General features: G+C 54.1%; 58 protein-coding genes and 7 pseudogenes. 48 read left to right on the plus strand and 17 right to left on the minus strand.

Annotation, left to right across the window (positions count from 1 at the left end; all coding sequences use genetic code 11):
• Positions 1-88: 88 nt before the first annotated feature.
• The 4 genes from U5K34_RS04385 to U5K34_RS04400 all read left to right on the plus strand — a co-directional run bounded on the left by U5K34_RS04385 (position 89) and on the right by U5K34_RS04400 (position 4346).
• Positions 89-616: an aldo/keto reductase gene (locus U5K34_RS04385; protein WP_416224030.1), complete on the plus strand. Its 528-nt coding sequence runs from the start codon at positions 89-91 to the stop codon at positions 614-616.
• 857 nt (positions 617-1473) lie between these two features.
• On the plus strand, positions 1474-2937 hold the full coding sequence (locus U5K34_RS04390; RefSeq protein WP_322567279.1) for a LutB/LldF family L-lactate oxidation iron-sulfur protein: 1464 nt from the start codon (positions 1474-1476) through the stop codon (positions 2935-2937).
• Positions 2930-3697: a LutC/YkgG family protein gene (locus tag U5K34_RS04395; RefSeq protein WP_322567280.1), complete on the plus strand. Its 768-nt coding sequence runs from the start codon at positions 2930-2932 to the stop codon at positions 3695-3697. Before U5K34_RS04390 ends, U5K34_RS04395 begins: the two co-directional genes overlap by 8 nt.
• Before the next feature lie 52 nt (positions 3698-3749).
• Entirely contained in the window at positions 3750-4346 is a 597-nt protein-coding gene (locus U5K34_RS04400; protein WP_322567281.1) for a DUF3786 domain-containing protein, read from the plus strand.
• A gap of 667 nt (positions 4347-5013) precedes the next feature.
• Here U5K34_RS04400 and U5K34_RS04405 read toward each other — a convergent pair.
• A complete protein-coding gene (locus tag U5K34_RS04405) occupies positions 5014-5487 on the minus strand; it encodes a PaaI family thioesterase (RefSeq protein ID WP_322567282.1) in 474 nt (157 codons plus the stop codon).
• 96 nt (positions 5488-5583) lie between these two features.
• Here U5K34_RS04405 and U5K34_RS04410 point away from each other — a divergent pair, with 96 nt between their 5' ends.
• From U5K34_RS04410 to U5K34_RS04435, 6 genes and pseudogenes are all read left to right on the plus strand, one after another.
• Positions 5584-5991 carry a DUF423 domain-containing protein gene (locus U5K34_RS04410; RefSeq protein WP_322567283.1) on the plus strand — a complete coding sequence of 136 codons (408 nt, stop codon included), beginning with the start codon at positions 5584-5586 and terminating at the stop codon, positions 5989-5991.
• A gap of 298 nt (positions 5992-6289) precedes the next feature.
• Positions 6290-7930, plus strand: coding sequence for a hydantoinase/oxoprolinase family protein (locus U5K34_RS04415; RefSeq protein WP_322567284.1), 1641 nt, complete (start codon positions 6290-6292; stop codon positions 7928-7930).
• Positions 7931-7933: 3 nt separating this feature from the next.
• A complete protein-coding gene (locus tag U5K34_RS04420) occupies positions 7934-8731 on the plus strand; it encodes a histone deacetylase (RefSeq protein WP_322567285.1) in 798 nt (265 codons plus the stop codon).
• A complete protein-coding gene (locus U5K34_RS04425) occupies positions 8694-9170 on the plus strand; it encodes a hypothetical protein (RefSeq protein WP_322567286.1) in 477 nt (158 codons plus the stop codon). The genes U5K34_RS04420 and U5K34_RS04425 overlap by 38 nt, the downstream gene beginning before the upstream one ends.
• 111 nt (positions 9171-9281) lie before the next feature.
• Positions 9282-11283 (plus strand): annotated as a pseudogene (locus U5K34_RS04430) (CocE/NonD family hydrolase).
• An 86-nt stretch (positions 11284-11369) separates the two neighbouring features.
• Positions 11370-12185: a hypothetical protein gene (locus U5K34_RS04435; RefSeq protein ID WP_322567288.1), complete on the plus strand. Its 816-nt coding sequence runs from the start codon at positions 11370-11372 to the stop codon at positions 12183-12185.
• On the opposite strand, the gene U5K34_RS04440 is transcribed toward U5K34_RS04435, so the two are convergent.
• Complete coding sequence (locus U5K34_RS04440; RefSeq protein WP_322567289.1) at positions 12140-12568, minus strand: hypothetical protein; 429 nt, start codon at positions 12566-12568, stop codon at positions 12140-12142. The genes U5K34_RS04435 and U5K34_RS04440 overlap by 46 nt on opposite strands.
• 99 nt (positions 12569-12667) lie before the next feature.
• A complete protein-coding gene (locus tag U5K34_RS04445; RefSeq protein ID WP_322563939.1) occupies positions 12668-12994 on the minus strand; it encodes a hypothetical protein in 327 nt (108 codons plus the stop codon).
• 178 nt (positions 12995-13172) lie between these two features.
• Here U5K34_RS04445 and U5K34_RS04450 point away from each other — a divergent pair, with 178 nt between their 5' ends.
• From U5K34_RS04450 to U5K34_RS04470, 5 genes are all read left to right on the plus strand, one after another.
• A complete protein-coding gene (locus U5K34_RS04450; protein ID WP_322563940.1) occupies positions 13173-13484 on the plus strand; it encodes an antibiotic biosynthesis monooxygenase in 312 nt (103 codons plus the stop codon).
• Between the two features lie 374 nt (positions 13485-13858).
• The gene (locus tag U5K34_RS04455) at positions 13859-14326 is read left to right on the plus strand and encodes a (2Fe-2S)-binding protein (RefSeq protein WP_322563941.1); all 468 of its coding nucleotides are present in this window, start codon (positions 13859-13861) and stop codon (positions 14324-14326) included.
• Positions 14323-16533 (plus strand): xanthine dehydrogenase family protein molybdopterin-binding subunit, encoded by a 2211-nt coding sequence (locus U5K34_RS04460; protein WP_322563942.1) that lies wholly within the window; start codon positions 14323-14325, stop codon positions 16531-16533. The genes U5K34_RS04455 and U5K34_RS04460 overlap by 4 nt, the downstream gene beginning before the upstream one ends.
• 415 nt (positions 16534-16948) lie before the next feature.
• The gene (locus U5K34_RS04465; protein WP_322563943.1) at positions 16949-17530 is read left to right on the plus strand and encodes a TetR/AcrR family transcriptional regulator; all 582 of its coding nucleotides are present in this window, start codon (positions 16949-16951) and stop codon (positions 17528-17530) included.
• A gap of 81 nt (positions 17531-17611) precedes the next feature.
• Positions 17612-18139, plus strand: coding sequence for a DsrE family protein (locus U5K34_RS04470; RefSeq protein WP_322563944.1), 528 nt, complete (start codon positions 17612-17614; stop codon positions 18137-18139).
• A gap of 287 nt (positions 18140-18426) precedes the next feature.
• Here the strand turns inward: U5K34_RS04470 and U5K34_RS04475 are convergent, their stop codons facing one another.
• Positions 18427-18984: a DedA family protein gene (locus tag U5K34_RS04475; RefSeq protein ID WP_322563945.1), complete on the minus strand. Its 558-nt coding sequence runs from the start codon at positions 18982-18984 to the stop codon at positions 18427-18429.
• 180 nt (positions 18985-19164) lie between these two features.
• Between U5K34_RS04475 and U5K34_RS04480 the strand changes: the two genes are divergently transcribed.
• The 7 genes from U5K34_RS04480 to U5K34_RS04510 all read left to right on the plus strand — a co-directional run bounded on the left by U5K34_RS04480 (position 19165) and on the right by U5K34_RS04510 (position 25136).
• Positions 19165-19578, plus strand: a complete 414-nt coding sequence (locus U5K34_RS04480; RefSeq protein ID WP_322567290.1) for a hypothetical protein — start codon at positions 19165-19167, stop codon at positions 19576-19578.
• 136 nt (positions 19579-19714) lie between these two features.
• Positions 19715-20524 (plus strand): sirohydrochlorin chelatase, encoded by an 810-nt coding sequence (locus U5K34_RS04485; protein ID WP_322563947.1) that lies wholly within the window; start codon positions 19715-19717, stop codon positions 20522-20524.
• A gap of 141 nt (positions 20525-20665) precedes the next feature.
• A complete protein-coding gene (locus U5K34_RS04490) occupies positions 20666-21364 on the plus strand; it encodes an SDR family oxidoreductase (RefSeq protein ID WP_322563948.1) in 699 nt (232 codons plus the stop codon).
• A 259-nt stretch (positions 21365-21623) separates the two neighbouring features.
• A complete protein-coding gene (locus U5K34_RS04495) occupies positions 21624-23045 on the plus strand; it encodes an ethylbenzene dehydrogenase-related protein (protein ID WP_322563949.1) in 1422 nt (473 codons plus the stop codon).
• Positions 23046-23048: 3 nt separating this feature from the next.
• The gene (locus U5K34_RS04500; protein WP_322563950.1) at positions 23049-23597 is read left to right on the plus strand and encodes a hypothetical protein; all 549 of its coding nucleotides are present in this window, start codon (positions 23049-23051) and stop codon (positions 23595-23597) included.
• 455 nt (positions 23598-24052) lie between these two features.
• On the plus strand, positions 24053-24628 hold the full coding sequence (locus tag U5K34_RS04505; protein ID WP_322563951.1) for a chalcone isomerase family protein: 576 nt from the start codon (positions 24053-24055) through the stop codon (positions 24626-24628).
• A 175-nt stretch (positions 24629-24803) separates the two neighbouring features.
• On the plus strand, positions 24804-25136 hold the full coding sequence (locus tag U5K34_RS04510; protein WP_322563952.1) for a TusE/DsrC/DsvC family sulfur relay protein: 333 nt from the start codon (positions 24804-24806) through the stop codon (positions 25134-25136).
• A 132-nt stretch (positions 25137-25268) separates the two neighbouring features.
• On the opposite strand, the gene U5K34_RS04515 is transcribed toward U5K34_RS04510, so the two are convergent.
• Positions 25269-25676: a hypothetical protein gene (locus U5K34_RS04515; RefSeq protein ID WP_322563953.1), complete on the minus strand. Its 408-nt coding sequence runs from the start codon at positions 25674-25676 to the stop codon at positions 25269-25271.
• Positions 25677-25696: 20 nt separating this feature from the next.
• Positions 25697-25945: a hypothetical protein gene (locus tag U5K34_RS04520; RefSeq protein WP_322563954.1), complete on the minus strand. Its 249-nt coding sequence runs from the start codon at positions 25943-25945 to the stop codon at positions 25697-25699.
• A gap of 575 nt (positions 25946-26520) precedes the next feature.
• On the opposite strand from U5K34_RS04520, the pseudogene U5K34_RS04525 reads away from it, so the two are divergent.
• A pseudogene (locus U5K34_RS04525) lies at positions 26521-26994 on the plus strand (OmpP1/FadL family transporter); the annotation flags it as partial.
• A 211-nt stretch (positions 26995-27205) separates the two neighbouring features.
• Here U5K34_RS04525 and U5K34_RS04530 read toward each other — a convergent pair.
• Positions 27206-27946: pseudogene (locus U5K34_RS04530) on the minus strand (BCCT family transporter); the annotation flags it as partial.
• A gap of 226 nt (positions 27947-28172) precedes the next feature.
• Between U5K34_RS04530 and U5K34_RS04535 the strand changes: the two are divergent.
• The 3 genes from U5K34_RS04535 (at position 28173) to U5K34_RS16025 (ending at position 30684) form a co-directional block, all read left to right on the plus strand.
• Entirely contained in the window at positions 28173-28973 is an 801-nt protein-coding gene (locus U5K34_RS04535; RefSeq protein ID WP_322563956.1) for an AsmA family protein, read from the plus strand.
• Between the two features lie 45 nt (positions 28974-29018).
• Positions 29019-29966 carry a lipase family protein gene (locus tag U5K34_RS04540; protein ID WP_322563957.1) on the plus strand — a complete coding sequence of 316 codons (948 nt, stop codon included), beginning with the start codon at positions 29019-29021 and terminating at the stop codon, positions 29964-29966.
• 550 nt (positions 29967-30516) lie between these two features.
• Entirely contained in the window at positions 30517-30684 is a 168-nt protein-coding gene (locus tag U5K34_RS16025) for a ClpX C4-type zinc finger protein (protein ID WP_416224035.1), read from the plus strand.
• 271 nt (positions 30685-30955) lie between these two features.
• Here the strand turns inward: U5K34_RS16025 and U5K34_RS04545 are convergent, their stop codons facing one another.
• A complete protein-coding gene (locus U5K34_RS04545; protein WP_322563958.1) occupies positions 30956-31753 on the minus strand; it encodes a transglutaminase family protein in 798 nt (265 codons plus the stop codon).
• Positions 31754-32028: 275 nt separating this feature from the next.
• Here U5K34_RS04545 and U5K34_RS04550 point away from each other — a divergent pair, with 275 nt between their 5' ends.
• From U5K34_RS04550 to U5K34_RS04560, 3 genes are all read left to right on the plus strand, one after another.
• The gene (locus tag U5K34_RS04550) at positions 32029-32259 is read left to right on the plus strand and encodes a sulfurtransferase TusA family protein (protein WP_322563959.1); all 231 of its coding nucleotides are present in this window, start codon (positions 32029-32031) and stop codon (positions 32257-32259) included.
• Between the two features lie 16 nt (positions 32260-32275).
• Positions 32276-32758, plus strand: coding sequence for a sulfur carrier protein DsrE2 (dsrE2, locus tag U5K34_RS04555; protein ID WP_322563960.1), 483 nt, complete (start codon positions 32276-32278; stop codon positions 32756-32758).
• Positions 32759-32834: 76 nt separating this feature from the next.
• Complete coding sequence (locus tag U5K34_RS04560) at positions 32835-33599, plus strand: peroxiredoxin-like family protein (RefSeq protein WP_322567291.1); 765 nt, start codon at positions 32835-32837, stop codon at positions 33597-33599.
• Between the two features lie 400 nt (positions 33600-33999).
• Here the strand turns inward: U5K34_RS04560 and U5K34_RS04565 are convergent, their stop codons facing one another.
• On the minus strand, positions 34000-34188 hold the full coding sequence (locus tag U5K34_RS04565; protein ID WP_322567292.1) for a hypothetical protein: 189 nt from the start codon (positions 34186-34188) through the stop codon (positions 34000-34002).
• A 1496-nt stretch (positions 34189-35684) separates the two neighbouring features.
• On the opposite strand from U5K34_RS04565, the gene U5K34_RS04570 reads away from it, so the two are divergent.
• From U5K34_RS04570 to U5K34_RS04585, 4 genes are all read left to right on the plus strand, one after another.
• Complete coding sequence (locus U5K34_RS04570; protein WP_416224036.1) at positions 35685-36026, plus strand: hypothetical protein; 342 nt, start codon at positions 35685-35687, stop codon at positions 36024-36026.
• Positions 36027-37035: 1009 nt separating this feature from the next.
• Entirely contained in the window at positions 37036-37485 is a 450-nt protein-coding gene (locus U5K34_RS04575; RefSeq protein WP_322567294.1) for a radical SAM protein, read from the plus strand.
• A gap of 1418 nt (positions 37486-38903) precedes the next feature.
• Entirely contained in the window at positions 38904-39473 is a 570-nt protein-coding gene (locus tag U5K34_RS04580) for a hypothetical protein (protein ID WP_322567295.1), read from the plus strand.
• A 10-nt stretch (positions 39474-39483) separates the two neighbouring features.
• Positions 39484-40386 (plus strand): lipase family protein, encoded by a 903-nt coding sequence (locus tag U5K34_RS04585; protein WP_322567319.1) that lies wholly within the window; start codon positions 39484-39486, stop codon positions 40384-40386.
• A gap of 121 nt (positions 40387-40507) precedes the next feature.
• On the opposite strand, the pseudogene U5K34_RS16030 reads toward U5K34_RS04585, so the two are convergent.
• Positions 40508-41257: pseudogene (locus tag U5K34_RS16030) on the minus strand (transglutaminase-like domain-containing protein); the annotation flags it as partial.
• A gap of 215 nt (positions 41258-41472) precedes the next feature.
• Between U5K34_RS16030 and U5K34_RS04595 the strand changes: the two are divergent.
• From U5K34_RS04595 to U5K34_RS04610, 4 genes and pseudogenes are all read left to right on the plus strand, one after another.
• Positions 41473-41724 (plus strand): hypothetical protein, encoded by a 252-nt coding sequence (locus U5K34_RS04595; RefSeq protein ID WP_322567297.1) that lies wholly within the window; start codon positions 41473-41475, stop codon positions 41722-41724.
• Positions 41725-41920: 196 nt separating this feature from the next.
• Positions 41921-42322 carry an EamA family transporter gene (locus tag U5K34_RS04600; protein WP_322567298.1) on the plus strand — a complete coding sequence of 134 codons (402 nt, stop codon included), beginning with the start codon at positions 41921-41923 and terminating at the stop codon, positions 42320-42322.
• A gap of 238 nt (positions 42323-42560) precedes the next feature.
• Complete coding sequence (locus U5K34_RS04605; RefSeq protein WP_322567299.1) at positions 42561-42857, plus strand: hypothetical protein; 297 nt, start codon at positions 42561-42563, stop codon at positions 42855-42857.
• Between the two features lie 1272 nt (positions 42858-44129).
• Positions 44130-44441, plus strand: a pseudogene (locus U5K34_RS04610) (GGDEF domain-containing protein); the annotation flags it as partial.
• A 531-nt stretch (positions 44442-44972) separates the two neighbouring features.
• Here the strand turns inward: U5K34_RS04610 and U5K34_RS04615 are convergent.
• On the minus strand, positions 44973-45374 hold the full coding sequence (locus tag U5K34_RS04615; RefSeq protein ID WP_322567300.1) for a TSUP family transporter: 402 nt from the start codon (positions 45372-45374) through the stop codon (positions 44973-44975).
• Positions 45375-45671: 297 nt separating this feature from the next.
• Here U5K34_RS04615 and U5K34_RS04620 point away from each other — a divergent pair, with 297 nt between their 5' ends.
• Positions 45672-45944 (plus strand): hypothetical protein, encoded by a 273-nt coding sequence (locus U5K34_RS04620; protein WP_322567301.1) that lies wholly within the window; start codon positions 45672-45674, stop codon positions 45942-45944.
• A 103-nt stretch (positions 45945-46047) separates the two neighbouring features.
• Positions 46048-46410 carry a hypothetical protein gene (locus U5K34_RS04625; protein WP_322567302.1) on the plus strand — a complete coding sequence of 121 codons (363 nt, stop codon included), beginning with the start codon at positions 46048-46050 and terminating at the stop codon, positions 46408-46410.
• A gap of 685 nt (positions 46411-47095) precedes the next feature.
• On the opposite strand, the gene U5K34_RS04630 is transcribed toward U5K34_RS04625, so the two are convergent.
• Positions 47096-47296 (minus strand): hypothetical protein, encoded by a 201-nt coding sequence (locus U5K34_RS04630; RefSeq protein WP_322567303.1) that lies wholly within the window; start codon positions 47294-47296, stop codon positions 47096-47098.
• Here U5K34_RS04630 and U5K34_RS16035 point away from each other — a divergent pair.
• The 7 genes and pseudogenes from U5K34_RS16035 (at position 47213) to U5K34_RS04670 (ending at position 51742) form a co-directional block, all read left to right on the plus strand.
• Positions 47213-48489 (plus strand): annotated as a pseudogene (locus U5K34_RS16035) (NAD(P)/FAD-dependent oxidoreductase). The gene U5K34_RS04630 and the pseudogene U5K34_RS16035 sit on opposite strands and share 84 nt — an antisense overlap.
• A 25-nt stretch (positions 48490-48514) precedes the next feature.
• Complete coding sequence (locus U5K34_RS04645) at positions 48515-48733, plus strand: hypothetical protein (RefSeq protein WP_322567306.1); 219 nt, start codon at positions 48515-48517, stop codon at positions 48731-48733.
• A 14-nt stretch (positions 48734-48747) separates the two neighbouring features.
• Positions 48748-48978 carry a hypothetical protein gene (locus U5K34_RS04650; RefSeq protein WP_322567307.1) on the plus strand — a complete coding sequence of 77 codons (231 nt, stop codon included), beginning with the start codon at positions 48748-48750 and terminating at the stop codon, positions 48976-48978.
• A 487-nt stretch (positions 48979-49465) separates the two neighbouring features.
• A complete protein-coding gene (locus U5K34_RS04655) occupies positions 49466-49675 on the plus strand; it encodes a hypothetical protein (protein WP_322567308.1) in 210 nt (69 codons plus the stop codon).
• A gap of 5 nt (positions 49676-49680) precedes the next feature.
• Positions 49681-50142, plus strand: a complete 462-nt coding sequence (locus U5K34_RS04660; RefSeq protein ID WP_322567309.1) for a porin — start codon at positions 49681-49683, stop codon at positions 50140-50142.
• A 652-nt stretch (positions 50143-50794) separates the two neighbouring features.
• Positions 50795-51208, plus strand: a complete 414-nt coding sequence (locus tag U5K34_RS04665; RefSeq protein WP_322567310.1) for a class I fructose-bisphosphate aldolase — start codon at positions 50795-50797, stop codon at positions 51206-51208.
• 10 nt (positions 51209-51218) lie between these two features.
• Positions 51219-51742, plus strand: a pseudogene (locus U5K34_RS04670) (class I fructose-bisphosphate aldolase).
• A 216-nt stretch (positions 51743-51958) separates the two neighbouring features.
• Here the strand turns inward: U5K34_RS04670 and U5K34_RS04675 are convergent.
• The 5 genes from U5K34_RS04675 to U5K34_RS04695 form a co-directional block, all read right to left on the minus strand.
• Positions 51959-52291, minus strand: coding sequence for an FHA domain-containing protein (locus tag U5K34_RS04675; protein ID WP_322567311.1), 333 nt, complete (start codon positions 52289-52291; stop codon positions 51959-51961).
• A gap of 324 nt (positions 52292-52615) precedes the next feature.
• A complete protein-coding gene (locus U5K34_RS04680; protein ID WP_322567312.1) occupies positions 52616-52945 on the minus strand; it encodes a hypothetical protein in 330 nt (109 codons plus the stop codon).
• 45 nt (positions 52946-52990) lie between these two features.
• Entirely contained in the window at positions 52991-53329 is a 339-nt protein-coding gene (locus U5K34_RS04685; RefSeq protein ID WP_322567313.1) for a hypothetical protein, read from the minus strand.
• A 513-nt stretch (positions 53330-53842) separates the two neighbouring features.
• Positions 53843-54466, minus strand: coding sequence for an HD-GYP domain-containing protein (locus tag U5K34_RS04690; protein ID WP_322567314.1), 624 nt, complete (start codon positions 54464-54466; stop codon positions 53843-53845).
• A 139-nt stretch (positions 54467-54605) separates the two neighbouring features.
• Positions 54606-54830 (minus strand): DUF3391 domain-containing protein, encoded by a 225-nt coding sequence (locus U5K34_RS04695; RefSeq protein ID WP_322567315.1) that lies wholly within the window; start codon positions 54828-54830, stop codon positions 54606-54608.
• 382 nt (positions 54831-55212) lie between these two features.
• Here U5K34_RS04695 and U5K34_RS16040 point away from each other — a divergent pair, with 382 nt between their 5' ends.
• Both U5K34_RS16040 and U5K34_RS16045 read left to right on the plus strand, forming a co-directional pair.
• Positions 55213-55878 (plus strand): hypothetical protein, encoded by a 666-nt coding sequence (locus U5K34_RS16040; protein WP_416224031.1) that lies wholly within the window; start codon positions 55213-55215, stop codon positions 55876-55878.
• 45 nt (positions 55879-55923) lie between these two features.
• On the plus strand, positions 55924-56382 hold the full coding sequence (locus U5K34_RS16045) for a hypothetical protein (RefSeq protein WP_416224032.1): 459 nt from the start codon (positions 55924-55926) through the stop codon (positions 56380-56382).
• Positions 56383-56468 lie beyond the last annotated feature (86 nt).

Genomic DNA, 56468 nt, shown 5'->3' on the forward strand with positions numbered 1-56468 from the left:
TTGCTTTCAAACCGCAGGTCTTTTTCCCTAAGGGGCCGGGAGACACTCGAAACCCGAGGAGGTGCCGATAATAGAGACCTGGCAGGCCATGGAGGAATGCGTTGGGCAGGGGTTGATCAGGCAGATTGGAGTGTGTAATTTCAGTACTAAAAAGCTTGGTGATCTTCTTAATCAGGCATCAATTGCACCGATGATGAACCAGATAGAACTGCATCCATATCTGCAGCAGGAAGATATGCTGCGCTTTTGCCGTGAAAGGGACGTCCTGCTCACAGCCTACTCACCGCTGGGTTCGGTGGATAGGCCAAAGGGTATGAAAAAGCAGGATGAACCTTCGCTTCTGGAAAATCCCGTTATCGTCGAAATTGGTGCCAAGCACAAGATTTCCCCGGCCCAGGTGCTTATTGGCTGGGCTCTGCGGCGCGATACGGTGGTTATCCCCAAATCTGTCAACCAGGAGCGACTGCAGCAGAATTTAGCCGCTGCGGATGTCGTGCTTGATGATGAAGACATGCAGGCTATAAAAAGCCTCGACATGAAATACCGCTATGTTGACGGCGGGTTTTTTGCTGCACCCGGCTCGGGCTATACTGTGGCTGGAATCTGGGATGAATAGATTGGTACAGCGGAGGAAGACTCTGAAGGCTACCTTGAAATCCTTTGCCGTGCAATGGGGCCGGACACGGGCAGGGGGATCAGCGCGACACGCATACCCGAAGTATCATTATTTTATCGCGACGCCGCCGGTGGATTCCATGCTTTCCTGCGCAGGCGGGGCGATGGCCGATGGTAATAACGCGCTTCAATCGGCTGGAACGGCCCTCTGGCAGTATCGGAAGGCCGGACGTGCTGCGGCCAGCCGGCCTGGAACAGCGGATATCGTCGAGGAGGCGAGGGCCGCGGCCGCGCCGCTTTGTCAAGGTCTTTGGCGGCGCCGACAAGATTGTCTGCCCGTCGGGTTCCTGTGTCCATATGGTGCGGAATCATTATCCGGAACTGTTTGCCGGCGAAGATCTCGAATTCCGTATGCATGTCAAGGAAATCGGCAACAGGTGCTATGAGTTCAGCGAATATCTCACCGATGTGCGTGGGGGTCGCCGATCTCGGGTGCGAAATCTAAGGGGGATGTCCAGCCGACCAGGATCCCTGTCAGGTCTTCTTCGTGGTCTCGGGCATAGCGGAACAACCCCGCAAGCTGCTCCGCAATGTTGAGGGGCTGCGTCTTATCGGTGGCTCACGTGACAGCGATGTCTGCTGGCGGTTTTGGCGGGACCTTCAGTGTCAACTACCCTCGGCATATCCACGGCGATGGTCGATGAAGAGATAGACGACATCGATGGCCAGCGGCGCCGAGTATGTTGTCGGCTGCGATGCCAGCTGTCTTATGAATATCAAGGGGCGTATGGCACGAAGAGGTGAGAGCGTCAAGGTGCTTCATATTGCCGAAATACTGGCAGCCGGAGAAGCAAGGTCATGACCCTTCAGGCAGGCCGAAATTATAGAGAAGAGGCAAGCAAGGGGCTGGACAATGATTGTCTACAAAAAAGCCTGAAGAAGCTGCAGAACAACTTCGGCAAGGGGGCAATGGAATACTGGGCCTCCATGACGGACAGCGGCTTGCGCGACCGTGCCAAGAATACCAGGATGGAAACGCTTGCCAATCTCGATGTCGTTCTCTCCACTCTTGCTGAAAATGTCGAAAAGGCGGGCGGTCATGTCTATTTTGCCAAAACCGCCGAGGATGCTGTGAACTATTGTCTCAGGGTGGCGGCCAAGAACGATGTCGAAACCGTGGTCAAGTCCAAATCGATGACCTCGGCCGAAATTGGGCTCGATGCGGCGCTGAAGGGCAGTGACATCGAGGTGCTTGAGACCGATCTGGGTGAATATATCATCCAGCTTGCCGAAGATCAGGCCTCGCACACGATCGCCCCCTGTATTCATCTGAACAGGTCGCAGATTGGCCGGCTTTTTGAGGAAAAACTGGCTGTTGCCTTGCACCGACGATACCCGCCGAACTTACCGGATTGCCAGAAGAGCACGCTGCGGCACAAGATGCTGGATGCCGATATGGGCATTACCGGCTGCAATATCGCCTGCGCCGAGACCGGCCGGATAAGTCTGGTGTCCAACGAGGGCAATATTCGCATGGTGACCACCATGCCCAGAGTGCATGTCGCCTTAATGGGTCTTGAGCGTGTTGCCGCAACCATGGAGGATCACCAGGGGCTGCTGCAGCTTTTGACACAGGGCGCCGCGCTACAGAAACTGAGCACGTATGTCAGTTTTGCCGGAGGTAAACGTCTTGCCGGTGACCCCGACGGTCCCGAGGAATTCCACCTTGTCGTCATAGATAACGGCAGATCCAAAATTCTTGGTGACAATGCCTTCAGGGAGGTTCTCGCCTGCATTCGCTGCGGCGCCTGCCTCAATATCTGTCCGGTCTATGGCCGTATCGGCGGCCATGCCTACCTCTCACCATATTCCGGGCCCGTGGGAGCCGTTGTTTCCCCTCTGCTCTTTGGCATCAACCAGTATGCCGATCTGTGTAAGGGGGAAAGCCTCTGCGGTGCCTGCCTGGATATCTGTCCGGTGAAAATCGATTTACCGCGTATGTTGCTGGAACTGCGATATAAGCTGGCCTATGGTGATCGGAAATGGCAGACGAGAAAACATGACCGGGGGGAAGCTCTGGTGTTCAAGCTGTGGCGTATTAGTATAGCAGCGGGACCACTGTATCGGTTGGCGTTGCGCTGCGGCTACTGGATGCAGAGACCTCTCTTCGGCCGGAAAAGCCTCCTTAGTATTCTGCCGGGCCCGGCGAAACGCTGGTGTGCTGACCGTGATATGCCCTCTCTTGCCGGGGAACCCTTCAGCAGACGGTGGAAAAAACGGCATGGCAAAGGCAGAACACAACACGGGGTGAAAGATGGATGAGAAGGATTTGTTTCTCGCCGATATCCGGAAATCATTGGGGTATTCGGCACAAGATGCACGTACCACCCAGGAGTGCGCGTCGCTTTTTGCAAGTGCCGATGACGCCGCAGTGCTGGAGAGGATTCAGTATCGCACCCATGTCGAAAAGCAGGCATTGTTGAAAATTCTTCAGGAAAATGCAGAGAAGATCAATCTGGATGTTCAGCCGGTTAAGTCGTTGGCCGATGCGGCCACCAGGATCGTCGAAATCGTTGAAAAAGCCGAGCCTGAATTTGGCCATACCAAGCAGCTGATTCAGCATGATGATACAGTCTTGGCAAAGCTGCAATTGTGGAAGAGGTTCTCTGGTAAAGCGGTTCAGGTCCATACTGCCTACGCTGTTGACAGCCAGGTGCGGGAAAAATCCATTGCTTCCTATGTCGGTCTGACGGCTCCCCGATGGGCGGTGGCCGAATCGGCAACCATTGTTGAACTTGGAGAACCCGGCCGGCCGCGGTCCACCTCGCTGGTCCCATCAGTCCATATAGCCCTTATCCATCTTAAAGATGTGCTGGCGGAGTTGTCTGAAGTCTATGCCATGCTTCGGCAGCAACCGCCGGAGCACTCCTGTCTCTTTATCTCGGGGCCATCAAAAACAGCCGAAATCGAAGCCCATATGGTGCATGGTGCTCACGGGCCACGACAGGTGCATCTTGTCGTTGTTGATGAACAGCTGAAGGAAGCTGAAGGATTGCGTGGGTCAGGGTTGTTTTCTTCTTAAAATTCCTTCATTCAAAACAGTAGCCGATATCATACAAAGTCGGGAGCGTGTTATGACAGATCTGGTTGATGGCAGGTTGTATGCGGAATTGGCAGGGAGGAATGCGGCAGACGTCGTGCTCGCTCCTTGCTGTGAATATAATGAAGAGACGCAGTGCTATACGGTACGAGCATGGGGTGGCTCATATGTTGTCTGCCCGCATCAGGCTATGATTCGGCCTGAGGCGGGTACCGCCGAGCCCCCGATCTACTTCTCTATATTTCTGGTCAATTATCTTCTTGCAGAAAAGAAGGCAACACCTGCCGGCCAGTGGATATCGGAAAAAGACCTCAGTGGAGGGCCGACATTTTTCCGTGGCCCGCATAGAATACCCACGGACCTCATTGTGGATGCCTTTGGTGATGATATGGAAATGTTGGGCAAAAGGTGCCGGCAGCTCGGCGGCACGCCGCTAGATATGGCTGATTGTTCCTTCGGCTTTGATATTATAGGGTCGATACGGCTTGCTCTGCTGTATTGGGGCAGCGATGACGATTTTGAGGCCGAGGCCAAACTGCTCATCGATGCTTCCGTCGCCGATACGCTGCAACTCGATGTGGTTTTTGCCCTGCTCTCGCATGCCTGCGGGCGCATCGCTAAAGTATCTTAAGATATCTTGAGGTATCCTGGGATGCCATGGAACAAGGCAATAAAAAGGCCCGATCTTCTGTCAGTGGAAAAACGGGCCCAATAAGGAGTGAATATTTTCCAAGTCTTAGCGTAACTACTTATGGGAGAAGCGACGTAATGTAACTACCCCCGGTAGCTATTTAATCTCCTGGGGCTGACACAGTCTCGTCTCGTCCGGTGCCATTTTGCCGCAGGAACCGCAGGAGTATTTCATGGCCGCGAGCTTTTCCTTGCAGACATGATTAACCCCCACATCCTCCCCCCCGCAGAATTACGCAGGAGAGAACTTCCGTGGTCGGATCACAGAGATGGCCTGGATCATCGGCCACTGCGCCACAACTTTTACAGGTGTGAGCCATTGTGTTAATCTCCTTTATGTAGAGAGTGGTATCCAGTTGGGCTGGATATGCAGTCTTCCCTCAAAGGGATTACGCCAACGAGGGATTATGCCAACGTCTACTGCCCGGTAACGCCTGAACGTGGAAAAAAAATACTCAGGAGTTACCGGCAGACATAGTGAAAAAAGTAAACAGGCTGCACCCCTGTCAATGCATCACGGTCGACGTTTCCAGGAATAATTCTCGAAAATAACCCCGATGGAACATGCAAACGGCAGTATTCAGGTGTTGTGTCCGGATGTTGGGTGATCACTCTTTTTCAGGCACTAGATGTTCGGGGATACGCACGGCGACAACCTTTCCCCGGGCCGTTATTGTTCCTTCAACGAGAAGATCGGTTGTAACTATGACTTTTTTGTCGGTTATTTCGGCAATCCGAGAACGAAGATGAAGCGGGGGTCCCATGGGGGTGGGTTTGAGATAATCGACATGCAGTGAGGCCGTAACAAAACGGAAAGGAGGGGATGAGCCCTGCTCTCGCCCAGCCCGGCGATAGGCTGCCGCGGCCGCTGTTCCCGTGGAATGGCAGTCGATTAAAGAGGCGATGAGGCCGCCATAGACATAGCCGGGAAAGGCGAGGTGGTAGTGCTGTGGCTGAAAATCGGCAATGGATTCGTCACCGTCCCAGTAGCTCTTAATCCGGAGTCCGTGATCGTTGTCCGGTCCGCAGCCGTAGCAGTGTCTGTACGATTCCGGGTAGTGGTCCTGAAAGGATTTTTCCATGAGTTGCTCCTTGAGTAGTTATTTCCATACAGGTATAGTGTGCAATGGTAAAGAGTTGCAAATATGACCACTATATCAGTTTTTTGGGAGAATAGTATGATTCGTTTGTTTTTTGCACTTGGCTCGGTACTGGCCGGCCTCGCGGTTGCTGTTGGTGCCTGGAGTGCACATTCCTCAGCTTTGAATGAAATCCAGGCGTTGTGGCTGGAGAAGGCGGTTCGCTATCAGATTATTCATGCCCTGGCGCTGCTTGCCACGTCGTTGTTGATGGCCTCGCATGCTACTCCTTCAAAAACGGCTGTTGCTGCGGGAGTGTCGTTTCTCGGAGGATGCCTGTGCTTCTGCGGCAGTCTTTATGTGATGGCGTTCAGCTCAATTGATGCCGGACTTGTAACGCCTGCCGGTGGTATGCTGTTTCTTCTGGGCTGGGCTTGCCTGGCGTGTTGCGCACCGAAGTTCGCGCTAGACCGGCAGGTGTTATGCCGCCTGGTGCTCCGACTGTAGCTAATAGATAACCGGGCACCCATCTGCGGCATCTTCGATGCGGAAGATGGCGTTGGGCGGGGATACAGTGTCGGATAGCAAATTCGCTGGAGTGGCCATTCGTTACTGTATCGGAAAACTTCTTTGTTTTTTTCAACCATATTGAATAGTATCAGAAGTGGAGGGTGTTGTTGCATTGTAACTACACATCGTAACGACGTATAGGGGAAGCGATTTGGTCTGGCTGATCCCGGTATTTGTAACGGTGTGTTGTCCCGCCGGTGGATGGTTTTGTCTGCAATCTGGATCGAGGGGAAATATGATTATCGGAATTGATGTCGGAGGTACCCACGCGGATGGCGTTCTGCTCCAGGGTAATGCAATTGTTGCAAAGAAGAAGGTTGCCGTCGATCATGACAATCTTGGAGAATCGATCATAGCCCTGCTGGAGTCGCTGCTCCCTTCCGGCAGTGCGCAACTCAGCAGGATCCATCTGAGTACAACACTGTGCACCAATGCCCTGATCAGCGGCAATCTTGATCGCGTCGGCATGCTTGTTCAGGCGGGGCCGGGCATGAATCCTGATTTTTTCAAGGTGGGTGACGATCTCTATTTTCTTTCCGGAGCGGTGGATCATCGGGGCAAGGTGCTTCGCGGTCCGACCACGGTGGAAGTGAGCTCGGCCATTGAAAACCTGCGGCGGGATGGTGTAGATTCAGTCGGTGTCGTCACCAAGTTTTCTCACAGAAACAACGAGCATGAGCTGTGGGTTGGCGATCAGCTGCGCCGCCATTTTCGTTATATCAGCATGGGGCACCGTCTTTCGGGGATGCCGAACTTCCCCCGGCGGGTCTATACCACCTGGCTCAACTCCGCTCTTAAAACCGGTTTTTCGCGGTTCCGCAAGGCAATGGAGGATGGTTTTGCCAGGCTCGGCATCAACTGCCCCTGCTACATCCTCAAGGCCGACGGCGGTACCATCCCCTTTGATCGTGGCTGTGAGTTTCCCTGCCAGGCCGTCCATTCCGGCCCGTCAGCCAGCGTCATGGGGGCGCTTGCCATTGTTGGCGGTGAGAGTGATGCCATACTTCTTGATATTGGCGGGACAACAACGGATATCGCCCTGCTGGCCCAGGGTGTGCCGCTGCTCGAGCCCTATGGCGCAACTGTGGCAGGCCGGCCCACGCTGATTCGCGCCCTGCTCACTCAAAGCATCGGCCTGGGCGGGGATTCCGTGGTGGCCAGGGAAAATGGCGATTTTCAGATCGGCCCCGGCAGAGTCGGCCCACCCATGGGCTTTGGCGGCAGCATGCCGACGCCAACCGATGCCATGATCGTTCTGGGCACCATCACGGAAGGATCAGCAGAAAAGGCGGGTGAGGGCATGCGCCGACTCATCCCGGACCAGCCGGAGAAAAAAACGGCCGCCGAACTCCTGGAGTGTTTTGCCGGGAGGGTGCATGAGGCCGTTGAGCGCATGATAGAGGAAGCTTTCAGCAGGCCGGTGTATACCGTCACGGATTTTCTCCAACGGGAGAAGATTCGTCCTGAGCGGTTAATCACCATTGGCGGTCCGGCCCAGGCGCTGCAGAATGTTCTTGAAAACCGGTTCGGGCTCGACTGTGTTGTTCCTCCTGACTACGAAGTGGCCAATGCCGTGGGATCCGCCAGGGCCCGCATCACTGTTCAGGCAAGCCTTTACGGCGATACTGCCATGGGCACAATGACTATACCCGAAATTTCATTGATGGAGAGCATCGGCAAGCGATTCGACATGGCCGAGGCGGAGGCCAGGCTTGAGGAGGCGGTGTGCTCCATGGCCGCCGAGATGGGGGAACAACATCCGCCCCAGGTAGATTTTATCGAACGCCTGGAGGTGAACACGGTGCGAGGATTTGCCACAGCCGGCAAAATATTTTCACTTAAAGCGCAGATCAGGCCGGGACTGACGAAGGAGTAAGCTATGACAATCTATATGCCCACAGCGCAACGCAAAACCGGTCTTGTCCTCTTTCCCGCCTTTGACTGGTGTATCAGCCCATCGCACCCGGAACGTGAGGAGCGCCTGCTCTACACCAAGGATCAACTGATCGAGGAAGGCCTGGAGGATGTTGACAATATAGAATTTTTTAATCCGGAAATGGCACGGGCAGTCGATATCGACAGGGTCCATCTCTGTGTTCCATCGCCTGCTTCACTGTTGACCGACTCCCACTTCATTTCAACCGGCGGTGCTATCCGGGCGGCCCAGGCGGTGATGAACGGGGAAGTGGAGAGATCCTTTGCCCTGGTCCGACCGCCGGGCCACCATGCCATGCAGACCGTCTTTGGCGACAGGGGGTTTTGCATTGTCAATATCGAGGCCATTATGGTGGAGTATATCCGTCGTCATTTCGGTATCCGCAAAATCGCGGTGATCGACACCGACTGCCATCACGGAGACGGTACGCAGGATATATATTACAACGATCCTGATACCCTGTTTATCTCCATGCACCAGGATGGCCGTACCATTTTCCCGGGAAGCGGCTTTCTCCATGAGTCCGGCGGACCTTCGGCGCCCGGCTATACTATCAATATTCCCCTGCCTCCGGGAACCTCGGAGGAAGGCTTTGATATGGTCATGGAGCGTGTTGTCCTACCGGTCCTCGATGAATTCCAGCCGGAGCTCATTATCAATTCAGCCGGCCAGGAGCAACCATTATTCCGACCCCCTTACCAATATGAATTTTACGGCCCAGGGCTATGCCAGGCTGAATAGAAACCTCAACCCTGATATCTGTGTGCTGGAGGGCGGCTATTCCATCGAGGGCGCCCTGCCCTATACCAATCTCGGTATTATCCTGGCCATGGCGGGGATGGACACCAGCCATGTGCGTGAGCCGGATTATGACCCGGAGCGCTTTCGACAGAGCGAGGATATGAATAACTATATCGAGGATATTTGTGACCAGGCCGTGCAGCTCTTTGCAGACAGGGAGAAAATGAAAAAGGAGTATGCCGGTAAGGAGACGGTGGTGGAGCGTAAGCAGATTTTTTATGACACCACCGGCTTCCAGGTGGCGGAGACCAGGTTGTACAAACTCTGCCCCCACTGTCCCGGTACTTCGGAGGTGGTCGCCGAGGGACTGCATCAGCATTTGCACTGGATTCTGTATTCCATTCAACAGCTGTCCCACGTGCCGCAGAAAGGCGCGTGATGAGTTCGCTGCAACGGACGGTGAGCGGGACACGGTGACGTTTCTCCAGGATAGAGTCGAGGATGTCTTTGAGCGGAAATAGTTTGAGCTGATTTTTTTTGAGCGTAAAAAATGGAAGAGAATATCAACGTCATAGAAAATCAATGGATCCAGATGCCCGATGGCTGCACCATTGCGGCGAAGATCTGGCTGCCGGAATCCGCCTCGACAGCACCCGTTCCCGCTATTCTTGAATATAATCCCTTACAGAAAAGGCGATTTCAAGGCCAAGAGAGATGCCGAAGTGCATGGCTATTTTGCCCGTCACGGTTATGCCTGCATCCGTGCAGATCTCAGGGGCAGTGGTGACTCCGAAGGCATCTTAAAGGATGAGTATCTCCAGCAGGAACTCGATGACGGCCTGGAGCTGCTCAGATGGATCGAGTCCCAGCCATGGTGCAACGGCAAAATCGGCATCATAGGCATATCCTGGGGGGGCTTCAACGGGCTCCAGCTTGCCGCTCTTCAACCGCCGCAGCTCAAGGCTGTTGTCTCGGTGGCCTCTTCGGATAACAGGTATGCCGATGACATTCATTACATGGGTGGATGTTTGTTGACAGACCAGCTTTCCTGGGCTTCAACCATGTTTGCCTACAACTCCTGCCCCCCGGATCCCCTCATCGCCGGGGAGAAGTGGAGAGATATGTGGCTTGAGCGCCTTGAGGGCAGCGGCCTGTGGCTGAAAAAATGGCTTTCCCATCAAACGCGCGATGATTACTGGAAACATGCATCCATATGCGAGAATTACGAGGCGGTCAAGGTACCCGTCCTGGCCGTCAGTGGATGGGCCGACGGCTATTCCAATACCGTTTTTCGGTTGGTGGAAAATCTGCGCTCGCCGGTGAAGGGGATCGTGGGTGCCTGGGGACATAAATATCCTCACATGGGCGGGCCTGGTCCGACGATCGATTTTCTCGGCGAGTGCTTACGCTGGTGGGACAGCTGGTTGAAAGATAAGGATACCGGGATAATGGAGGAGCCCATCCTGCGCGCCTGGATGCAGGATACGGTTTCACCTCTGCTTGCTAAAAGACCGGGGCGCTGGATTGCCGAGAAAAGCTGGCCCTCGGAGAGGATTACGGAAAAGGAGTATATCATTAGCCAGCACGGCCTTGCCGAGGAGCGTCTTGCCAGGCGGTACAAAAAGAAAATAGACATTCAGAGTCCGCTCAGTGTTGGTCTTTTCGGTGGCAAGTGGTGCTCCTATGCCGAATCTGCCGATCTTCCCTGGGACCAGCGGGAAGAAGACGGTGGTGCGCTTATCTTTGAAACGGATTACCTTGACAATCATTTGGAAATTCTGGGCAGGCCTTATGCCGAACTCGAGGTTTCCATTGACAAACCGCAGGGTATGATCGCGGTGCGGCTTACCGATATCGCCGCAAACGACAGGGCGACTCGGGTTACCTACGGCCTGCTCAATCTCACCCACCGGGACAGCCATGAATATCCCGAAGAGCTTGAACCCGGCAAAAGGTACAAGGTCTGTATTCCCATGAACTATATCGCCCAGAAGTTTCCTCAGGACCACAAGATCAGGCTGTCTGTCTCGACATCATACTGGCCCCTTGCCTGGCCCTCTCCGGAACCCGTCAAGCTTTCGGTCTATACCGAGAATTCCCGCCTTGTGCTGCCGGTTCGTCCCAAGTCGAACGAAGATAACGACTTGAGGATATTCAATTCACCGCCCAAACTGAAGAGTCTTGATACGACGCTCCTCGCCCCTGCCGAGCGGGAATGGACGGTAACCCATAATCTTGTCGATAACAGTGTGCGGGTCAATGTGGTCAATAATGATCCCAAAATCATCCTCAACGACAGTAATCTTGCCATCCAGAAGGATGTCAGGGAGATGTTTACTTACTTCAACAATAATTACGATACGGTCAAGGGAGAGGTCATTGCAACGCGCGGTTTTAAGCGCGACGACCATGAGCTGCAGACGGTAACCAGAACGGTTCTGACATCGACACGAACCCATTTCAAGATCCGGGCGACCCTGGATGCCTTTGAAGGAGATTTGCGTGTTTTCAGCAAGAGTTGGGATGAAAGAATAACTCGCCAATTGGGGTAGCGGGGGATTTCGCCTGTGTTGTTGTGTTGTAAGAGGTGGCATAAAGATCATATGGAAGCAATACTGGAAAGGGAAGACGCCGGAATATGACAAAAAAAAATATCTTTATTATAGGCTTTGACGAATTCAATAGAAAGAAACTGGAAAATCTGCCTCAGGCGGAAGAGTGTAACTTTCACGCAGCACTGGATGTATCGGATATACGCAATGTCGCTTCCTTTGATATCAAAGCGCTGGTTAACAAGGCCATACGGGCGATGGAAACGGTGGCGGCATCCGGTCAATCCATTGACGGGGTGGCAACGTTTTACGACTTTCCCGGGACCGATCTGGTCCCTATCCTGGCCGGACATTTCAATCTTCCCGGACCGAGCCTTGAGTCTATTTTAAAATGCGAAAACAAGTACTGGAGCCGTCTTGAGCAGCACAAGGTGATTGCCGAACATATTCCACAGTTCCAGCCATTCGACCCCTTTGATAAACAGGCCTTTTCCAAGATAGACATTTTGCCGCCGTTCTGGATAAAACCAATGAAGGCCTTCAAGTCTTTCCTTTCCTATCAAATCAACAGCGAAGCCCAGTTTGATGAGGCTGCAAAAGAGATGCGAAAGCATATCGGGTATATAGGAGAGCCGTTCAAATACCTCATGGAGAACTATGGCGATATCCCCGAGGAGATCGTCCGGATGCCTGAAACCTGCATCGCCGAATCCCCCATTGGTGGTTTTCAGTGTACCCTGGAAGGATATTCCTATAACGGCAATGTCGTAGGCTATGGTATCGTTGATTCCATTCGCGAGCAGGCCAGTTCCTCTTTTGCCCGGTACCAGTATCCCTCCGCACTGCCCATAGAGATTCAGCACCGCATGATAAACATCGCCATGTCCTCGCCTGATCTCTGATGCCCGGCGATCATCGAAATCGCGCCGCCGAAAAACTGCACCACCGCGTTGATCCACGGCAGGCGGCCCTGATGATAGGCCAGGCGTTCGATCACATGCAGCACCCCGACGGTCTGCGCCGGAGCCGATACCAGGCGAAACAGCACTCCGATTAGCAGCCCGCCCGCCAGGGCAGTGCCCAGCCGCCAGTGCCAGGACAGGGACTCGAAGTCTCCGGCCTGCGTCATCGGATAGAGTGAGGTCTGCGCCGCGTCGACCAGCAGGCGCAGGGCGATGACCGTCAGGGCCGCCAGGATGCCGGCGACCAGCCCGAGGAAGGAGAGCGGCAATATTGCATCCGGCCGGGCCAGCTGGATGCGGAATCGCTCCAGCCATTCGCTCATTTTCGACGGGATTCATGGGTGTCTTGGTCGGTGGGGTGGGGCGCCGACGTCTCACCCGGGCGGGTGACGATCGTTGCGCTGCCGGAACCGGGCGGCGGTTCAGGAGGCCGGCGGCTCCCCATGCAGCGAGCTGAGAAAAGTATCGACCTCGGCCATGACATGATCCAGCGAGCCGCTGACCAGGTGTCGGCCCTCGCCGTCGTGGGCACAGTAGGCATCCTGCTCGCGATCCCGGCTGAGGGTGAGGACCAGATACTCGTCCGCGCCGCCGGCGAACAGTTGAAAAATATCGTCATCATCGTTGTCCTTGGCCCAGTGCCAGCGCGTCGCCCGCCCGTGGGCCACTTCGTGAGCGGCAAAGCTTTCCACGCGCTCGCGATCGTGTTTGCCGAAAAAATTATCGGGCAGTTCAATAATCTCCGCCATCAGGCTCTCCCATTGTCGTTATTCAGTAAACCGGTCGCTCAGTCTTGCATCCCTGGCAGTGGCTATCAAGCGCGGTGAGCCACCTCTTGATGTAATCCGGTTTACTGCAACCGCTTTCCCGCTCATCTTTGATAAACTGCCAGGTACGCTAAAATCGCTTGTCAGTGGAGTTGTAATCATGTTTATTGTCGCCAATCGCGTGCCGGTCGCCGCCGGATGGGAAGAGACCTTCGAGGAACGTTTTCGCCAACGGGCCGGCCAGATCGATCAGCAGCCGGGCTTTGTGCGCATGGAAGTCCTCCGGCCAGAGAGTGATGAGACCCCCTATGTGGTGCTGACCACCTGGCAGGACAAAGCGTCGTTCGAGGCCTGGGTAGGCAGCGAGGATTTCAAACTGGCCCACAGCAATCTGATGCCGAAAGAAGCATTCGACGGCGAGGGCAAGCTGGAAATGCACGAGGTCGTCGTGGCCAGCGAACAATCCGGTTAACAGCCCGGGCCTCTGGCACGTTGTATACACCACTCTTGGAATTGTTTAATGACGATGATCGATCACTTGACCGATGAATGAACCCGGTTCAGCTTTTACTGCCAACTGCCAACTGCCAACTGCCAACTGCCAACTGCCAACTGCCAACTGCCAACTGCCAACTGCCAACTGCCAACTATCTATACAATCCCTGTAGGAGCGGGCTTCGACCGCGACGGTGCCAGATTCGGCAGTCGCGCCCGCGGGGCGCTCCTACAGGCTCACTATTCAGCTGTTCTGCCAATTTTCTTTTCCCACAAAAACTACGTTCAAAGCCTGTTGTTAAGCCTGCCTGCCCCGTCTAGACTTCTGGCAGGTTTTTCGGAGGGCTTCGCATGGCAACATTGAACATCAACGGCGAAACGGTCGAGGTGGAGGTCGATGGCTCGACGCCGCTGCTCTGGGTGCTGCGTGAGCAGCTGGGGCTGACCGGCACCAAGTATGCCTGCGGCATCGGCCTGTGCGGATCGTGCACGGTGCATGTCGATGGCGAGGCGGTGCGCGCCTGTACCGTGCCGGTCTCTGCCATGGATGTCACCAAGCAGATCGTCACCATCGAGGGGCTTTCCGAGGATAACAGCCATCCGCTGCAGCAGGCCTGGAAGGAGCTGGATGTGCCGCAGTGCGGTTACTGCCAGCCGGGGATGATCATGGCCGCGGCGGCGTTGCTGAACAACAACGCCGAGCCCAGTGACGCGGAGATCAATAACCAGGTCACCAACATCTGCCGTTGCGGCACCTTCAACCGGGTGCGGCGCGGGATTCACCGGGCCGTGGCGATCGGCAAGGAGCGCACCTCATGAAAACCGACAGCATCGATGTGTCCCGGCGCGAGTTTCTGATCACCAGCACCCGCGCGGCCGGGCTGGGCGCGGGCTTCTCCCTCGGGCTCTATCTGCCCATGAGTGCCACGGCCGTGGCGGGCGAGTGGGATGAGCTGCCCTCCGAAGGTTTCCCCGAAATCGGCGCCTGGGTCGTCATCCAGCCCGATGACACGGTCATCATTCGCATCGCCCGTTCCGAAATGGGCCAGGGGACCTTGACCGGCCTGGCGCAACTGGTGGCCGAGGAGCTGGAGTGCGACTGGGACAGGATCATTACCGAATACCCGACCCCCGGCGAGAACCGTGCGCGGGATCGGATCTGGGGGAGCTTTTCCACCGGCGGCAGTCGGGGCATCCGCGACAGCCACCGCTATGTGCGCAAGGGCGGGGCCGTGGCGCGGGAGATGCTGCTGCAGGCGGCGGCCGATCGTTGGGATGTGCCCAAAGGCGAATGTCGCGCGGCCAACAGCGTGATTACCCACCAGCCCAGCGGGCGCACGCTCACCTACGGCCAGGTGGCCGAAGCGGCTGCCGAATTGTTCCCGCCGCAGCATGTGGCACTGAAACAACCGGACGAGTGGGAAATCATCGGCAAGCCGATCCCGCGTCTGGACACCGACGACAAGCTCAACGGCAAGCAGATCTTCGGCGCCGATCTGCAACTGCCCGGCATGCTCAACGCCGCGATCAAGGCCTGCCCGACCTTCGGTGGCAAGCTCAAAGCGTTTGACGAGAAAAAGGTCACCGGCATGCCCGGCGTGCGCAATGTGGTGCGCGTGGGTGAGGACGCCGTCGCCGTCGTGGCCGATACCTGGTGGCAGGCCAACCAGGCGCTGGAGGCGTTGCCGATCACCTGGGACCATGGGCCGAACGCGAAACTCGACAGCGCCGCGATCGATAAAATGCTCGAGGAGGGACTGACCTCCGACAAGGATGTCTTTGTCGGTAACCAGGCCGGTGATGTCAACAAGGCGTTAAACGGCGCGGCCAGCACCGTCGAGGCGACCTATCGCTATCCCTACCAGAACCACGCCACCATGGAACCGATGAACGCCACCGCGCTGTGGAGCAAAGACAAGTGCGAGGTCTGGTGCCCCACGCAAAACGGTGAGGCGGCTCTCAAGGCGGCGGTCGACGCCGCCGGGTTACCGGTGGACAAGTGTGATGTGTACAAGATTCACCTGGGCGGCGGCTTTGGTCGGCGCGGGGCGTTTCATGATTTTGTCACCCAGGCGGTGACCATCGCCAGACAGCTGCCCGGTACCCCGGTCAAATTGTTGTGGAGCCGCGAGGAGGATATGGCCCACGGTCACTATCATCCCATCACCCACTGCAAGCTGGTCGGCGCGCTGGACGAGGCCGGCAACCTGACCGGGCTGAACGTGCGTATCTCGGGCCAGTCGATCCTGGCCGCCGTGATGCCCGACGGGCTGCAGGACGGCATGGATCCGGTCACTTTCCAGGGCTTTCACTCCGAGGGCGACCACGCCATCAGCTACACGGTGCCCAACCTGCTGGTGGAGCACGCCATGCGCAACCCGCCGGTGCCGCCGGGCTTCTGGCGCGGGGTCAACATCAACCAGAATGCTATCTATATGGAATGTTTTCTGGATGAGCTGGCCCATGCCGCCGGCCGGGATCCGCTCGAGTTCCGCCGCAGCCTGATGGCCGATCAGCCAAAAAGCCGGGCGGTGCTCGATGCCGTGGCCAAAAAAGTCGGCTGGGATAAACCGGCCGGTGAAGGCGTGCATCGCGGCCTGGCGGTGGTCAAGACCTTCGGCAGTTACGTGGCCGCCTGCGCCGAGGTATCGGTGGATGAGCAGGGCAAACTCAAAATCCACCGCATCGTCGCCGCCACCGATCCCGGCCATGCCGTCAACCCGCAACAGATCGAGGCGCAGGTGGAAGGCTCGTTCGTCTTCGGTCTGTCGGCGCTGCTTTACGGTGAGTGCACCATCAAGGACGGCGGCGTCGAGCAGACCAATTTCCATGACTTCCCGTCCATGCTGATGGATGAGATGCCAAAAGTGGAGACGATTGTCATGCCCTCCGGCGGCTTCTGGGGCGGGATCGGCGAGCCGACCATCGCCGTCGCCGCGCCGGCGGTGCTCAACGCCATCTTCGCCGCCACCGGCAAGCGAATCCGGCAGGTGCCGCTCAAGGATGTGGATTTGAGTGCGGCCTAGCCTGGCCCTTCGGGCAGGGCCGAGGGCCGAGTGACGAGTGACGAGGAAAACACTCTCACCATATGGCTCGGTAGGAGCGGCTGCGCCGCGATAGATCGTGCAGGGCCACGGGGCTTGTCGCGCCAGAGGCGCTCCTACGGCTCTCTTGGCCCTGCTGCGTCCGGAAGGACGCTACAGTCTAACGCTGCCAACTGCGACTGCAATTTGCCGACTTCTCTTTTGTGCGGCTGAAAACCCCCAGAAAAATCTGGTAGCGCTTCGCAACCTTCAAATAAGCATATCAATAACTGCTTAATTCCTGCCGCTCATCGGGTATAACAACCCGGTTTGATATCACTTCTTTTAGCAAACGACCAGGTTGTGTCCCCGAATAGGCTGGACTAGACTATAGCTAGTTAACTAACTAGGTATTTCGATGACACCTCGCCCGAGCAATACACAACGCCAGCAACAGTTGATCGAAGCGGCCAGTCGGCTCGTCCATCAACAGGGTTTTGCGGAAACCACCCTGGCGGCGATCGCCGGCCAGGCGCAGATGCCGAGTGGCAGTATCTATTACTACTTTCGCAATAAAGACGATGTGGTTCGCGCCATTGTCGAACAGCGGGTGCGTGAGCTTGAGGAGCGGTTGCACGGCTTTGAGCAGCTTGCCTCAGCCGGGGCGATGATCGAGGCGGTTATCAATATCTGGCAGGAGGACAGCGAAATCGACGCCCGATATGGCTGCCCCATCGGGAGCTTGTGTTATGAGCTCGCCAAGCAGGGCGGCGAGAAGCAACAGCTGGCCTCGCAGCCTTTGCGGATTCTGTTGCAGTGGTGCGAAGCGCGTTTTGTCGAGATGGGACACCAGGATCGGGCGGCGGATCTGGCCCTGCATCTGCTGGCGGCATTGCAGGGTATCAGTTTGATTGCCAATGCGTTAAGTGATCCCGATCTGATCAGGCGCGAGAACGATCAATTGCGCGCCTGGCTGGCGGATCTTGAATCGGATTATTAATACAAACTAAAAACACGATAACCAGCCGGCACGGGTTGTCGGGATAACACCACCACCCAACGAGAAGTGAGGAGAAGCAAGATGAGAAGTATTAATCGAGCACTGCAAGCAATGTTACTGAGCCTGCTATTAGCGCCGTTGTCTATCGCCCAGGCCGAAGAGATGGCGCCCTACGGCACGGCGAAGACCAATATGCATGAGTACCCGACCATCAATGCTGTTTTTGATGCCAATTACGAGGACCCCAAAAAGCTCAATATTTTGCATGCGTTTGTCAAAAATACGGCCAAACCGCTCAAGGGCCATATGGTAGTCGTTACCCACGGGCCGGAGCTGCGCCTGTTTGCCAAGGAGAACTACATGAAATATCAGGGAATCGTCGATAAGCTGGCCGCCCTGGCCGAGGACGGGGTCGATTTCCGGATGTGTAACAATGCGCTGCGTGCAGCGGGCTTTGAACCCTCGGACATGCACGGCTTTATTACCGTTGTCCCGGCGGGTTTTCCGGAGATTGCCTACCTGCAGTCCAAGGGCTATGAGTACATCAACCCGATTCCGTACTCGGTACGCGATGTGCGTTATCTCGATCAGCCACAGAAGAAAAAGTAACTAAATAAGTGTTCCGAATACCCGAACACTTTGTTCAAAAGATTGCTTCGCTTCGCTCGCAATGACCGAAAATCGTGGGTCATTGCGAGGAACAACGTGACGAAGCAATCTCTCTGGACTGGTATTCGGGACGCTTGTTTAGTTAGTGGTAACGCTCTGGAAGGGGATGTGCCTCTCCCCTTTTTTATGTGCTGCTCACAAAATGGTGATAATCCTTGCGCTGTTTGTCATTGAAAACGGGATACGTAGCCGGGAGCTTATAAGAAACGCTGATGGGTTTTGATTTGTCATAATTGCATCCGATGCCGGGCATACAGGCCGGCGATCAGCAGACCAACAAGCAGTGCCGCGCCAGCCAGCCAGTACTGGTACTCCTCCAGGTTCTCCAGCAGCTTTTCCGCACCCTTGCCCAGGGCAAAGCCGGCCCAGGAGACGCCCAGTCCCCAGACCGTGGCCGGTATCAGATCCAGCAGGGTAAAGCGCAGGTGGCTGATGCCGGTCATGCCCAGAGCGAAAGGGGTGATGGCGCGCAGGCCAAACAGACCCCGATAGCCAAAGATGATCAGCATATTGTGACGCTCGAGCAGACTGCGAATCCGCGCCACGCGCGGTTGCCACCCGGGGCGATTTTCCAGTACGGCCCGACCCTTGAGGCGGCCGAGCAGAAAGAAAAACTGGTAGGTCAGGATCGAGCCGATGATTGATGCCATCATCACCCAGTGTAATTCCAGCAGTCCCCGGTGGGCGAGGAAGCCGGCGGTCAATACAATCGCCTCGCCCTCGACAAAAACGCCGAGCGCGACTGCCAGGTAGCCGTAGGTGGCAATGGCTGATTCGAGCGTCACGCGATGGATTCCTCTGTCTGAAAACCGGGAACGGAGCACGGAATTACCTAATGTTAAGAGGTACTTTGGGCTGATTCAATAACTCAGTCCGACTATATCGTACGCAAGGCAGGCCTGGACGTTATTCATATGTCATTACTTTCTTACAGCATATCAATCCCGCTATGGCTTCTGGTCATCATGATCGTCATCATGCTCCCGACCCTGATAAAGCTGGTCAGGCTAGGCTACCGGTTCAAGCAGGGCGGGCTGGTCAGGGAAGAGCAGGGCGACACGGTTGTCTGGAAAGTGCAGAACCGGATCAGTGCTCCTGACCCCAAAAAGCGCGCATCAGCCAGGAATGAAGAGAAAGAGAAGGAGCGCGAAAAGAAGGCGGAACTGGCCCGGATTCTGACGATACTCATAAAGGAAGGCGACAAGGGTGTGTTGATGAAAACCATTGCCGACAGGATGGGTATCAGTATGATCCATGCGCAACATGCCATGAAAAAGCTTGTAGATAAAGGTATGGTGGAAGAGGTTGCCGGTGTCAGCGGCACGAAGTATTACCTGACCCAGGCGGGCAAAGAATATTGTCGCCGTAAAGCGAAATAAAAAATCAGTAATAAATAGAAGATTATATCTGCCCGCCACCACTGTTGGAAGGTTGCGGGGTGATTTGTCCGGGTCTTTGCTCTTCGGCAAAAGCTGATAAGATGGGGTGTGCTCATGACCCGGGACCAAGAGTTCCATGCCAGTTTACCTGCTTGTCGATAACGGTTCCAAACAACCGGACGCTACATTGTATTTGCGTTGCCTGGCCGCCCGGCTGAGCGAACATACGGGCAAGACTATCCACCCGGTCTCGCTGCAGCATGCAGACGCGATTCCCGAGGAGGAACTGGATGGTACGCCCGCGCAGGTGTTTCCCGAATTTCTCCGGACCCGGTTGGCGCAGGGTGAACAGGAATTTGTGGTGGTGCCGTTGTTCTTCGGACTGAGCCGGGCGATCACCTCGTTTATTCCCGCCGAGGTGGCGAGACTCAAATCGACATATCCCGAACTGACGGTCAGGGTGGCCCCGGTCACCTGGCCCCTGCCCGAGGGCGAACCGCGCCTGGCGCAGGTCGTGTTCGAACATATCCAGCAGGCCCGGCGGCAGAGCGTAGATGGGGCAAAGCTGGTACTGGTCGACCACGGCTCCCCGAGCCCGATGATAACCGAGGTACGCAGGGGCGTTGCCCAAACTCTGGCAAGGCAACACGGCCTTGAGGTGGACCAGGCGGTCATGGAGCGCCGTGAAGGCAAAGAATACGATTTTAACGGCGATCTGCTCGCGACCTGGCTGCGACAACAGGCGGAGCGGGGTGTGACAGAGGTGATCGTCGCCATGCTCTTCTTCCTCCCCGGTCGCCATGCCGGCCCGCATGGCGACGTGGCGGAAATCTGCAATACCGTGACGAGCGATTATCCGCAGCTTAACTACACTATTACCCCCCTGATCATCGACCATCCGTTGTTACTGGAAATTCTCAAAGATCGTCTTGAAGCGGGAGAGTAGTTAAAAGTGCCGGCTAGTATACAGAGGATCCGGCCGGCAAGAGACCGGTTCTATTGCAATTCGTAAGCCCCGTTGTCCGTTACAGCGATTTTGTCCAGGGTTTACTGACCACACGATTTGGCATATAGATCGGATATGAATATGAACTCGATCCTCGTGACGGGTAGCAACCGCGGGCTAGGTCTGGAATGGGTGCGTCAGTATGCACAGCTGGGATGGCGGGTCTACGCTACGTGTCGCTTTCCGGAGCAGGCCGATGAACTGCACAAGCTGGCAAGTGACCATCCGAATGTCTCCGTCCATCCGCTTGATGTCACCCGGGCCGAGCAGATCGGGGCGCTGGCCAGAGAATTGAGCGATGTTGCCATCGATATTCTGGTGAATAATGCCGGTGTTTATTACGAACGCTGGGGCAAGGACAAACTCGGTAGCATTGATTATGCCAACTGGCAGCAGACCTTCGCGGTGAACGTCCTGGGGGCCATGCGGGTCAGTGAAGCCTTGCTGGATGCGGTTGCCCGCAGCCGGCGCCGTCTGCTGGTTGGCATCAGCAGCCACATGGGCAGCATCACGGATATCGACAGTGGCAAGAATTACGCCTATCGTTCCAGCAAGGCGGCCCTGAACGCGGCTATGACCGGTTTATCCCATGAAGTCGCGCCGCGCAAGGTCGGTGTGTTGTTGCTGCATCCCGGTTGGGTCCAGACCCGCATGGGAGGCGATTCGGCGCCGTATACACCTGCCGAGAGTGTGCAGGGGATGCGTCAAATCATCGATGATTTCACGCTTGAGCAGTCAGGCGTCTTTCTGCGTTTTGACGGCACCCCAATGCCCTGGTGACAGGTAGCCGGATAGTCCCTCCAACAAGCAGGTCTGCAAACTTGTAATGACCTGACCGGACATCGCGTCAGAGAATGGAATATCGGATTTCTCCGGGGAATATTTGATTTCCATCCGGTTCGCTGTTACACCTTGGTCAGCGGATATCGATAATTCAGGAATTTCGAGATGTAGCCGTCAATATGAAAGCCTGCGGATGGCGGCTGATCGTTGTTCCGGCAACCTCGATTAATATCTCTTTTGCAAAAGAGGAAGGGCGATGGGAATGTCACGTTCAGGATTGGCGATTGGTCTGTTCCTGATTACGCTGCTGCTCGCCTGGGTTTTTCATGGTACCGGTGTCGTGGGTAATGATGCCGGCCGCAACATTTATATCCCTCAAACGCTGACGATACCCCTGCAGGTGAAGGCGGCTTACAACGGCGAGAAGATGTTCTTCCGTTACCGGTGGCCCGCAAAGCAGCCGCATATATACCATGACATGCTCCGTTATCAGGACGGCAAGTGGCTGCGTATCGGCAAAAGCCCGATCGGCCGGCAGCCGCAGGGGATCTACGAGGATCGAGTGACGATGCTGGTGGACGACGGTCGCGTGCCGGCGTTCGACAAATACGGCGGTTATGCCACTATCGGTAACGGCATGCGGTTTTTCACCGACGAGGCGGATGCTGCAGCGGTCAAGGCCCATCCCTACCTTGGTGGAAAGAAAGGCAAGTCCGATGTGCGCAAGTACCTGCCTGCCACGCGAACCGACCCGGCGGACTGGACATCGATCGTCCCCGAACAGGAACTGGGCGAGCTGCGTGAGGCGGGCTACTTTCTGGATTTGTGGCATTGGCGGGCGCATCGTTCCAATCCGATTGGCAAGTCCGATGATCAGTTTGTGGCCGAGTACCGCTATGGTGATGAGGGGCAGGGCGTCTATACCACCAACTGGGACAGTGCGAACAACCGGCCCATGTGGATGTTCGACCCGGACAAGGTTGGTTTTGCCGCACTCAGCTGGGCGGACCTGGAACAAAAGCGGCTGGGTTTCGACGATATCTATTACTTGCGCAAGGCCGAGGCCATACCCTTCGATCCGGATCATGCCTGGGAGGATGGCGATACCCTGCCACGGCGGATGTTGCGGCCGGGGTCGGGCTCTCATTCCGACATCAGCGTCTCAAGTCAGGGGCGCTGGCGGGCGGGGTACTGGGAGGTGACCCTGGAGCGGGCTCTGGACACGGGCCATCCGTTGGATGACAAGGCCTTTGTCCACAAACAGCTGTACTGGCTGGCCTTCGCGGTTCACCGTAACGCGAGTGGTGGCCGCTGGCACTACGTGTCGTTGCCGGTCACGCTGGGCATGGAACGCGATGCGCCGTTACGCGCGGCACGCTTCGAGGGCGAGCAACCCGGCTGGCAACAGGACTGGTTTGAGGTGACGTTGTTTTATCCCGGGCAGGTCAGCTGGCCGCTGTTGACCAGTCACGCCCATGCCGGCGCGGAGAAGATCGCGCAGGATGTCCCAGTCGCTTCCCGGCATACACCGAAACAACTGGCCCATTACGGGGTCGAAATGGAATTCAATGCGGCGATTATCACTCACTGGTTCTGGACCCTGATTGCCGGTATGTTGCTGATTACCGGATTCGGATTTGCATTGGTGCGCACGCTGCAGGCAGAGACGAGGCGATAAGCGATGGAAGCCTATCATCACATGCTGGTGCATTTCCCGCTTGCCCTGTGGACGACCGGGGCCATTATTATTCTGGTGAGGACCGTCTCCGCCGGCCGCTTTGCCCTGGCGGCAGATCGGGTGCTGGCCCCGATTCTGTGGCTGGGGACGGCCCTCGGTCTGCTGGCCTATGCCAGCGGCTTGCTGGTCTGGTCGCCGGAGGCGATCACCTACACACCCATGGGCCGCAATCATATTCTCGCCGCAACCTGGACCCTGGCCTACTGGGCGCTGATTGCCGTGTTGCGTCAGCGTGCAGGCGAGGCGGTCTGGAAAGGCCACAATCGCTGGTTGATGCTGTTGCTCGGGGCACTGGGCGGTGTATTGCTGGCGGTGGCCGGAACCCTGGGGGGACATCTGACCGGTAGCGCCACCGCGTTGTCCAGCGTATTGCGAGCATTGGGTTGGGAGGTCTACACGACATTCTATATGCCCGTCTGGATGATTGTGATTACCTGTCTTGTCGCGCTTTCGCTGGTGATTATAGGCATACAAAGTCGACGCCCTGAATAAAACCGGGAATGGCGCGGTACCGGGGATATCCCGGGCTTCCCCTCAAGTCGGCGCCGCTCAGGTTGGCCGGCTGGCCCGGGCTTATGGATATTCTGCTGCTTTTGGGGATTCTTGCTCTGGAAATGTTGGCCGGTTGTGGCACCATGAGTGCTTACGAGCCACCGAAAGAGAAGCAGCCTCACGCTAACGTGACTGCCCTGCTACGGCATATGAGCAAATAAAGCTCAAAAACGGAAAATTCAAGTTGAAACCTGTCGCGCGGTCCCAAAACACCTGAGAGATACGCGCAGGTATATGTAGCGAACAGCCCTGTATTGCTGCTTATATGGCCGGGGAGAGCCGGGGTGATTCCTCGGCTTTCCCTGCACGGCGTCTTATTTTCGCCTGTCCTGGAAATTATCCGGTAATGGTCAATAATTAGGTAGCGAGAACTACAGATCAAGTCCGAGGGTGTGATGAAAAAGATCGCGACATTGGGTGTGGCAGCATGCATGCTGCTGCTACCCGCTTATGTTTTTGCCCTGCAAATCAAGGGCGTCAAGTTCCCCGAACAGATTACGCAGGAAGCTTCACAGCAGAAACTGGTCCTGAACGGCGCGGGCGTTCGTGCCAAGTTCATTTTTGATATTTATATCGGCGCACTCTATCTCCCCGAGCGTTCAGACAGTATCAAAAAAATTCTGGACGATGGATCGCCCAGGCGCGTTGTTATGCACTTTCTTTATGACGAGATCGAAAAAAAGAAAATGCACTCCGCCTGGACAGAGGGGTTTGAGGATAATCTGACGGATGCGCAGTTCACCGGTTTGCAATCCGAGATAGACACATTCAATGCCGCGTTTGGTAATATCGTGGAGGGCGATGTCGTTATTATCGACTTTCTGCCTGACAGCAATACTGTGGTACGAATTAACAACACGGAAAAAACCCGAATCAGTGGTGCCGATTTTCAGCGCGCCTTGCTATCTATCTGGCTGGGGGAATCACCGGTGGACGGCAGGCTGAAGAGGGCAATGTTGGGACGGGAGTAGTTTGCTGGGCTACCTTTCACCTGACATTGGGGCAGGAAAGATCAGCCTGAATTCCCCTCGGGAAAGATGATTTTATCTCAGCGTTTTACGTGTGCCGTTGTCGTCTATACTTGAAGGAAGAGTCGGAGTCATGAAACCCACATAGTTCCCCGGTGAATACCGCAAGGAGGAACGTATGACCGCCGTAAGACAAAATACAAATTTGCCGGAAATGGATGAAGCCGGGCTCATCGTCGATCCGGCGCAGTGGACGGAAGAGGCCGCTAACACTATTGCGGAGCAACTGAAGGTGGCGCCGCTGACAGACAACCATTGGCTGGTGATCTACAGTTTGCGGGATTACTACAAGAAATTCGGGGTGGCGCCGGCCATGAACAGCGTCTGCCATCGCCTGGGTAAAGAAAAGTTCTGGGTACATGATTTGTTTCAAAGTTGCCTCAACGCATGGCGTATTGCCGGATTGCCCAATCCTGGTGAGGAGGCCAAATCTTATCTCAATGATATGTAATCCGTGTAAGTCGTAAAATCGGATCGGGAACAGCCAGTGGTCTGAACTGTATCGGGCGTCCGGCGCCAATCAGGAACTGTCGGTATCGGTCGCTTTGACCAGTATGGATTGCGGCTGTTTGTGGCTGAATGATCAAGCGATCGAGGCTCCGAACCAGAAGGCGATGCTTTTCTCGAGAAATTCGTCATAACGCCTGTAGTGTGTACCGTCGCATGAGAAGGTAACGCTAATCAAGCCACTGAAAATATTGATCGAAGCCTGACGCAGATAGAAGGTGTTGTCAGTGGTGCGCAATGCCTTGAAGGTATCGAGGATTTTGGCGATTTGCTCAGGCTGCACCAGAGCAAGCGAGGGATAGGACTCGTGAGGGTATATCAGGCAGATATCCGGATCGGTCAGGGCATCGATATCCAGGAGGCGGTAGCGATAAGGGTCGAGTGTCAGCCAGATAATCGCCTGGCTGCTGGCGAAATGAATCTGTACCTGGAAGCTCCCGTTCTGGGTAAGCAGCTCTTCGAGGATGCTCATAACCTGGTCCATGTTCCTGTCCAGGGGACTTTCTACGCGGGATTGCTGAAATACCAGTCCTCTGATTGCCGGATCGCCTTTGATCTGGCGTCATTCAGCAGATTGTCTGAAAAGCCCTGCCGTGACAGGCAGGTCGCGCAGGTCAAAGTCGATCTGGCGAGCAGGGACTCCAGCCGGTAACGGTTTTCCCAGAACGGTGCGAGTTGTCGACTCAGATCCGCGATGGGCTTGCGCAATACGCGCGCGAGCTCCACGCGCTGGCGGCGGATGCTTTTTTCCATGACATGTTGAGTATTATTTCCGTGTGCTGTTTGCGGAGGCCATCGAACGCGGTTAATGGCTACTTTACAAGGCATTGACAGACTGTAATTAGACACAATTCGCAATGTATTGCATCCCTTCTCACAACGTGACCTGGTGCACGGTTTGTCTGAACAGCCCGACACCAGAACCCGGCTAAGGGTTAAGCTGGATGCCACAATATGCCAGGACAACGGCATGTTTTGGCCGAAGCTCGAAAATCTGATATTTCAGGATAGCGGTGGCGCCAGATGCCGAGATTATTCAGAACCGATAAACCCTTATCCGTCCTCCGGGGGTGGTGAGTTTGCCGCAAGAGCATGGACTGACTATATTCCTCCCTGATACCTGGTCCGCCTTTATAAGGAGTGTGATGAGATGCACTACCATGGAAGCTGCCATTGCGGCGCAGTCGGCTTTTCATTCGAGGCCGAGCCGATCGATAAAGGCCTGCGCTGTAATTGTTCCCTGTGCTCGCGCAAGGGCGCGATGATGTCGCCTTGGCGTCGGCGCCTATCAAAAGAGCCTCGGCGGTGCCGTAACCGCCAATCCCGGCAGCGCGATGACCGCGGTCTCCAATCCGGCCGGCCTGGCCCGCGTCGGGTCCCGGGCAAACCAGAACCTGACAGTCTCTGCCGACATCAAGTGGATCAACTGGTCGGATACCATGGACAAGCTGTCGGTCAAGGGATCGGGTGGGTACGAGTTTCCGATGAACCCGGGCTGGGAGGATCAGACCATCTACGCGCTGGGTGTCGCCTATGATGCCAGTGAACGCGTGACGCTGCGGGCCGGTTACAATTATGCCGAGGCGCCGTTCGATGAAGACAAGGTCAGTTGCAATCTTCTTCTGCCGGCCATTGTCGAGACCCATTACACCGTCGGCATGAGCGTCGCGCTCAATAACCATTGGGATCTGGGCTGGCACTACATGCTCGTACCGGAGAAGACCCTGACCGCCTCCGACAACGGTGCGAAGATAAGCCTCTCGGAGCAATCCATGGGGTTCAATATCGGTTCCCGTTTTTAAGCGTTAACCATTCCTGGCGACGGTTTTGGGCTGAGTGCGCGAGCACCAGCCCAAAACCAGTTTATATCATCTCTGTCTACTGATTTCCTGATAATGCCAATCACGAGTTGCAGCAGGCATCAGCCTGAACGCGACGACTCCTCGATGCCTGAACCTACCCGGTGATCGGCAGTATCATCTTTTTCCATATCGCCTTGTTCCGCCAGTGGGGCATTGCCCTCAGGGTCAGAACAATAGTAATAAAGAGTTGATTGGTAGTGCTGTTACCTATACCAGTAATGTGTTCCAGCCCGGCGCCGAACTGTTGTACCCCCAACCCCAAAGTGGTGACAATGCCGAAGACGGTGGCCAAAATTGCCAGCAGATCCACCATGTCACCGGCCCAGCCGTGAGTATGCTTGCCCAATAAGGGGTGCAGCGCCGAGCGTAGCGCCAGCGGCTGGCCCTTACGATAGCCGAAGTAGGCGAGGATTAACGCCAGCAGGGCAAATACGCCCCAGGCATTCAGTCCCCAGTGAAAATAGGTAAGAACCATCGACATATCCGCGGAGGCAGAATTGTTATCGCCAATCAAAAATGGATTATCGTTATAATGACTCAAGGGTTCGGCGACCGCCCAGAACAGCAGCCCGACGCCCATGCCGGCGGCAAACAGCATTGCGAGCCAGGAGAGGGTGGTGAACTCGGGGACTTCCTGATCGTGACCGAGGCGCACGTTTTTGTAACGCCCCATCCCCAGCCAGATCACCATGGCAAGAAAGAACGCCATAACGACTACATAATACCATTCCAGAAATGGGGTAAGAAAAGTACGACTGGAGGCAACGAAATGTTCGAGATCGGCTGTGCGGTAGAGGGCCAGCAGAGTGATAATCAGCACCCAGAGAATGGAGAGAAAAGCGGCACGTGGATTTAAGCCCTTGAAAGGGCCATGAGTGGCGACATTGTACATAGCGTCCTCCGCGGGCCTGTTTGTGGCTGAATTCGTCTGTTTGACCTGCCCTGCTATAGAATACCGGGTTATTATGCCGATGGTGAAAAACAGTTCAGCTCTGATAAAGCAGATCTGATTTTTGCCAGACGATTTCAGTATAAAGCGTTGAATAGGTACCGACAATCTACTATTTTTGCTAAATCGAAACATGAATAGCCGGCCAACCCGAACTGGATTATATGAAATGAAAAAAGTCATTCTCAGCCTTTTTGCTCTGGTAGTGATAGCGATTGCCGCTGCTGTCTTTTATGTTTTGACCAACCTTGATGCAATCGTCAAAGACACCATTGAGAAATACGGATCCGAGGCGACACAGACTGCCATCCGGGTGGACAAAGTCAAAATCAAGCTTACCGAGGGTGATGGGGCTGTCTATGGTCTGACCGTCGCCAATCCCGAAGGTTTTGAGTTGGCACATGCTATCTCCCTGGGTGAGACGGCGATGGGAATTGATTTCAAATCAATTCGTGAAGAGCCCTATGTGATTAACCATATTACTGTGCGGGGTCCCCGTGTTTTCTTCGAAGTCAACGCAAACACAAAAGCCAACCTGAATGAATTGAAGAAAAATCTCGTCATGAGTCAACCTGCCGCGAAGGAGAGTTCGGAAACAGAAAAGAGCGCTGCAAAGCAGCCACGGCTGATTATCCGACGAATTACGTTCGAGCAAGGCGGGATCGCCGCTAAAGTGACACCGCTCAACAAGGACTATGAGCTCAATCTCCCCAATATCAATATGACCGATCTCGGTGGCAGCCAGGGGGCAACGCCAGGTGAACTGACCCGGGAGATTTTGCAGCGGCTGATTGATGTCACAATAGATGAAATCAGGAAAAAAGGGATCGATGCCGAGCTGGATAAACTCAAATCCGAGGCCAGGGAAAAAGTAGAAGAAGAGAAAGCCAGGCTTAAAGACGAGGCGGATAGCAAGATCGACGAAGAGAAGAAAAAGGCGGAAGACAAGCTCAGGCGATTATTAAATTAGTTTGAAGGAGATTCATGACAATGCACGCGAGCCAATAAATCGAAAATGTTCTTTATCCGCCTGATCAAACTGACACGGATAACACTCGCCCTGGTGATTTCTGGCGTTATGAGCACGATTTCCAGCGCATCAGGTACAGAGAGGGCTGCGGTCGATTTCGTACAGATAAAAAATTATGCTGACTTCTCGGAAGCCTCCTACCAGGGAAAATCCCGAGTTGACGAGGTTGGTCAGTCAAAGCAGCATTACCTCATCTATCATGGCTATATTCCTGAACTCTCTGTTACCTACTATTTGCTCAGAAGTGACAAGGATAAATCTCAGGTAGTTGTAGTCAGAGGGACGTCCAATATTGAAAATACTTTACTCAATATGGACGTCAAACTGGTGACTGATGCACATGCAGGCATCCGCCTGCATCGGGGATTTTCCCTGGCTGCGGAAAAAATATATCGAAAAATCAAGCCACAACTAAAGCCCGATTACACAGTCAGCGTCACCGGCCACAGCCTGGGAGGCGCTGTGGCCTTGATTCTTGCCATGTATCTGGATCTTGACCAGTTTGATGTGACGCAGGTTGTCACCTTTGGACAGCCGAAGGTGACCAATATTGCAGGAGCTGCAAGGTTCGGCCATCTGAACATTCTCCGCGTGGTCGCCCCCAACGACCTGGTGCCATTGGTACCACCTCTGGATCCCGTGGATATCAACGATCTGGATATATACTGGCATATTGGCATGGAAGTAATCCTGCTTCCTGACAATCGCTATGCGATTTTAGATAGTACTGACAGTATGTTGCGTGTTTTTGGTTTCACCAAACAGCTGCCCTCCGAAAGTAATCTGCAAAACCACCAGATGGGGTACTACTTATCCTTAGTGGAGTCCAAGTTGCCTGTTGCAAGGCGTGAGTCTTTCAAGCTCGATTTAAACCTGTTCAACCTGTTCAACCTGTTTGATGATGCGCCCCAAGATGGGCATGCGATGGAATAATAATAATTATAATGTTTTTATTGCTTTGATAAGTATTACTAATATAAGTATTGCTTATTATTCTGAATTACCCGACGCGTGGCCAGTTATGAGAACAGGCTGAGCCGGCCGGTTTGGGTTGTTAACAGGAAAGATGATGCTTTATTTGTTTGTTTTTATTTTTCTGTGTCTCTCCTGGCGGTCTATACTTTGAATCCTTTCTCCACAGAGTCCGCTCAAGGAGGTTCTCATGAGGCATATACCGCGAATTTTGAATTGTGCCGCAGTCAAACTTTTTTCTGTGTTGGATAACGCTCCTGAACAGTCCTCGATAGGAATATGCAATCAGGCTACGCAGCGTCCCGATGGTATTACGCAGCTGGCGATATGCAAAAAAAACGAGGGGGCTGGGTTCGCGTTGTATTATTGTGATGATAGTTGGAAAACCTTGCATGCCAGACACTTTGGCAGTCTTGATGAGGCCGCGCGTCATGCCGATGTTGAGTATCCCTCAGTGTCGGTTAAATGGTTGACGCCGCAGGAGGCCGCAAGATGCCAGGGGGAGTACGCCATGGACCCCCGTTGTGCGTTTTGTGGGAAAATATTTTCCAGTTATGAAAAGCTGATTTCTGGCGATGGTTCTTATATTTGTTATGGATGTATCGATTACTACCATGAATGTTATGTTATCAGACCTTATGCCAGGCAGAACACATCCTCCCGGCGTGCTGTAAGTTAAGGTCGTGACTGAAAAACGGTGATTTTTACGCTATTTGATGTATCCATCAGGCGCTGTGTCGCACTTCAATGGTATAAAGCATGGCGACTTCCTCAATGAATTGTATTCAGCCTGCCAGAGTGAACTGAAATGAAGCTGAATACGCCCGGTGCCCCGCTACATAACAGCCAGGGAGACAGGGGCAGGAGAGATCGGCCCTCGTGTTGTCGGTGATTCACGACTGGCATGTCCCCGGTGGCCGCCGACAGTCGGCGCTACGGGGTTGCTGGCATTAGCCGGGTGGGGCATCAAGCAGCTCGACACTGACCTGCATATCGCTGAAGGTGGCCGGTGGGCCGAACTGGGTGTAGATTGCCACATCGGCCGCATCGCGGCCGTAGGCGACAGCCAGTCGACCGCCGCGCAGGGTGCTCTCGGTGGGATCGAAGGTGTACCAGTGGTTGTCCACATAGGCCTCGAACCAGGCGTGCATGTCCATCGGCTCCAGCGCGTGCAAATAGCCGACCACCAGCCGTGCCGGAATACTGAGCGCCCGGCACAGGCTGATGCCCAGATGAGAGAGATCCCGGCAGACACCTTCGCCCTGCAGATTGACCTCGACCGCCGAGAGGGGATAGGCGCTGGTGCCCGGCGCATAGCGAATCGACTCGCGCAGCCAGCGGATGATTTGCGCTACCTGGTCGTAGCCCAGCGGCAGGCCGTCGACGATCTCCCGTGCCATGTTGCCGAACTTGTCCGACTCGCAGTAACGGCTGGGCAGCAAGTACATGAGCACGTTGTCGGGCAGATCCGGGATATCGACAAAGCCGCCGCCCGGTGCTTCTTCGAGGCTGTCTCGGGTGATGACATCCGCGGAGGTGCGAACATAAAACTCCCCGGCCGGCGCAATCAGGCGCTGGCAGAGGTTGCCGAAGATGTCCGTGTACTCCTGCACCGGTACGTTGGGGGCAAAGATATAACTTTCCCGGGCGATCCACTGCCGCAGCCCGCTGCGGGCACGCAGCATGAGAATCAACGGCGTGGGATAGGCCAGTTGGAACTCAAGATTGCAGGTTGTTCGCATCCACATGCGGGCGCCTCGATCGGGTTGGGCGGGCCAGAATCACCCGCTATTGAGCAGCGTAACAGGGACAGTATTGAAGTGATAGCACTCGCTAACTTCCCGTTTTGCCTGGCTTTCTTCAGCAGGGGGCTAATCTGGCCCGGGGCAGCGTTTAACCTGCCGGGACAAAATCCGTCGTGTACTTGAATGATCACTCAATAACAGCTACAGTGAAATTAGTTATTGAGCAGTCGTTCATGAATTACGTGCGTTCTGAATCCTGGCCCATGAAAGGAGGAGTTATGGCCGCCTATGATCAGGAACTGGATGCCAAAGGGCTCACTTGCCCGCTGCTGGTTCTGCGCGCCAAAAAGTCGATTGCGCAAATGGCATCCGGACAGGTGCTGCACATTGAAGCGACTGATCCGGGTGCGGTCAAGGACTTTGAAGCGTTTGCCAGACAGACCGGACATGAACTGCAGGAGTCTCGCGAGGAAAGCGGGACGTTTTATTTTGTGATTCAAAAAGCCTGAGGGCGGGAGATCGATTATGAGTGATGCAAAGAAACTGGCCATCATCGCCACCAAGGGCACGCTGGATTGGGCGTACCCGCCGTTTATTCTGGCCTCCACTGCCGCGGCACTGGGCTATCAGGTGCAGATATTCTTTACCTTCTATGGCCTGCAACTGTTGCGCCGGGATCTGGACCTGAAGGTCTCGCCACTGGGTAACCCCGGTATGCCGATGCCCCTGGGCATGGACAAGTGGTTTCCGGTGCTTGGGACGGCCATTCCCGGCATGCAGTCCATAATGACCTCGATGATGAAAAAGAAACTCAAGAGCAAGGGCGTGGCAAGTGTCGAGGATCTTCGCAGTCTTTGCCAGGAGGCGGATGTGAAAATGATCGCCTGTCAGATGACGGTGGATCTTTTTGATATGGAACAGACAAGTTTCATCGACGGTATTGAATATGGCGGCGCGGCAATGTTCTTTGAATTCGCCGGCGAGTCGGATATCTGTTTGTTTACCTGACACAGAACCAGTGAAGTAAACATACTGCTCACCAATCAGGAGCAGGCAATCCATCGACAGTACAAAAGGACAGATCATGCGCACAGCCTATCAATTGGCACTGCCTGTTTTTATGGTGATCGGCCTGGTGATGTACTCAATTGCCGGAGCCGGGGAATCCGTTCCCAGCTATGAGCAGGCGCGGGAGCAATTTGAGGCCGAACGCCGGAAGAAATCGAAGGGACCGAAGCTGAGTCACGAAGATCAGCAAATCATGCAACAGGCCGGAGAGGATCTCGCCACCAACATGCCGGATCCGGGACTCGAAGTGGGCGAGAAAGCACCGGACTTTATTCTGCCAAATGCTTTTGGTAACCCGGTCAGCCTGTACGATCAGCTTGAAAAGGGACCGGTCGTGCTCGTCTTTTATCGTGGCGCGTGGTGCCCTTACTGTAATCTCCAGTTACATACCCTGCGGGAAAGCCTGTCGGCGATCGAACGCGAGGGTGCACAGCTGATCACGGTGACACCGCAGAAGCCGGACAAGTCGCTGGAGCAGGTGAAAGAAGACGATTATCCGTTCGAGATCCTGAGCGATCTGGATAGTGCGGTGATGAAAGCCTACAACCTCTATTTTGAAGTGCCAATGGAATTGGCCGATGTGTACCGGCGTAACTTCGGGCTCGATCTGGCCGATTATAACGGTGAGGGCCGTTATGTTCTGCCGGTGCCGGCCACCTATATTATCGACCGTGATGGGGTGATCCGGGCGGGAACCGCCGATGTGAATTACAAGGAACGCATGGAACCGGCGGCGATTGTCGAGGCCATTACAGGATCTCCTAAGCGAGGTGATAATTAAACTTCGGTAAGCCATCGCCTGATGCGGCGGTTAATCAAGGTTTAATTATGACTGCATTCAATGTCGGGCAAATAGCCCCGAAGCGACCAACAGGCCGATCAGCACTGCCGCGCCGGCCAGCCATAGTTGGTAGTCGTCCAGATTGTCGAGCAACTTTCGGCACCCTTTCCCAGGGCGAAGCCGGCCCAGGAGATGCCAATACCCAGACCCGCCAGCCGGGATCAGATACAGAGGGTGAGACGCAGGTGACTGATGCCGGTCATGCCCAGGGCAAAGGAGTTGGCTCGCCGACCCCGGCAGCCGCGATAGCGGAGTGATCAGCGTGTCATGCCTTCCAGCAGCCCCTGGACGCGTGCCATGCGTCGTTAGCCGGGGCGATTTCTCAACACGGCTCGACCTTTCAGCAGCAATCGAAGAAGAACTGGTCGGTGAAGGAGTTGAACACGATCGAGGCGGCCATGACCCAGTACAAGTTCAGTGATCCTTGGTGAGCCAGGAAGCCGGCATAGAACACAATCGCTTCCCCTTCGATGAACCCGAACATGACTGCCTGATAACCATAGGTGGCGATCGCCGATTCGAGTGTCATATCCCGGGAGTATCTCCAGTAGATGGACAATGATAAAAGCAGGTTACGATTTTCTTTTTTGTTTTTTTAAAGGAGAAATCGCAGCGTTATTATTGTATCGGTCACGAGGGAAAAACCAGGGACCAGAGCAAGGGTAATGGACAGTACGCCAGACAATTTGGGAGCGGTTGATTTCGTACTTAAAAGATTTTTTGTCTCTGATGCCAAAGCTGGTAACATGGTAGCTGTGTTGATTAGCGTTTCCTGGATTGTCATGCCGGTTTACCTGCTCGTTGATAATGGTTCCAGGCAGCCCGATGCCACTTTGTATTTGCGCCGGCTGGCTGTTAGACTCAGTCAGTTCACATAGGCAAAACCATTCATCCGGTCTCGTTGCAACATGCTGATGCCATTCCTGCGCAAGAGTTGGATGGTACGCCGGCGCAGGTATTCCCTGAGTTTCTCAAGTCACAGCTGGCCCGGGGTGAACACAGTTTGTCGTTGTGCCGCTATTTTTTGGCCTTAGCAAGGCGCTTACGTCCTTTATTCCGATGAGGTCGCAAAAATTCAAACCGGAACACCCCGACCTGACGGTGCATCTGGCCCCGGTGACTTACCCCTTGCCTGAAGGATGCATAGCGAAAATTGTCCTTGAACATATCCAGGCGCGCGGAACGATGAGCGCAAGAAGCCAATCGACTGGTCGACATGGCTCCCCAGCCCGCCGATCACGGAGGTTCGCAAAAGCATCGCCAGAACTCTCGTCGACGTGCACGCGCTGAATCTGGACCAGGCCGGTGATATGGAACGTCGCGAGGGCCGAGGAGTACGACTTCAATGGTGATCTGCTGGCGACCTGGTTGCGGCAACAGGCCGAACAGGGCGTTACTTTGCAAGCGTCATGCGTTGCCATGTTGTTCTTTTTCCGACCGCCGCGCCGGTCCTCACGGTGATGTGGCGGAAATTTGCAACAAGGTGGTGAAAGGATTATCCACAACTGAACTTTACAATCACGCCGCTCGGTAGCGAGCATCCGCTGCTGCTGGATATCCTGAAGGATCGCCTGGAGGCGGCAGAGTGAGAAGTCAAAGCCGCTGGTGAGCGGTCAGGAGAGCTTACGCCATAAGCGGGGAGAAGTCGTCTGTCATGACATTTCCCTCGCCGGTCAAGTCCGTCGTGCAGGATCAGATCAGTCTGCAATGGTTCTTTGATGGGTAATAGCCTGATTCGCGATAAGAATTTCACGATCATTTTCAGGTATATTTGAAGAAATTTACCGACCAGGTATTCACGGCTACCCGGCGATTTGGCTACTCGCCAGGGAAAATGCGGAAGGAGATAATAATGAAGTTGAAGAGTCTGAATTAAGATCCTGGGCTTCAGGCTAAACGCAGAGCATTTTCAGACAGAAGCCCACGGCGGGTTTACCTACTACAGTGGTGTATGCTTCCGATGGTGCGCAATTGGACAAATTACTGCGTGAAGGCTACCGGTCACAGGGTATGTAGACGTTTATCCTGAACACCGTCGCGCCTCTGGTACGTACGGTGGGCGAGCTCTGGGCAAGCGGCCGCTTGCAGATTTACGAGGAGCATTTTGTGACCGAGCAGCTGATGTTGTTCGTCAGTACCGGGCTGGCGCGCCTGCCGGAGCCCGTGGCCTCCTCGGCGGTGTTGCTGCGACAGTTGCCGGGGGAGCAACATATACTGGGGTTGTTTATGGTCTATGCTCTGCTGGTTTCCAGGGGGACAAGGGCCATTTACCTGGGGGCTGAACTGCCGATGGATCAACTGGTTCAGGCAGTGGCAATTTTCCGCGGTGGCAGTAGGGCTTACTTTCAGCGGGTCTTATTCCTATAAACATATCCGCCCAGCACCTGTTTCAGAATTACGTGGCCTGCTACCCTCAAGCGTGGATATCTGGATAGGCAGAGAGGGGGTGCGTCGTTTGCCGAAGTCGCCGACCGGGATTTTACAGATCTAACGCGCTGGGACAAGCTTGTATAGTAGAGATTCGGCGTGCGTGACCCAATCAGCCCTGGCAGAGCGTTGACACAGACACATGCACTACCCGCAAATTTGAAACCGGGCCGGGTTGAGATAGCACTTATTCAGCGCGGCATGCTATCCTGTCCGTCGGTACTGAATGCCTGGAACGGGCGGTATTAACAGCATTATTTAACAATACGGCAGCTGGTAAACAGGGCTGGGAAGATGACCTGTTATCGGCCTGTTACTTTTTTACTGTGTAGAGCGCTATGTCAGCAACAAGCAGGGCCATAAGAGAAAAATGGAATCCAGGGGTCGCCGTTGTGTCCGGTGGCAAGGCGGCGAGTCACGGGCGAATCAGGGATATCCCTGTTGCCCGTCTCTGCTTGCCAGCCTGCGCCAGCGGTTCAGAGGGACGAGATAAACCGGCTTCACCGGTGGCGGTATGTTGCGCTTTGATCCGGCACAGCCCGCAGGCCACGGAATACGAGTTTCCCTGAGCCTATCTGTATGCCTATCACTGGCTGCGACGCGATGTGCACGTCAACTTGTGCGTGCCCGGGTGCTGGAAATCTTCCGGGGGCCCCGGTTTGGTTTATCTGATGGATCTCTTGCTGTGCGAATACCGCGGAGGCGTTTGTCCGCGGATATGTCCGGCCACTGGCAAGAGAGATCGGACGGAGGGACAGAAACAGGGCTATGATTTCAGCAACTACCTGAACGTAGCGCGGTGGTGATGCCGAACAGCTGGTGAGCTACTCGCTCAGAGATATGGCGTGAACTCGGGACTATTTACGCCAGACGTACGTGGCGCAGTTGCGGAAACAGTAGCGAGGGAGGACGCGCAACGCTGCTGGCGGTATGCTCGGCGCCGAAGACCGTGAAACGCCTGCGCGCTGGTGGATGTCCAGTTGCGCCGATGACGCTACTGCAAAGGGTAATGCCGCGTTACAGCAAAATGGGTCTGGTTCCCGCCATGGGCTGCCCGCAAACCTGTCGTCACTGCATGTTTACCTGGCGCCCGCCACGCGGCAAAAACGAAGACCCGGACGCCGTCTATCATCTGGTGGACAAATACACCGATAGCGTGTTGTTCACCGGCGGAGACCTGACCAAACAGCTGGATTATTTCTATGACGCGATTAGCGTAATGCGTCATGTCAAGAATTTCGCCCTGCTACTCAATGGGGATTTTGCCGATACCACGGGTGGCGAACGAGGTGTTGGGCAAGATGGCGAAGGCCATCGAAAGCCAGCCGAAAAAATGGGCAACGGCCAGGGTCTTGTTACAGATCAGTTTCGACGAATTTCACCAGGAGGTCTACGTTGACAAGCACGGCCTGCTCGCCGAGCGGATTCCCGTGGCGAAGATTGCCAATATTGTCGAACGTTATCCACGCTATGCACAGCAGATTCAACTCGCATTGCTGCATAAACAGACCAGTCTGAATTTCTCCAGGGACGTTCTGGAACAAGGGGGTGTTTGCCCGCCTGGCTGCCGAGCTGGGGAAACGTGGCCATCAGGTGCAGGTGGTGGATTGTACAGGCCTCGCCGCGTAGAAAGCACAATCCCAAGGCGCCGGACCAACTGGTACCGGTGCTGAAAGTACGCGACCTTCACGTTGGCCAAACACCCCGACAGTCCTATTCTTCTGACCAGCTCCACGCGATCGATGGTTATGGTCGGGCCGCCTTGCTGGAAGAGTGGAGACCGTTAAGGAAAAGGATCTGCTGCAGCAGGTTATCGCCCAGGGACCGCCGGCCGGAGAAAGTTTCGATATCGATATGATGTTGTGGTTTAATGGCTGGGTGACATCGTTTAACGCAGTCCACATATGTCTTCGGAGACCATCACCAGGACGGTATGGAACACGATTATGGCTCGTCAGCGTAAAGACCCGTTATGTCAGGCTCTGAATCGCTTCGATCGGCGCCTGCTGGAATTCTACGACGAAATACGCCCGATCTCAGCGCAGAAGATCAACGCAGCTACCGGCCCCCATCATCATTTTTCATGCCCTGACAGAAGAGCCGGCAGTGCGTTTACATATGACCCGACAGTTTGCTGAATATCAAGTAGCCTGATGAGATCAGAAAACCCCGGGGTTGTATTTTGTCTGCCTTGTTATGATCGCGAATCGAAATACATTCCGGGAGTATGAAGGGGACACCAGACGTAACAGGGCTTGTTATACAGTAACTTTCGTTGCTGCAGAAAAGTACTGGATAAAAGCGGAATAGCCAGGAAGCAGAAATATCAAGCTGCCAGTTCAGTGTCTGGCATCATTTTTTGAGTTATCCAATCTCGCGTTAGCGTATGCAGAAGATCTCGTTTATAACCAGCATGCTACCCCTGCACCCTGCAGGACAGGTTGAAGGGGCCGGGGTGTGGACTATATTCAGATGGCGCAGTCTTGTCATAAATCGATTATATTTTCCGGGGTTTACACATATGAAGAAAGTCATACTTGGTCTTGTCGGACTGGTGATAGTTGGCATCGTGGTTATTGTTTTCTACGTGTACAGCAATCTGGATGCGATCGTAAAAGCCGCAATTGAAAATACGGTTCCCAGGCCACGCAGACCGCTGTGCGTGTGGATGACGTGCGCATCAAACTTACCGAAGGGGATGGGGCAATTTATGACCTGACAGTGGCCAATCCCGAAGGATTTGACGAGAGGTATGCTATATCATTCGGTTAGACCGGACTGGGGATTGATCCAAGTTCAGTAAAAAGCGAGCCCTATGTGATTAATCACATCGCTGTACGTGATCCGCAAGTTTTCTTCGAAATCAATGCCGATAGAAAAGCCAATCTGAATGAGTTGAAGAAAAATCTCGGGATTCGCCCAGGCGCGTCAAAGGATGACTCCGCAGATACAACCAGTGCCGGGCCAAGATTGATCATCAAACGTATCACCTTTGAGCAGGGTGTCATCGATGCGAAGGTCACACCGCTCAACAAGGATTATACGCTTAAACTCCCCAATATAAACATGATAAACCTCGGCGGGAGTCAGGGTGCCACAGCGGCGGAACTGGCCAGGGAAATCCTGCAACGTTTGACGGATGCCGCGCTGGCCGAGATCAAAAAGCAGGGCATAGATGCCGAGATTGATAAGCTCGAGTCCGACGCCAAGGCGAAGGTGGAAGCTGAAAAGAGCAGACTGAAAGACGAGGCTGATAGCAAGGTCGACGAGGGAGAAAAAGAAGGCGGAAGACAGGCTCAAGGATATGCTCAGGTAAAATATGAGGTATTGCGGGTTAAATTATTTTTTTTTGGAACCGAAATAGATGCCTCGATTTTGTCGGTTTAATTTGACAACAGTGTTCCGGGCACTGGTGATGTTTGGCGTATTTGGCATAAGTGTCAGCGCTTCTGGCACAGAAAAAGATCCGATCGACTTTTCGCAACTGAAAAATTATGCGATTTTTTCTGAGGCTGCCTACCTGCCCAGATCCCGGGTCGATGAGATCAGCCAATCACACCAGTATTCGCTTACCCATTACAACGATGTCCCGGGATTGGCAGTAAGCTACTATTTATTGACGAATGATAAAACCAAAAGCCAGATTATTGCCGTAAGAGGAACGTTCAATATTGAAAATACCCTTCTGGATATGGATGCCAAACTTGTTACCGATCCGCATGCCGGGGTCCGTCTGCATCGGGGGTTTTCGACGGCTGCAGAGAGAATATACAGGGAAGTCAAATCGTTTTTAAAGCCGGATTATACAATTAGTGGCGCTGGCCACAGTCTGGGTGGTGCGGTTTCCCTGGTATTGGCTATGTATCTGGACCTGGACCAATTCAAGATAGAAAAAGTTGTCACGTTTGGACAACCGAAGGTGACCAATATTGCCGGTGCTGCAAAGTTTGAACATCTGAATGTTTACCGCCTGGTCACGCCCGACGACCTCGTACCACTTGTCCCGCCGATTGACCCTATGGATATTAATGATCTGGATATATATTGGCATCTCGGAAAAGAAGTTATTCTTCTTGCCGATACTCGCTACGCGATATTGGAAGGGGTAGCCAGCATGTTACGTGTTGCCAACTTTACCCAGCAACCGATCACAGAAAGCAATCTGCAGAACCATCAAATGGCGCGCTATGTGTCTTTACTGGATAGCAAGATTCACGCGGCCAATCTGGTTCCTTTCGAGATCGATCTGAATCTGTTCAACCTGTTTGGCGGTGGGACCGAGACGCAAATTCACCAATGAGGAGAACCCGGGGTAATACGAGTTTATATTTCTCTGAACTGCCAATTCGGAAAACATAAATTTCAGCCTGGTGGTGCATCCAGCATTTTCCACACGTGATCTGCATATCACTGTAGCTGGCTGGAGGGCCGAACTGGGTATCGATCGCCACGTCAGCCGCGTCTCGACCGTAGGCTATGCCCAGTCGCTCACCGCAGCACACTTTCGGTGGGGTCGAAGGTGTACCAGTGATTATCAACGTAGGCCTCGAACCAGGCGTGCATATCCATTGGTTCCAGACCATATAAATAGCCGACCACCAGGCGTGCGGGAATGCTGAGCGATCGACACAGGGTGATGCCCAGGTGGGAGAGATCCCGACAGACGCCTTCACCCTGCAAATTGACTTCGACAGCCGAGAGTGGAAAGGCGCTGGTGCCCGGCGCATAGCGGATAGATTGACGTAGCCAGCGCGTGATTTGATCGACCTGATCGTAACCCAGAGGGAATCGGTCGACGATTTCCCGTGCCATGTTGCCGAACCTGTCCGATTCGCCGTAACGGCTGGGGAGCAGGTACATCAGGACGTTGTCGGGCCGGATGCGGGATCTCGACAAAAGCCGCCACCTGGCGCTGCTGCGAGAATGTCGCGGGTGGTGGCAGGCGTCGGCAAGACGTGCGGACATAAAACTCTCCCGCTGGCGCGATCGAACGCTGACAAAGGTTACCGAAAATGTCTGTGTATTCCTGAACGGGTACATTGACAGAGAAGGTATAGCTTTCACGCGCAATCCACTGTAGAGCCGCGCTGCGGGGACGGAGCATGAGGATCAGCGGGGTCGGAAAGATCCGTCAATTGAAATTCAAGATTGCAGGTAGTTCGCATCCACATTTGTGAGTTCCTACAGTCTGGTTAAGGGGTTGGTATAACCCCATCAAGTCGGAAAATTAACACGCACAGTATAGAAGGTATAGTGCCTTGTGAATGAGTGAACCGGGTGGAAATTGTCTCTAACAGGGCTCACTGTTATGATAATAGCAGATTAGCCCGACTCTTTGCCGATCTCGGTCGCGGCGCATAATGCCCGCGCAACGGGGGAATAGATTATGCACGCGACTCACCGTGGCCTGTTGGCTGTCCACACCGCCGTTTTTCTCTTTGGGCTGACAGCGCTGTTTTCCAAACTGATTGATCTCACTGCGCTGGAGATTACCCTGTTGCGCAGTCTGTTCGCTGTGGCATACTGGATCATCATCGCTGGCGGGCTTTTGGAGCCGCTGGGGCTGCGGACACGCCGCGACTATTTCATCGTCCTGCTGCTGGGGGTCTTGTTGGCGGGACATTGGGTTCCTCTTTAGTGCCATGCAAGTTTCCTCCATCGCGGTGGGGATGATTGCACTCTATACCTTCCGGGTAATGACTGTATTTCTGGAACCGTTTTTCCAGTGGAGCGTCCACATCTAATCGATATTTTTACGTCCCCTGGCGGTAATGTTTGGGATCTACTTACTATACCGAGTTTAATCTTGACGATTCCACCACCCAGGGGGTGCTGTGGGGCATGTTTTCGGCATTCCTGTTTGCCCTGCGCAATATTATCCAGGGTCGGTCTTTCTCAACCTATCCCGCAAGCAGGCATTGATGTACCAGATACTGATTACGATAGTGGTATTGTTTCCGTTTGGTAGTGCCGTTATGCCACAGGTTAGTGCGGTTCAATGGGGACAGCTTTTACTGCTGGGTGTGATCTTCACCGCTTTGCCTCACACCCTGTTTTTGTTCATCTGCGACGTTGAGGCCAAGACGGCCAGTCTCGTTGCCTGTTTGCAAGTGGTCTATGCGACGCTGTTCAGCGTGGTTGTGGGCGAGTGGCCAGTAATAACCACAGTGATAGGCGGGTTTATCGTGGTGACGGCGGCAATGTTTGAAACGTATGTAACCGGGAGGCGGCGCTAGTTACTGCTTCAAGACAGGTCATTGTTCAATTTATACGTGAATGAAGAAAGTCATTGCGTGATGTATTCCAATGCAGGGCTGACAGAGGCCGGTGATACTTGAATTCCTGTTTGGATTCCCCATTGGAAATCAAGAGAATATGAAAATTCTGTAATCCCGGGATAGCAGGAGCCAGTGGTAGTGATTCCGGGGAATAATTTGATGCATGATTGGTCACGATTGATCGAGGAGTTAAGCCATGCAGCCGACTGTTCCTGATGATGACCATACGTTGGATCTACCGGAAACCCGCAGGGTTGATATAAGTGAACCGATCAGATGGTTGGAAGCAGGCTGGGCAGATTTTCGTTATATGCCACTGGCCAGTGGTTTTTATGGGCTGGTCTTTGTGTTGCTGGGGTATGCACTGACGGCCGCAGCCTGGCAGTCGCCGATTCTGGTGATGACTTTCGTAACCGGTTTTTTTCTGGTGACACCCTTTTTTGCTCTGGGCCTGTATCATCTCAGCGCTCAACGAAGCAGGACAGTGAGGTGAATTTGTCGGCATCCCTGCTGGCATTCGGGAAAGAAAGTTTGATATGGCCTTGTTGGTGATGCTGTCCATGCCGTGGTAATGGTGTTGTGGATACAACTGGTTACGCTGTTGAGCGCGCTCTATTTTGGCGATAGCGGTACCAGCATGGTTATGTTATTGGAAAAGTTGTTCAATAGTAATGAAGGCGCGGAGATGTTGATGCTGTTTATTGTCTTGGTGGCATTCTGGCGGTGTTGGTATTCGTCGCAAGTGTGGTGTCGTGGCCTATGTTGTTGCATCGTCGTAGCGGTGTGATCAATGCTGTGGTGACCAGTGTCAAGGTCGTGAACCAGAACAGGCTGGTGATGCTGTTATGGGCAGTGTTGATGGTGGGTTATTTGTCAATTGGACTTGCTTCACTCTCTATATTGGTCTGCTGGTCATTATGCCGGTGTTAGGGCATGCGACATGGCATGCATATGGAGCACTGGTCGAATAGTTTGGCGTGATAGAGTGAGTCATTTTTCTCATTGTGTCAATGTCGTCTTCGCAACCTGCAATGCGAGACTATTCCTGTGTAAACTGCAGCATGCCCTCCGGCTCTCGGGAAGGTTGTCAGGGTGAATACCTGAGTGTTTTCAGGGTGGAATTTGTGGGCCAGGTAACTAAAATCAGGAATGCTTTGGACATAAAAGCACATATATTGATATCATTATACAATAGTGATATGAGATGGACCGCAAGGTTTCCACTGTCGAGCTGGCCCGACTACCGCTGTTTGGGGGCGTCAGCCAGGTTGACCTGAACTGGATGCTGCGTCAGTGCGATGTTTTATCACTGAATAAGGACAGGGTATTTCTCTACTGGAAGAAGACAACGATACGATATATATTTTGACAGACGGGCGATTGAGTGTTCAGTTCGATCCGCGCTGTGGAGGCATGCGGAAATATATTGAGGAGAGGTGGCTGGGTCAGCGAAATGTCGGTAATCAACGACATGCATTGCCTCTGCTACTGTAATTACCGATACCGAAGTGCGGTTGCTGGCAATACACGCGAGTATATGGTGGGAACTGATAGAACGTTCACATGCCGCGGCGCGAAAATTCTCTGCATATGCCTTGTCTTCGCGTGCGCCAGGATAATGAGCTTATCGCCGAAGGCTTGCAGAAGCAGCTTGTATTTTCCCGAAAAAGCCGAGACTGACTCACTCACCAGCGTGACCGGCGCTGGCTTGATGAGAGCTTCCGGATATCCTTCTGTATTACAATGATGCTGTGAGCATGCCTGTAGCATTTTGATGCTGGACGTCGATCATTTTAAAAACTTCAACGATGAATACGGTTCATTGGCTGGCGACAAAGTCTTGCAGTGTGTTGCACAGGTTGTGCGGGATAATCTGCGTGATAATGATGTGGCAGTGCGGTTTGGTGGGGGAGATCATACTCATTCTTCCGGACACAAATGCGCCTGCCGCGAAACGATTGCGCAGCGCCTGCGCCAATTCATTCGGAATAAAAAAGTTATAAATGATGACGCGAAGTGTCCATCTATCACTGTTTCCATGGTGTATATATACCATCATCAGGAACGATTCAACTGAGCAGGTATTGAATCAAGTCGATTCGGCATTGTATCAGGCAAAAAAATCCGGACGGGATAGAGTGGTTGTTTGGCAGAGCCGGGTGGTGTTGATATCCACCCCACGAGCTTGTCTGCAGACAGTAATGACACCACTCGCAAGTGGCTTTCCGCAGTAGCGCAACTCCACTGATAATTGGCGGTACTTCCAATGGCGCGTTGAAACTGGCGTTGGGAGATAGAGGTATGAATATCCCCACCGATATAGAGCACCACCGCCATCAGTGGTAATGAGGCGGCGATCCCGCGGCAGGCGCTACCGGCTGTATAACCCAGCCATCGCATAACCGGCAAGGCGAATGCCACCTTCGATTAAAAACACCGTGGCGATGGTGAGGGAAACGAAACACACTTTTTCGCAGTCCGCGTAATTGATAATCGATGACATACAGTGGCCCGCGGTGCGAACGGGTGCCGACAATCCCACCCAGTGAGCGGCGGCAACGGACCAGCGCGCGCTGCATTGGCGTTTCAGTGTTGGGCCGACAGACTGCTATAGCGCAAATGACAAAATAAACACGCCCAGGGCATTGGCCAGTGTCGACGTATTCGACTTTTTCTCAGCGGATTGCCGGGCAACAGGAAACCCCAGAACGGTGAAAGGCAAGACCGTTAGCACTTCCCGCCAGTCAGTGTGCCGACGATGCCGCCAGCCGTGCACCAGGGAGGCCGTCGCATCGACAAAACTGATATAGGGCACAACAAAAGGTAATGGCAGAAATAGTGCCAGCAGGGGAATAGCTATCAGCCCTGAGCCAAAGCCGGTGATACCACAAAAGATATAGGCTGCAAACAGGATGGCGCAGGTTGCCAGTAGCAGTTCAAACGGGATCGATGAAATCATGGTGGGGCAGTTCCGGCCCGCGCAAAAACCCCTATCAATACGGGAAATCATTCGCTTGCCAGGGTAAGGGGATTATCAACCGAGGATGAAAACGGTAAACTTCGCCTGCCCCGAACCACAACTATGGGGCAGGTGCGGTCTGCCAGGATTGGCGGACTAGAGTGTCAATCAATCTATTGAATCTGTTATTACCATGGTCGATGTGATTCTCCGGGAGCTGGATCCCGATTCGCTGCGTGCTCGCGCCGGGCGCTGGATTAAACGCGACATCCAGCATGCCGATCGCGTTGTTCTCAATCATTAATGCCGTGATTCTCGGCCTGGAGACCTCCACAGCGGTGATCGAGCATGCTGGACGGTATCCTCGAAGCGAGCAGGATCATCCTGGCGGTGTTTGTGGTGGAGATTGCTTCAAACTCTTCGCCTATCGCCTGCGTTTTCAGCGTGGCCTGGAATGTGTTTGATTTTGTCGTGGTGGCCATTGCCCTGATAATGGGCCACTGGCGAGTTCTTTGCGTGCCCTGCGTGTGCTTCGTATCCTGCGTCTTATTTCCTGGTGCCAAAGCTGCGCTTCATCGTCAAAGCGTGTTGCATGCGTGCGGGAATAAATTGCCGGCCTGATGCTGTTGCTGTTCTATGTTTCAGCAGGTGATGGCGACCGGACTGTTTGGTGAATCCTTCCCGAATGGTTTGGCTAATTTGGGGCATCAATGCGCCTCCGATTATGACCCTGGAAAGCTGGTCGATGGGATCGTTCGTCCGGTCATGGAGCGAGTACCCTTACGCCTGGCTGTTTTTCCGTTCCAGTTTGCAGGTTTATTGCTACGTTCACCATGCTGAATTTGTTCATCGGGATTATCGTGGATACTATGCAAACCGCTGCATGGCGGATCATGCCGGGATGGTGGCGAGATTGAACAGACGATCCATCAGGGAAGGCGGTGCAATGAGCAGGAGATCGCGCCTGCGTGAAGAGATCCGGGGCACTGCACTCGGCACTGGCCTGCAAACACCCGATCCGGACTCTGGTTCCACGATTAACGGCTGTTGTTCTACCGGCTTGCCTGTCTTCCCGCATGCAATTTGATCCGGATCAAGGTGTTGTAATGCCGTTTGAGCGACGAAGGCGAATCATTACCGCCGCCAATAACTGGCACACGCCGTGGTCAAACCAGGATCAAATTTACATGTCCATACGTCGACAACACTGGGAACAGGTGTACCAAAGAAGATGCCCGGGAAGTAAGCTGGTATCAGTCTCGACCGAGGCCTCTCTGGAACTTATCCGGCTCAACGGTGTCAACCAGATACCGCTGATGAGGATATCGGTGGGGGCGCCTCTCCCTGGTGGACTGCCTGCTGGAGTCGGTTTACAAAATATAGGTGTTGCTCGATATTGCTGAACAGCCACTTGTCATGGCACAGCAACGGCTGGGCGGCCGGAGTACCGGGGTGCGCTCGGATACAGGCCGATATCACCGAATTTGAACCTGAACGGCAATACTGTGTCTGGCGTGACGGGCGGTATTTCATTTCTTGACCGAAGCTGACGAGTTCAGGCCTATGTTGCTGCCCTGCGCAGAGGGCCTGCGCCCGGAGGACATATCGTGGATCGGGGCTTTTTCCCCGGACAGCCAGTGTGTAGCGGTTTGCCGGTACAGCGTACCATGTCGGCCTGTTGAATCAGACCCTGGGCAACGGATTCGAGTTGCTCGGGAGCGGCGAGGAAGGCCATCCGTACCCGGCGGCGGAGTAGGCGATTTTGCTTCTGCTTATACGTCTATCGCGGTTGAGCACGATAAAAGCCAATCACGCCAAAGCTGATTTTCGTCAATTTCTTTGGTTTTATGTGCCAATATAAATACAGGGATACCTTCAGGAGATTCACCGTGGCACATATCGTGATACTGGGCGCCGGCATCGGCGGTGTTGCCACCGCCTACGAAATGCGCGAAGCACTGGGCATGGCGCATGACATCACCGTCGTCAACGCGACCGACTATTTCAGTTCGTTCCCTCGAACCCCTGGCTGGCGGTCGGCTGGCGAACCCGCCAGAAGATTACCGTGCCGATCGGTCGCTATCTGGAGAAAAAGAGCATCGGTTTCATTGCCAAACAGGTCGATGAGATCGATGCGGCCAACAACACACTCAAGCTACAGGATGGCGAGACGGTCAATTACGACTATCTGGTCATCACCACCGGCGCGCGACTGGCTTTTGACGAGGTGGAAGGAACCGGTCCAGACGGCGGATTTCCAGTCGGTCTGCACAGTAGACCACGCGGAAAAATCCTATGCCGATTCCAGAAGCTGCTGGAGGATCCCGGTCCGGTGGTTGTCGGTGCGGCGCCCTTTGCCAGTTGTTTCGGACCAGCGTATGAGTATGCAGCGATTCTCGATATCGCACTCAAAAAACACAAAGTGCGTGATAAAGTGCCAATGACCTTTGTCACCAGCGAGCCGATATCTGGTCATCTGGGCCTGGGCGGCGTCGGCGACTCCAAAGGGATGCTTGAGCATGAGTTTCGTAACCGGCACATCAACTGGATTACCAACGCAGGACCACCCGGGTTGAAGATGGCAAGATGTACGTGGATGAGCTGAAGTCAAGGAGCGGGGAGGTCAAAAAGCAGCACGAACTGGAATTCAAGCACGCGATGATGCTGCCGGCCTTCAGAGGCGTCGAGGCAGTGGCCAGGGTGCCGGATACTCGTGCAACCCGCGAGGGTTTGTTACGGTGGATGAGCACCAACGCAGTACAAAATATCCCAATATCTTCTCCGCGGGTGTCTGTCATCGCTATACCCCCGGTGGAAGCCACTGCGGTACCAACCGGCGCGCCCGAAGACCGGTTATATGATCGAATCGATGGTCACGGCGATCGTGAATAACATCACGGCGGAGCTGGATGGTAAACCGGTTGAATCCACAGGGACCTGGAATGCCTTCTGTCTGGCCGACCTGGGTGACACCGGTGCAGCCTTTGTGGCCATCCAGCAGATTCCGCCGCGCAATGTCACTTGGTTCAAAAAAGGAAAATGGGTTCACTGGGCCAAGATTGGCTTTGAGAAATACTTCATCTACAAGGTCAAACGGGGAATTTCCGAGCCCTTGTTCGAAAAATGGGCGCTGAAGATGATGGGGATCGTCCGCCTGAAACGCTGAGTAAGCTTTGCCCGGGGAGAAGCATATGTCAAAGAAGAACACAGATAACTGGCTGGTGCATGATCATCGTCGTTTCGAGGAGACGGTGAAACAATGCGAGCTTGCTGCCGGCGCCGAGGACTGGAAAACGGCAGTGCAGCTGTTCAATAGTGTAAAGATTGACGATCTTCAATTGCATATACAAATGGAAGATGAGGATGATCTATCCGTTTTTCAAACAGGAAGTCGAGGAACCGGACGATGATATCGGGGGATCTGATGTATGAACATGATAATCTGGAACGATTGCTGAACGGGTTCCGGCCAAGGTCCGGTCGAGAACACAGGAATTTTGACCATTTTGAAACCTCTCTGGAGCCGCTCTATGAGGCGATGGTCGAACACAATGCTCACGAAGAAGAGGTTCTCATGCGCATGGGCGATGAGCCCTTGCTGACCAACCGCCAAGAAAATCGTTTCAGCAGCTGGAGATCATCAAACCGGGCGTAGAGTCGTAACTGGGAGTTTTGACTACGGTCTGGTTGGCCGAAACCGGTGGGGCGATGGTAACATCTACCGTCTGGGTAGACATGCCGGATAGCACAGCGCAGACACCCTCTGTGTACGGCAGTTGAAATTCCTCGTATTCCATCGCGATACTGATTGACGATCATTATGGTACGAAGCAGGTACACCCGCTTATTAGCATGAATATAAATGTGAGGCGAACAGGAACTTTCGATGAAATAACGTAATTTCTTGCCCCGCGGGAATGCTCCTTTTGGCCCTGCCAGGTACTGGCCAGGCAGTTCGCAGCTGATCGGTAAGAAACTGGAACTGTTCGGCAAGGCGCATGTCTCTCTCGACCACAGCGATCCGGACGCTGCCAGCCAGAATAAGTCAGCTTAATGTCTGGAATAACTCGACCCGTATCAGCTTCAAGGGCGAGCGCGCCATCAGGCCGGACGTGACTCTGCTATGGCAGTAAGGCAGGGGCGTGGATATTGCGGAAAGCGGCGGGACCTTCGCTTCACGCAACGGCTTCCTGGGCCTGAAGGGGCGCTTTGGCCGGGTTCTGGCCGGCCGCTACGATACGCCATGCCCAAATCGCTGCGCGGCTCCGCACTGGGGAATGTTCCGCGATACGATTGGTGATCTGCGCGCGATTCATTCAGTGCGTACAGCGATGGTTTATTGCGAGCAATGATCTGAATGATCGGGCAGACAAATGCCATTTTATATAGTGATGAGTTCGATGCACTGGAATTGCGTGTTATGTATTCAGCCGATCCCTACTCTGAAAACGTTAGCGGTGGGCAGGATAATAATGACGACGATCTGATCAGCGTCTCGCTCACCTACAGTGCGAATGAGCTGACCGTTGGCGCCGCACTGGAAGACACGTGGTCGCTGGATACCGGCAAACCAGGGCCGAGAGAGGTCGATAACCTGCGTCTGACCGCCAGCTATACGCTGGATCAATACGCAGTTCGGTGCATCTGCCAGATTCCACCGACAGTGATGATGCTACCTACGACCGGGATGCTTACCGGGGTGAATGCGGAATGCCGGTTTGACGAGGCGCTGGATATGCGTGTGCAATATCTCGTCGCGGACGATCATCAGCGAGCAGGCCGACTCCGGGGCGCAACAGCAGGCACTGGGCGTATTTAACCAGCTTTGACAAGGCGACCCAGATCTACGCGGCCTATACCCTGGCCGACGATGACGCCAGATGCGAACTATCAGGGGATCGATGGGGGGCATGGTGACGAGCTGACGACCGACGCCGGCGGCAGCCCCTCGTCATTTTACCGTTGGCGCGGTCTTCCGGGGCTTTTTTTTGATGCTTGCCGGCTGAAAGCCGCCCGATCAGTGCCAGCACAAACCGGACAGGCCGTTATCGGCCTGTCCGTTTTTTCGTGAGAGCGGACGGACATTTTGTCTGACCCCGGTTGCGATACGTTTTGTTAATACCGGATTGATAAACTCAGATTATCAAACTGGCTTAATCCTGCACTTCCTGCGCACAGGGTTATTCCCCTTTAATCTCTATCAGTTTGTTATCGCCTGTATCGCGCAGGGCTAACGCGCAGTTCAAAGTGCACTGTGAGTAGGACTATTGTGCGAAATACTGAGGTATAAACAATATATTTTTAGCCGAGTGGGGATTTACTGAGCTAGATTTAATGAAGTCCAATTCAGCGCGTCACGGGGCCGGCTGGCCGGCGAATACAGTGCTTCGCTCGTTGGTGTAATGACGGCGCAAGTGTCCGGTTACCACCAGGTGGCCTGTGTACGTGGAATGGTGACGGGAGGTCGTACAATGGATTACGCTGCACTGAAACAGACTGCCAGTGCCATGGTTGCACCCGGTCAGGGTATTCTGGCAATGGATGAAAGCAATCCAACCTGTGGCAAGCGTCTGCAGGCCGTTAGTGAGGACAATACCGAGGCCAACCGTATCGCCTATCGGTGTATTTGCTGCTGGGCGCGCCGGAGTCCGGGCCAACTACATCAGTGGCGCCATTTTTTGTATGACGAGACCATCCGTCAGAGTAACCAGGATGGCAAGCCGTTCACCGAGCTAATACAGAAGCAGGATATTCTCATCGGGATCAAGGTCGGTGCCGGGGCCGAGGAACTGGCTTTGCGTGCGGGCGAGAAAGTCACCGAAGGGCTGGACGGCTTGCGCGAGCGACTGGAAGAATACCAGACGTTTCGGCGCAAAGTTCTGTAAATGGCGTGCAGTGATTACGATCGATACCGGGCGCTCCCTGCCCAGTCGCGGCTGTATTGAAGCCAATGCCCATGCACTGGCCCGCTATGCCGCATTGTGTCGGGAGGCTGGCCTGGTCCCGATCGTGGAGCCGGAAGTGTTGCTGGACGGCACTGCGTCTGGATCGATGACTGTCCTGATCGGTCACCCGTGAAACCCAGCATACCGTGTTCGAGGCGCTTTATCGGACCAGAATATTTTCTTCGAGGGTACGGTGCTCAAACCCAGTATGGTGGTCAGCGGCAAGGATCACGCGGAGGGTCAGGCGGGTGTCCAGGAAGTGTGCCGGAGCGCACGATTGAATGCCTGCAGTCAGTACCTGCCGCCGTCCCGGGGATTGCCTTTCTCTCCGGTGGTCAGACGGATGAACAGGCGACCCGGCATCTGAATTCCATGAACAAGCTGGCTGAAGGACGGGGCGTTGCCATGGCAACTGGGCGTTCTCCTCGCGCCCGTGCGTTACAGCATCAGGCCCTAACGACACCTGCGCGGTGAGGACGCCAGGGAGGTCGAGGCCGCGCGCAAGGCGCTGCTACATCGCGCCGAACTGGAATTCGCTGGCACAGTCGAGGCGGATGCCAGGATGAAATGGAAGGGCAGGAAGCCGCTTGAAAATGGGACCACCAATAATTATCTCAGAAGCCTGGCCGGACAATGATGACGCCATTGTCCGGTTTTTTTATGTCGGCAGGGACTGCGTGGTGAAACTATCTAGGCTGATCTGGTTGTTGAAGACGCGGTTGACATTGTCGCAGCGGGATCGTGATCAATTCTTATCCTATGTTTGCCGATCAACAGGATGTCGCCGGATTGCAGGACATGTTGCCTGACTTTTTTCCCGTTGACATAGGTTCCGTTGGTACTGCCAAGATCCTCGACATGTGTCGCGTTGAAATAGGTGACGATTTTCGCGTGATATTTGCTGATGGTCTGATCATCCAGTCGGACGTTGTTGTCCCCGGAACGGCCAATTGTGAGAGTGCCTGCGGAAAGTTCAATCGCATTGATTTCCTGGCTATTATACAAGACAGAGACCATGACCATTATTCTGAACTCGTTAATTTAAGAACGTGGTGATGAAGGTTTATGCCTGTGCCAAACCTGTCGGAAAAATCCATCACTGGTCGTCAGGCCAGAAGCTAACCCGCGCATTCTACTCTTTTGCTGAAGAGCGTGGTATAGATAAGATACCACTGTTTCACGTTTATTGTAACAAATCAAGAGAATTTTCTGTGATTTATCGGATTAGGGTTAATACCTGGTCTCATGCCGGTACCCCCGATATATCGGTGCTGTCTTGTTATTCCGTATTAAAGCGTCCTGACTCGTGTCGGCTTGGGATGACGCGCGTGTCATAGTGTTGCCCGATCAGCCGCTGCGGATTTCCTTATAGCGGATTTTGTCGGCAGCCGTAGCATCAGGTAATGCGGAAAACATTCTTTCATACCAGTCCAGGGTATCTTGAATCTTGTCCCAGCGCTCTGGTGTGTAGGTGTCAACGCCGAGCATGAAACGATCGGCATGTTTGATCAATAAATCTTCCCAACGAAAGGAAAGATCCGCCCACAGATTGGGATAATTATCCATTAATGCCTCTACCTGGAGACTATATTCAAAACCCGCATGGGCCCAGAGAATGCGTACGTCTGGATATCTGATCGAATAATCTGATAATCGCATCCGTGTCAGCATGTGCATGCAGAATCAGATTGTATTTGCGAGCCAGTTGAACCATCTGGCGGACTACCGGATCAGATCGGCCTGCTCACCCTCAAGGTGAAACTCGCCGATGGCCGCATAGGGATGTTCGGCCAATTTTTGTTCCAGGTAGGGGATGACACTCGGATCATGCATCCAGCTGTTCAGATCCCCACGCATCCGATAGGGCCTTAGCGACGGTATCACCCGATCCGGTGCGGCGTTATAGAGGCGACGGGTTCCCATGTCGCCGGAGCTGGATACCATTGCGCGACTGATCCCGGCTGCGTGCAACCGGGCAATGGCCGCGTGAGGCGGGAGTTTGTCCCAGACATCGTGGCTGTAATGAATGTGGACGTCGAAAACTGGCTGTTTCGCATTCACGTTTTGAGCGAACAGAGAAAACAGTAAGAGTGGTGGTAGCAGGTGGGAGAGCCACAAGGCCATATTGGCATTCTTATTGTAGGGATATGTCCAGCCTCAGGATTATTCAATCTGTAGGACACGGTGCAAGATTATTTACAGCATCACGCTGAAAAGTTAACGAAACCCCTCCATCCGAGTTGTCGGAATAATATCGTAATCGATCATCTGACAGGAGAAACGTTTTTCTTTGTTCGTCGACTGGGGAATCTACCTGGATGAAGCACCGATGATTTTAGATAGCCTTCGGGCGTGATTAAAGCGAGAGTTCCTCAATATCGATATCATATTCATTTGCGGCGAGGGTTCTGACGACTCTGACAGGCTGGTTGTTTTTGCTGTAATTATCCAGGTTGACCAGGGTGTATGATCCATAAGATTGTTTGTCTGGGTCGAGCAACAAGATGACATCAGGCCGCAGGTTATGGCCGCTACGCTGTGTCTTGACGATCCCGACTTCACCGGAACTCAGCTCTACCAGCGAACCGGTTGGATAGGTGCAGAGCGCCTGGATAAAGTACTCGACCAGCATTTCGTCAAACAGTTTTCCTCTTTGCTTATACAGCATTTCCTCGGCTTTGGAGGGGATATTGTATCTGCGAATGGGCGGGGGCTGGTGACGGCCACATATTGATCCACGATACCGGCAATCTGGCCAAACAACGGAATCTGATTGCCGTGAAGGCCTGAAGGATAACCGCATCCATTGAGCCGTTCATGGTGGTGCTGAACAATTTCCAGGATTTCGGGCGGATAATCAGCACTCTCACGAAGGAGTTCCACACCAAGATCGACATGGGTCTTCATCGTTTCCCATTCATTCGTATCAAGTCGATCGGGTTTATGCAGAAGATCCGTGGGTAAACAGAGTTTGCCAATATCCATCAACAGGCAGCCGATCGCCAGATTTTGTAGCTGTGATTCCGCAATGCCCAGTTTTCGGCCCAATGCCGTTGCCCAGACAGCGGCTGTCAGCGAGTCTTTATATAAAAAGGAGTCAAACTTTTTAAGCCGTGTTAGCCAGATATAAGCATCAGGATTATTGGTGACGCTACTGACAAGATCCCTTGCCGGTTGTTCGAACAAGCCATAGGGCAAGGGGCCTCCTGATTGCACCAGTGATTCGACTTCATCGAAAAGTCTGGTAAAGGTTTCATGCGAGGCATGTGCCAGGCGAATTTCCTTGTCGACTGGGGTGCTTTGTGTATAGCTGGTCTGATGGGTAATTCCCGATTTATCATTCAGTGGGCTGGCATCCTGCGCATATCCGGGTTAGCTCGATTTCCTCGTCGGGTAAAATCACGTAGACATACTGGGTATGACGACATAGTTCCTCAATGTCTTCATGGTTCTGCAACTCAAAACCCTGGAACATGAATGGTGTTTCTACCCATGGGCGGTCGAGGTTCGAGACATACATGCCGATTTGTAGCTGTTCGGAAGGAATTCTTTTGATTGGCATGCACTCTTTCCGTCGTTGGCTATGACACAAATCAATGGTTTATACAGCATATTCTAGACAATATCACGGTATAACAACAGGAGGCGGGAATCCCGATATCGCTGTGCCAATGCCACGGCACGGGTCGTGGTCGACTGACATTGCAGTCTGAACCGCCTGGTTCACCGGGGCGTGTCATTGTTGGAGTCGCAATTTCAGGACTGGATACCGGCAGAATGTGCTGGCAGTCGGGGGCATCAGCATCTATCTTTAGTAAAGACCCCACAATCAGCTGTTACAGCATCAGGGTGTGCCGGGTAACGGTCTGCAGGCTGCACCCTGACGGGTTGTCGAGAAACGGTATAGCGCATAAATAGTGATAAGGAAACCTGAATGAAAACACGTGAAGAGCAGACTCGGTGAGCTTGAACAGGACTGGGCCCGGAATTCCCGGTGGAAGGATGTAGAGCGCGGCTATAGTGCCGCTGATGTCATCCGCCTGCGTGGTTCGATACAGCCGGAATTTACCTATGCGCGGCAGGGCGCCGATAAGCTCTGGCGCCAGATACACGGCGAATCGAAAAAAGGCTACGTCAATTGTATGGGGGCAATTACCGCGGGTCAGGCCATGCAACAGGCCAAGGCCGGCGTCGAGGCGATTTACCTGTCAGGTTGGCAGGTAGCTGCCGATGGTAATACGTCGGAGACCATGTATCCGGACCAGCTTCTCTACGCCTATGACTCGGTGCCAACAATGGTGCGGCGCATCAATAATACCTTCAAGCGGGCGGACGAAATTCAGTGGATGAAAGGTCAGAACCCAGGTGATGCGGATTATGTTGACTATTTTCTGCCGATTGTTGCCGATGCCGAAGCCGGTTTCGGAGGCGTTTTGAATGCATTCGAGTTGATGAAAAACATGATCACGGCAGGTGCTGCGGGGTACATTTCGAGGATCAGCTTGCCGCCGTCGAAAGTGCGCGGTCATATGGGTGGCAAGGTACTGGTGCCCACCCAGGAGGCGATTCATAAACTCATTGCCGGCGCGACTGGCCGCCGATGTCTGTAATGTGCCGACTGTCGTGCTGCGCGCACCGATGCCGAGGCAGCCAATTTGCTGACGTCCGATATCGACCCTCATGATCAGCCGTTTTTGAAAGGCGAACGCACTGCAGAGGGTTTTTATCGGGTCAAAAATGGGCTGGAACAGGCCATCTCGCGTGGTGTCGCTTATGCCCCCTATGCCGATATGGTGTGGTGTGAAACCGGCACCCCTGATTTGGGTTTTGCCCGCGAGTTCGCCCAGGCTGTGCTGGCGGAGAGCCCGAACAGGTTCTTGGCCTATAACTGTTCGCCATCCTTTAACTGGCGAAAAAATCTTGACGAGAAAACCATTGCGCGCTTTCAGGAGGATCTGGCGGAGCTCGGTTACAAATACCAGTTTATTACCCTGGCTGGAATTCACAGCATGTGGTTTAACATGTTCAATCTGGCATATGACTATGCCCGTGGCGAGGGCATGAAGCATTATGTCGACAAGGTACAGCAACCCGAATTCGCGGCGCGTGGATAAAGGCTATACTTTTGTCTCGCATCAACAGGAAGTCGGGGCGGGTTATTTCGATGATGTTACCAGCACAATCCAGGGGATTTTCATCG

The sequence above is a fragment of the Thiohalophilus sp. genome (assembly GCF_034521165.1).
GTDB lineage: Bacteria > Pseudomonadota > Gammaproteobacteria > UBA6429 > Thiohalophilaceae > Thiohalophilus.

Excerpts from the sequence above, each read along its gene's own strand:
- U5K34_RS04385 (WP_416224030.1), top strand. The coding sequence starts at position 89 with ATGGAGGAATGCGTTGGGCAGGGGTTGATCAGGCAGATTGGAGTGTGT.
- U5K34_RS04390 (WP_322567279.1), top strand. The coding sequence starts at position 1,474 with ATGACCCTTCAGGCAGGCCGAAATTATAGAGAAGAGGCAAGCAAGGGG.
- U5K34_RS04395 (WP_322567280.1), top strand. The coding sequence starts at position 2,930 with ATGGATGAGAAGGATTTGTTTCTCGCCGATATCCGGAAATCATTGGGG.
- U5K34_RS04400 (WP_322567281.1), top strand. The coding sequence starts at position 3,750 with ATGACAGATCTGGTTGATGGCAGGTTGTATGCGGAATTGGCAGGGAGG.
- U5K34_RS04405 (WP_322567282.1), bottom strand. The coding sequence starts at position 5,487 with ATGGAAAAATCCTTTCAGGACCACTACCCGGAATCGTACAGACACTGC.
- U5K34_RS04410 (WP_322567283.1), top strand. The coding sequence starts at position 5,584 with ATGATTCGTTTGTTTTTTGCACTTGGCTCGGTACTGGCCGGCCTCGCG.
- U5K34_RS04415 (WP_322567284.1), top strand. The coding sequence starts at position 6,290 with ATGATTATCGGAATTGATGTCGGAGGTACCCACGCGGATGGCGTTCTG.
- U5K34_RS04420 (WP_322567285.1), top strand. The coding sequence starts at position 7,934 with ATGACAATCTATATGCCCACAGCGCAACGCAAAACCGGTCTTGTCCTC.
- U5K34_RS04425 (WP_322567286.1), top strand. The coding sequence starts at position 8,694 with ATGAATTTTACGGCCCAGGGCTATGCCAGGCTGAATAGAAACCTCAAC.
- U5K34_RS04435 (WP_322567288.1), top strand. The coding sequence starts at position 11,370 with ATGACAAAAAAAAATATCTTTATTATAGGCTTTGACGAATTCAATAGA.
- U5K34_RS04440 (WP_322567289.1), bottom strand. The coding sequence starts at position 12,568 with ATGAGCGAATGGCTGGAGCGATTCCGCATCCAGCTGGCCCGGCCGGAT.
- U5K34_RS04445 (WP_322563939.1), bottom strand. The coding sequence starts at position 12,994 with ATGGCGGAGATTATTGAACTGCCCGATAATTTTTTCGGCAAACACGAT.
- U5K34_RS04450 (WP_322563940.1), top strand. The coding sequence starts at position 13,173 with ATGTTTATTGTCGCCAATCGCGTGCCGGTCGCCGCCGGATGGGAAGAG.
- U5K34_RS04455 (WP_322563941.1), top strand. The coding sequence starts at position 13,859 with ATGGCAACATTGAACATCAACGGCGAAACGGTCGAGGTGGAGGTCGAT.
- U5K34_RS04460 (WP_322563942.1), top strand. The coding sequence starts at position 14,323 with ATGAAAACCGACAGCATCGATGTGTCCCGGCGCGAGTTTCTGATCACC.
- U5K34_RS04465 (WP_322563943.1), top strand. The coding sequence starts at position 16,949 with ATGACACCTCGCCCGAGCAATACACAACGCCAGCAACAGTTGATCGAA.
- U5K34_RS04470 (WP_322563944.1), top strand. The coding sequence starts at position 17,612 with ATGAGAAGTATTAATCGAGCACTGCAAGCAATGTTACTGAGCCTGCTA.
- U5K34_RS04480 (WP_322567290.1), top strand. The coding sequence starts at position 19,165 with ATGATCGTCATCATGCTCCCGACCCTGATAAAGCTGGTCAGGCTAGGC.
- U5K34_RS04485 (WP_322563947.1), top strand. The coding sequence starts at position 19,715 with ATGCCAGTTTACCTGCTTGTCGATAACGGTTCCAAACAACCGGACGCT.
- U5K34_RS04490 (WP_322563948.1), top strand. The coding sequence starts at position 20,666 with ATGAACTCGATCCTCGTGACGGGTAGCAACCGCGGGCTAGGTCTGGAA.
- U5K34_RS04495 (WP_322563949.1), top strand. The coding sequence starts at position 21,624 with ATGGGAATGTCACGTTCAGGATTGGCGATTGGTCTGTTCCTGATTACG.
- U5K34_RS04500 (WP_322563950.1), top strand. The coding sequence starts at position 23,049 with ATGGAAGCCTATCATCACATGCTGGTGCATTTCCCGCTTGCCCTGTGG.
- U5K34_RS04505 (WP_322563951.1), top strand. The coding sequence starts at position 24,053 with ATGAAAAAGATCGCGACATTGGGTGTGGCAGCATGCATGCTGCTGCTA.
- U5K34_RS04510 (WP_322563952.1), top strand. The coding sequence starts at position 24,804 with ATGACCGCCGTAAGACAAAATACAAATTTGCCGGAAATGGATGAAGCC.
- U5K34_RS04515 (WP_322563953.1), bottom strand. The coding sequence starts at position 25,676 with ATGGACCAGGTTATGAGCATCCTCGAAGAGCTGCTTACCCAGAACGGG.
- U5K34_RS04520 (WP_322563954.1), bottom strand. The coding sequence starts at position 25,945 with ATGGAAAAAAGCATCCGCCGCCAGCGCGTGGAGCTCGCGCGCGTATTG.
- U5K34_RS04535 (WP_322563956.1), top strand. The coding sequence starts at position 28,173 with ATGAAAAAAGTCATTCTCAGCCTTTTTGCTCTGGTAGTGATAGCGATT.
- U5K34_RS04540 (WP_322563957.1), top strand. The coding sequence starts at position 29,019 with ATGTTCTTTATCCGCCTGATCAAACTGACACGGATAACACTCGCCCTG.
- U5K34_RS16025 (WP_416224035.1), top strand. The coding sequence starts at position 30,517 with ATGGACCCCCGTTGTGCGTTTTGTGGGAAAATATTTTCCAGTTATGAA.
- U5K34_RS04545 (WP_322563958.1), bottom strand. The coding sequence starts at position 31,753 with ATGTGGATGCGAACAACCTGCAATCTTGAGTTCCAACTGGCCTATCCC.
- U5K34_RS04550 (WP_322563959.1), top strand. The coding sequence starts at position 32,029 with ATGGCCGCCTATGATCAGGAACTGGATGCCAAAGGGCTCACTTGCCCG.
- dsrE2 (WP_322563960.1), top strand. The coding sequence starts at position 32,276 with ATGAGTGATGCAAAGAAACTGGCCATCATCGCCACCAAGGGCACGCTG.
- U5K34_RS04560 (WP_322567291.1), top strand. The coding sequence starts at position 32,835 with ATGCGCACAGCCTATCAATTGGCACTGCCTGTTTTTATGGTGATCGGC.
- U5K34_RS04565 (WP_322567292.1), bottom strand. The coding sequence starts at position 34,188 with ATGACACTCGAATCGGCGATCGCCACCTATGGTTATCAGGCAGTCATG.
- U5K34_RS04595 (WP_322567297.1), top strand. The coding sequence starts at position 41,473 with ATGCACGCGACTCACCGTGGCCTGTTGGCTGTCCACACCGCCGTTTTT.
- U5K34_RS04605 (WP_322567299.1), top strand. The coding sequence starts at position 42,561 with ATGCAGCCGACTGTTCCTGATGATGACCATACGTTGGATCTACCGGAA.
- U5K34_RS04615 (WP_322567300.1), bottom strand. The coding sequence starts at position 45,374 with ATGATTTCCCGTATTGATAGGGGTTTTTGCGCGGGCCGGAACTGCCCC.
- U5K34_RS04620 (WP_322567301.1), top strand. The coding sequence starts at position 45,672 with ATGCTGGACGGTATCCTCGAAGCGAGCAGGATCATCCTGGCGGTGTTT.
- U5K34_RS04625 (WP_322567302.1), top strand. The coding sequence starts at position 46,048 with ATGACCCTGGAAAGCTGGTCGATGGGATCGTTCGTCCGGTCATGGAGC.
- U5K34_RS04630 (WP_322567303.1), bottom strand. The coding sequence starts at position 47,296 with ATGCGCCATGCCCAGTGCTTCGCGCATTTCGTAGGCGGTGGCAACACC.
- U5K34_RS04645 (WP_322567306.1), top strand. The coding sequence starts at position 48,515 with ATGTCAAAGAAGAACACAGATAACTGGCTGGTGCATGATCATCGTCGT.
- U5K34_RS04650 (WP_322567307.1), top strand. The coding sequence starts at position 48,748 with ATGTATGAACATGATAATCTGGAACGATTGCTGAACGGGTTCCGGCCA.
- U5K34_RS04660 (WP_322567309.1), top strand. The coding sequence starts at position 49,681 with ATGATCGGGCAGACAAATGCCATTTTATATAGTGATGAGTTCGATGCA.
- U5K34_RS04665 (WP_322567310.1), top strand. The coding sequence starts at position 50,795 with ATGGATTACGCTGCACTGAAACAGACTGCCAGTGCCATGGTTGCACCC.
- U5K34_RS04675 (WP_322567311.1), bottom strand. The coding sequence starts at position 52,291 with ATGGTCATGGTCTCTGTCTTGTATAATAGCCAGGAAATCAATGCGATT.
- U5K34_RS04680 (WP_322567312.1), bottom strand. The coding sequence starts at position 52,945 with ATGCACATGCTGACACGGATGCGATTATCAGATTATTCGATCAGATAT.
- U5K34_RS04695 (WP_322567315.1), bottom strand. The coding sequence starts at position 54,830 with ATGCCAATCAAAAGAATTCCTTCCGAACAGCTACAAATCGGCATGTAT.